Source organism: Nocardia cyriacigeorgica NBRC 100375 (assembly GCF_000308555.1).
Classification (GTDB): Bacteria; Actinomycetota; Actinomycetes; order Mycobacteriales; family Mycobacteriaceae; genus Nocardia; species Nocardia cyriacigeorgica.
This window is the reverse complement of record NZ_BAFY01000074.1, coordinates 1-57,410: the sequence shown is the minus strand read 5'-3', so window position 1 is coordinate 57,410 and position 57,410 is coordinate 1. Positions and strand designations below refer to the sequence as shown.

Sequence of the window (57,410 nt, the reverse complement as noted above, 5' to 3'; positions counted from 1 at the left end):
GATCATCGGTGTCATCGCGGTCGCGACCGCTCAGAGTGGAACCTCGCAGATCGACGGCCTGGGATTCACCAATGTCCGTGACTCGCAGGGCGTACCGTTGTCGAGCTACATCTTCGCCACCGATAAGGGCAGCTTCCTGAATCCGGGCAATACCGTGCTGTGGACGATACTCGGTCTGTTGTTCATCGGTTACATGTCCATCACCATCCTCGCCAGTTGGGTCGTCGGCTTCGCGCTGGATTTCCGCTGGCTGGATATGTTCGCGAACGCATTGCGCGGTGTTGCCGAGGCGCTGACCGGGCAGATCGCGATTCCCATAGTGCTGCTGACAGCGGCGACCATCGGCGCGTTCTTCGTCGCATGGTTCGTCGCTCGCGGCTACCACGCCAAGGCGACGGTGCAGGTCGTGACGATGGTGACGGTAGCCATCCTCGGCCCGATCGCCCTCGCTGATCCGTTAGGCGAGGTGCTGTCCTCCGACGGGCTCCTCGCACAGGGGCGCGATCTCGGGATCTCCGTGGCGGCAGGCTTGAACGGGAACGCAAGCCCCAATCCGCGCACCCTGGTGCCGACCATGCAGGAAGACCTGGCCGACAACTTCGCTCGTAAACCTCTGCAGGTCTGGAACTTCGGTCACGTCGTCGACGAGCGGCCGGGCTGCCGAGCGGCGTGGACGTCCGGCGTGCTGGCGGGCAGCGACGGCGACGTCAAACGGGCCATCGAGGATTGCGGTGACAGCGCAGCGCACCACCGGGCCAACAATCCGACTATGGGACAGGTAGGCACAGGATTGATCCTGCTCGTCTGCGCCACCCTGTTGCTGATGTTCGCCGTCTACCTCGGCGTACGCATCATGAAGGCCGCGCTGGACTGTATCTACCACGGCTTCCTGTCGATATTCGGTTTCGCGGCCGGCGGATTCGTCTACGGGCCGACCCAGACCTTCCTCGTGCGCAATATCGTCGACAGCTTCGTAGCAGCGGTGCGGATGGTCGTGTTCACGGTGTTCCTCGGCGTCTACATGTTGTTCATGGGCAATCTTTTCGACCAGGCGCGCGGACAGGTGTTCGCGGTGCTCGTCATCGCCGGGGTCGTCGAAGTCGTGGCAATATCTCAACTGCGGAGTCTGAGCAAGGGCCTGGACCGTGGTAACGACTGGATCGCCAACCGTTTCGCGCTCGCCATCCAAGGCGGGCAGTCATCGGGTGGCGGGGGCGGTGGTGGTACCGCGCTCGGTATGGGCGTCGCGAGCGCGGTGCGCGGCGGCGGGGGGTCCGGGTTCGGTGCGGTGGCCGGCCTGGCAGCGCTGAACACGATCAACTCCTCCCCCGTAACCGCGTGGCTCGCGATGCGCACCGCCAGCCCGCTCAATCCGCTGGCACGAGGCAAGAAGCGCTCGGAGTTGGCGAACATCGCGACAGCCCAGCATCGTATGGACACGCATCAGTGGAACGCCTACAACCGAGCGAACTGGCTCGACAAGGCGCTGATTCGCGCGGGCGGAGTCGGCGGTGACAATCTGGGTGTCGGCGGCATAGGCACAGAGCTCGGTGTTGCCGCCGCTATCGACGGCCTCGGCGACAGCAGGGTCCCCGATAGCTTCATGACCTCCACTCTGATCGCCGCGGGCGCCAGCCACCAGGCTGCCCAGCAGGGACTTCGTGCGCTCGCCGTACAGAAGGCAAGTACTTCGCACAACCCGTATGGTTTCGCACCGCTGCAGAAATCGATCGCGGCAGCACGCGCGGTGCAGAACCATCAGGACACCGCCAACCCCGAGGTCGTACGAGTGTTCGCGGCCCAGGCGGCCATTGCGGCCGACAACTTCGTCCGCCACACCAACGAACCGCCGCCGGGCGCTCGCATCGATCGCGCTTTCGTGCAACGGGTACGCGCGAACTGGGACGACGATGTGGCACTCAGTCGTGCAGTAACCCCGGCGGATTGGCGCAGTGTCAACCGCTTCACCCGCTGGCAGATCGGCCATGAGGTCGCGACCGAGCAGCGGGCTGCCGCATACGCCTACTACCGCAATCCGACCGATGCCAACCTCCACAACTTGGCGAGGTGGACCAACCGCGTGGCCAATCTGGATCACCTGCATCCGGACAGCGGCCCCGACCCATGGGATTCGTAGCACGCCGGCTTCAGCGGCTGCCCAGCACCCGCTTCACCCGCAATTCCTCGGTGGTGGGCACTTCCGAGCGCACAAGGCGCCCGGTGCTCGGATCCTCGGTCACCATGTAGGTATCCGAGATCGCGATCCCCATGCGGGTCGGCGCATTGCGCCGGTATTGCCAGAAGAGGAGATCACCGGGCGATATAGCACCCGGGTCGACGCGTTCGCCACAGACCCCCTGGTCTCGCATCGCCCTCGGCAGGACGACCGGGCCTGGATCCGCTGCCCGCGGTGGCGGCGGACATTCGGACTGCCGCGCCACCGGGGCCGGGGTCGCACTGCCGCATCGGCCGGTGGTCGCCGCCATCGAGGCGTGATAGAGCGCTGTGCGTGCCAGCTCTTCGATGGCCTGCGCCCCACCCTGGCGCTCGCCTGAACCGGTACCGCTACCCGCCGAGCCTCCCACCCCGGCGAGGGCAAGCTGCGCCGCGCATCGGGCAGCGGTCCCGGTGTTGGTCTCGCGCAGCGGCGCACCCTGCAGTGGCGCCGATTTCATTGCGGTCAGACATTCGCCCAGCCACTCGGATTCCGGCGTCTGCCCGGGAGAAAGCGTCAACTGCGCATACGGATTCGTTGTCGGCAATGGCGAGGTCGATACGGCGTCTTCCGGTGCGGTAGCCGGTGTCGGAGTGGTGGGGGTCGCCGTCACGGACGGATCGGGGCCGATCGCACTCTCACACTGATAGTGGTAATCGGCTGACATCGAGCCGAGGATTCCGGTCACCGACATCAGTCCGATGATGCACGGGCTGAAGATCACCAGAACAATCGACCCCGCGATGAGGATCGCCTTCTTCACCGAAGCGCCGCCTTTCGGTCATACGACGCCGGCGTCCATCGGGGGCATCGCTGTTCGGCCAACAATCGGTCTGCCAGGGGCAAACCCGCTTACGCAAGCACTTCCCGATCCCGTCCGGGCGCCCGGCCGGCCGTGGTCGTCGGCGTACTGGTGATGGCTGCCGCCCGATCCGGCCGCGCCGGGCCGAGCACCTTCCCGCGCCCGATCCGGTTCAACGCGTCCCGCATGAACATCTCACCGCGCCGCTCCTCGGGCACCTGACGCCCCGTGCCGACCGGCGGGGAGGTGTCTTCGCGCAGGATCTGCAACAGGAACGGCGCCTCTTCGAGGTCGACGCCCAGCCATTCCAGGCTGTTGCGGGCCAGGACCTCATCGCGCTGGCGGAAGACGAATCGGTTGGGGATCAGATTGTGCGCCGCGCCCTGGAAGTCGGTCTTCGGGTCGTGCGAGGCCAAACCGATGGCGGCCAGGTGTTTACGGCCGTCGCGGCTGAAGTCCGAGGTCACCGCGGCACCGACCTGGGTCTGAGTGAAGTGGTGGGCCTCGTCGCCGACCAGCAGACCAAATCGCCCGTTATCAGTGAGAAACGCCTCGCGCGCGGTGACGCCGACCAATTCGTACAGCGCGGTACCGAGGCGTTTGGTCAGTGGCAGCCGGTTGTACAGATGCGGTGTGGTGAGTTCTTCGGCGGTCGGCAGGGCCAGCTTGTGGCTGCGGATTACGGTCGCCGCGGCGCTGAGCTGCAAGGGCCGCAGATTCGGATCGAACAGCACGGGCACCCGGTCGACGATGGTACCGAGTCGGGCGGCCAGATCGGCGTATTCGGGTCCGGCCTCCGGATCATCGGCGAGCTGACGCACTACGCGGAACAGGTCGAGGAGGCTTCGGATGCTGTACCGCTCGATACCTTTCGGCGCCAGCAGGTTACTGATCGCGGCGCCACTACCCGAGGTGGGCGACAGATCCAGCAGCGGCAGAATGGAATCCAATGCCCGCTCACCCGCCACTTTTGGGTCGAACAGGCGCAGCGGATCCAGTGAAACCGTCGGCGACGCCAGGTCGATGACCACGGCGTTATCGATCGAGGCGGCAAAATGCTCCCATTCGCCCACCTGACTTCGGTCGATGGCGAGGAACTGACCGCCCATATCGTGCACCAGCACCGCCATCAACTTCAGGAAGTACGACTTACCCGAGCCGAGTTCGCCCGTCACCGCGAACGAGGCGGACAGGTCGTGCAGCGCTGCTTCCATGATGCCGAAGTGAATCGGCTCGAAATGGCCGGACAGCAGGTTGATTCCGATGACAGGGCCGCTGTCGTCGCCGATCTGGCTGGTGGTGAACGGGACGAAACCCGCCCACATATCGGAGGGCACGATATGCGCGAAGTCGTCGAAGGCACGCCGTGGCGGGCTACCGGGGACCAGCATCGACCACAGGTCCACCTGCGCACCGACCGGCGCCGTCATCTCGACCTGGAACCGCTTGTATCGCCGTTTGAGGGTGTTGACCGCGTCCAGGGTGGCGTCACGACTCGGGCCGCCGATTGCGACGACCGTGGTGAACGAGACCTCGGATTCACCGCCGTTGACCTCGAAATGCTGGTTGTATTCGCCCAGCATCTGCGCCTTCGACATCAAGGTGTTCTGGGCGAAGGAGACCTCTTGATCGCGCTGGTCCATCTGTTCGCCGAGGCGGCGCAGGGCCTGCTCGTTGTTCTTCAGAACAACTTCGGCGGGCTTGGTGGAGATCCGCATCCCCCAGTCGACGGTGACGTCACCGAGCCCATCGAGCACATTGAGGAATTCGCTGCCACCCGGAAACGCCATGCCCCCGTACGGAAACGACCGCGGCGTCAGCATCGACTGGTACGAGGGGCGGTAACCGTAATCGGGTTGCACCACCTTGATGACGGGCACGAACGAGGGCCGCAGGCGGCGATTGCTGTCCCCCCGCGCGCCTTCGTCCAGCGCGGCGGACCGGAAGACCGCCGCGGTCACGTCGTCGAGTGCGCCTGCTCGGGTGGGCGCCACCGGATCGGCGACACCGCCGCGCGCGAGATAGTGATCCCACAGCCATTGGAATAGCGCCGCAGGCACCGGTACCGGGTCGAAATCCCCACCGATGCGCGACAAGATCGCGTTGGCTTCGTCGTCGTAGGCGTCCAGATCTTCGCGAGAAATGGCGGTGGCGTCGATCGTCGTCGTGCTGCCGCGCCACATCCGGCTCAACGCCGACAGGCCCGCATTCCCGGCGCCGACGGGGATGGAGAGCAGGTAGATCCTGGTCTGCGGACCGATCGCCCGGACCCGCTCATAGGAAGCCACCACTTCGGCGGCGTAGTCCTCGCAATCGTCGAGGTCGATGCCCTCGACCATCTTGCCGAGCACGTCGAGGGTGTTGAGCTGGGCTTGAATGCCGAGCAGCAGCGAGCCGTTGGGCAGATTGTTGATCAGTGAGTGATGGGCAAGCTTCACATCGAATTTATCGCCGGCCTTGCGTAATCCGTAGCCGAGCGGATTGATGAAGTACGTCGCGGTGACCAGCCCGGAATGAGTGAACTGCAGGTGACCGCGGATGGCGGCGGTGGGCTGTAGATCGCGATTGAACCCCATCAGCGCGCCCCCTCGATCGCCATTCGGTCACCGAGCGCGTTCGCTTGCACCGCCGCGCGCGAGCGATCACCGGCACTGCGGTCCAGCCCGAACAGCCCAGCTGCCGGTGGACTGTCCCGCTTGCGATCGGTGGACCGGTTCGCGCCATCCGGCAGGATCACGACCACGCTCTCCTCGATGAACATCGTCTGCCGCGCCGAATCGACCGTGATCGGCATACCCGAGGCAGACACCGGCTGCCGCACGAATATCAGCCTGGCCATCCAGAACACCCGTGACCACATCCGGACGCCGGTGTAAGGAATAAGGCCGAGGGCGAATCCGACCGCGATGGTGAACACCACGCCGATGATGAAGGTCACCGCAGGATTCACCGGAAATGTCATGGCGCAGACTGCTGACAGCAGCAGCGAGATCGCGACGCCGGCCACCTGCGGCAGGGTGTACGGCCCGAACGGCAACTTCTGTCCGTTCTGGGCCTTACCGATCATGGTCGGCACACGCTTGATAGGTGTGAAGACCTTGATCACCTGGGTCATCGGTAGCCCCCGACAGGGTGATCGGGCACGATGACGTTGGCGTCGCTGCGGGCATAGTTGACGATGGTCGGCAACATCCAGAACAGCACCGCCGCAAGCACCGCCGAACCGGCGACACCGAGAATTTTTCCTGGTGAGAGCTTCGACTTTGCCGCCTCGGAGATCAGTACACCCATGCTGATGATCGTGATCAAGATCAATCCGGCCCAGCGGACGAAGATCAGCACACCGTACAAGATGTTGCTCAGATTGCTCATGGTGCTGCCTCTCCTGGAATCAGTTCTGCCGTGCTGGTGGGATCTGCACCGAGGTCGACGGCGCCGGTGTCGTGGTCTGCGATGCCGCGCTCCTGGTGTCCTGATAGGCCACCACCGCGAGCGGGCTCGTCAGGGCGGGCAGCGGATCCATCGACTGCACCTGCCATTGCCCGGTGGTGTTCACCATCGTCAGCGGGTAGGCGAGCGTGGCCGAGGCGCCGGTTGCGCTCTTCGGGTTTACCGTCGCCAGCACCCTTGCGGTCGTTCCACCGGTCCCGCAGCCGGCATCGTCGGCGGTGACCGCGGCGGTCTCGAGCGTAGTGAACGGTGCGGGGGCGAGGGCCGCGATCGCGGACTCGGGCGTTGTGTAGCGGCCGACGTCACCGGAGCCGGTGAGGAAGGCGGCGAGGAAACCGGAAGCCACTTGTGTCAACGGCGTATCTTCGCCGCAGGGCGCGGAATACACGGTCGCAAGTTCGGCGCCTCGGCCCGGCGGTTGCACCACCGACGGCAGCGACAAAGCCCGCAGCCGTCCCTCGGCCACCGACACCGCCACACGCAGGAACTGCCGGTCACCGGTAGCGCCCCTGCCGATGCGCACCGAGACCGTCACCGACCAGACTTCGATGCCGCCGACCGAGATATCCCGTGACACATAAACCACGGCCGGATCCGACACCTGTTGAGCCGTTGTCGGCAGCGTGATCTGCTGGCCTGAACCGCCGACGAACTCGGCGACCTTATCCTGCTGTCCGGCAACCGAAGTCAGATACACCATGACGAACTGCTCGGCGAAAGAGCCGGCGAGCTGGGCGTGGCCGACGACGGCCGTGGTATTCGCGTCGGACGGGGCGGGCGGATCCTTTTCGAAGACACTGAGTATCGCGTGCCCCCCGCCCATGACGGCAAGCACGGCGAGAACCACGGCGACGATATTGTCGCGACGGCGGCGTGCTGCCATCCGGCGAAGCAAAGCCTCGCCAGAATCAACCCGCCCTCCGGCCACAGTCCTCACTCGCGAAATAATAGAGATCGCGGGCGTTGTCGATGCCACATCACTTCCCAATTCTGGGAGGTCGCTCAGTACACCGGACTACGTTTCATCCGCGCCGCCATCCAATGCCGCAGCTGCTCGTCGTATCCGATCGGACCGCTCGGCCCGTCGGGCTCCAGCACTTGGCGTCCGGGTTCGAGCATCGGCACATCATCGGCGACCCGGACCAACTGCGCGATCACCAGCTGGCGATTCGAATACCCCGGATACGGATACAACAGCAGCGAGGTCGGAGTGTAGCCACCGCCGTAGTTGAGCGCCCGCACGGTGACGCCGGCCGTATCACCGGAACCGATGCGCCCACGCAGGTCCGCCAAGCGGGATCGATCGTCCGGATGGAAGACATCTACGGGCCGGAATAGATAATCCCACCGGATCCACGGTGCCGGATCGGTCAGCCAATGCGAAATGCTGGTGTGCTCGAGCTGAACCACAGCGAGATGATTTCCCGCACGCCGATGCGCCTCCCGCAGCCCGACTTGCTCGAGCGTCGGCCATTCCGGCGGCGGACCGCTTGCCGTGACGTCCTCGATCAGCCACCACGCACCGCGCACCCTACTGTCGTCGCGCGCCCGGATGGTGATGCGCCAGCGCCCCGGTTGCCCGGAACCGCGCAGCACCGAGACATCGACCTGGAGTTTGTCTCCGGCCTCAGGGCTGTAGAGCAGATCGAGCACCTCGGCATGCCTGTCGAAGGCCGAAATGCGGTGGAAGAACTCGGCGATCGACAACCGAGGAACGTATTCCTCCGGTGCGACGCCGGACAGTCCGGTGACCCCACTCGGCTGCTGGATCGTCTGACTGTCCAGGTCCCAGATCGCGCCGACGGCGGGGCGCAGTTCCGGGACCGGCGCAGACTCCGGGCCGGCCCACAGTCGCACCGCGTGCACGTCACCCTCCGGCCCGAAGACCGGCCGGATCAGCAGCCGATGCGGTCCCGACGACGTCGGCACCATCGAATCGACTTCCTCGCCTCCGTCGACGGCCAGCCGAATCGCATCGATCAGCGCTCGCGAGGACAAGCCGTCGTAGAGCGCCGGCACTTTCGCGAGTTGCCGCTGCATAACGCGCCGCCAGTCGGCGAAATCTCGCGGCGCATCCCCGACCGAGGCTACCGAAATCGCTTCCGGCGCCAACGTTTCTATCGTCACCCAGGGGATCACTGCGCCACTTCTCTCATCGCACGTGCCTGCTCAGTGTTCATCGGGACGGTGTCCTGATGAGACAACTAGTAACACGTCCAATGTACCGTTGTCCAGCGGGCCATTCAATAGCGAAAGCCGACCGATGGCGCTCAATCAGTGTGCAGCAAAATCGGTGCCGTGTATTGGCGAATGCTCGATTCCGTGCGCCGGGCGTTCATCGGACGGCCACTCCACGCTCATCCAACGCATGTAGGACAGCGATGATTCCGCCGCTCGGTGACGGGCCGATGGGCCGAGTCCTCGCAGCTCGAGCCGCCGCGGACGCAGCCAGGCGCGCTCGATCAGTCGCCCGAGGAGACCGCGGACAGCGCGAGCACGCCCGCGCCGGCGATGACACCGACCGCGCCCAGTTCGGATGGAATCGCCCGCAGGCTCGACAGCGAGGTGAGCCTGGCGTGCGTCGCGATCGCCTCACCCAGCGGCTTCCACAGCACAGGGCCCGCCTCGGCGACGGTCCCGCCGATAACGACGAGGTCGATATCGAGCAGCGCGGCCACCGAGGAAATGGCCCGGCCGAGCGCCGTTCCCGCACGCGAGATCGCTGCTACGGCAACATCTTCGCCGTTGCCGGCCGCCTCGACGAGCGCCTCGAGCGATGCGCCCGACCATCCTCGATCCGCGGCCCAGCGCAGCAAGGATCGACCGCCCGCCACCGCCGCCAGACAACCGCGGCCGCCGCATTCACACGGGTCGTCGAAGCCGGGCACCAGGACGTGACCGATATGTCCGGCGTTGCCCGTGCGGCCGACGACAACGAAGCCACCGACCATCACACCACCGCTGACCTGATCGGACACCCGCATGGATAGGGCATCCATCACTTCGGCGGTTGCTCCGAACTGCTGCTCAGCCAACGCAAGACACACGCCGTCGAGCGCCAGCTGGACATCGGCCTGTGGAAACAACTTCTGCACGGCCTCGACGATGCCGAAGCCCATCCGCCATTCGGCGACATGAGCAGGGGCGACGACGCCTGCCGACATGTCGATCGGCCCGATCGAGGCGATGCCGACACCCGTGACTTCGCCACCCTCGGCGGCGTCGAGCAAAATCTCTGCACACCTGTCCCAGGCCGCACGGTCGGGCACCGGCACGGTGCGGATCTCATCGGCGCCGACGCCATCGGCCACCTGTACTGCGGCGAAGCGATCCGCGCCGATCTCCAATGCCAGAATTGTCACGAGTTGCCCACCATCAGAACGAGTTTGCTCGGAAGTCGGTTTGCCGTAACCGTCACCGTCCGTCGGTGCCGGTCGAGGTCAACGGGCGGCCGAGCACGATCCGCCTACGCGGCGCCGTGACCACCGATTCGGTGCCTAGTGGCCGGGCGCCGGTGCGAATGATACGCATCGGACGCTTGTGGTCGAGCGGCACCGCCCGGTGCCGGTCCAGATTCTCGACGACGTTACCCGAGTTGTCGTAGGCGACCCCGGCCCAGATCATCGCGCGCGGACCGTCGCCTCGAGCAATGAGAGTCTGCGCCAATTGGCGACACTGGAGGAATAGCGGACACCTGGAACAGGTCTCGACAGCCGCATGCCAGGCCGCAGGCGTCCCCGTGTCCAGGTCCCAGTTGTCGGGAAGGTCCGCGCAGGGCGGGCGTTGCGCAGCCTTGGTCGGCAGCGTCGAAACCTTGTTGCTCGCAGTTGGTTTCACAGCCTGCGGGAAAATCTGCACAATGCTCATGGCCGTCTCCGGGGAAGCCGCGGGCACGCGCGAACAGCAGCGTGTCCTGTGGTCGGGCGGTCGTCAGGGCTGCTCAACAGTCCCCGGAAGGCAGCTCGAAAGCTGTGTAAGAACGGTAACCGACGGTTCGGATGTGAGCAAGCACTCATACCGCCAAATAACGGCACATCGAAATCTGGGGCCCGCTGGCTTCGAACCGCTATTTAACGGTTCGTTTAGCTACGTACCATGTTTCTCCGGGCTTGAGTGTGGTTTCCTAGTAGGCATGGCAGCAGAGGCGGAGTACACGATCGACGAACTGGCGCGGGTAGCCGATACCACCGTGCGCAGCGTGCGCGTGTACCACGAACGGGGGCTCTTGCCGTCACCCGATGTTCGGGGACGGATCGGCTACTACGGGTCCGACCACTTGAACCGGCTGCAAACGATCAGCCGCCTACTCGGGCGCGGCATGAAGCTCAATGGCATCCGCGAACTGCTCGATGCCTGGGATCGCGGCGACGGCCTCGCCGACGTGCTTGGGGTCGCCGATCAGCCGGCCGCCGAGCCGTCGACCGGCTCCCGGCCGGCGGATGAGCCGAAGGAACGCGAGGCGCAACCGGAGCTACCGGATTACGTGAAGCAGGCCCTGGCCGCCAGCGACGATCCCCTCGACGCCTACCGGGTGACAAACCCGCGCTGCTGCGACCTGGCGACCCGGCTCAGCGATGCCGGGCTCGAGGTGGACGCGACCTTCCAGTTCGTCGAGCGGCTTCGGGCCGATTGCGACCGGATCGCCGACCGCTACGCCTCCGAGGTCTTCTACCTGCTGGCGGGCCAGAGCTACGAACAGTCGGCCCGCACGCCCAAGGACCGGACCAAGCTCGAAACCGACCTCGCGATCGCCCGCCTGATCGCCACCCGAGCCGCCTCGGAGTTGATCGATCAGGCCTTCGCCCGGCATGCGGAACTGCCCGCGCCGATGGCCACCGACGGCGTCTGATCTCGACCGCAGAAAGCCCCTGGCCAACTGGTCAGGGGCTTATTCCGATGGTCGGGGTGACAGGATTTGAACCTGCGACCCTCCGCTCCCAAAGCGGATGCGCTACCAAGCTGCGCTACACCCCGAGGCCTCGCCAGGGGCGAGCATATTGCGTATGAGCGGGTGACGGGAATCGAACCCGCACCATCAGCTTGGAAGGCTGAGGTTCTACCATTGAACTACACCCGCAGGCATACGACATCGATGGGATCGCCACGATGTCGTGTGCATGAGCGACTGTACCGAACTCGCCTCCGGTAACGCCAATCAGCCCCCTGCCCCGGCACACGGGCGGCCCCGCGACGGTCTCCCGGCGATTTTCGAGCTAACCGGAATTGGTGTGTAACACTCTCGGCCGCACAGCGATCACATACCCGATCGCCCGTGGCTGCGCACCGAGAACTCGTTGCAGAACGCCGTTTTTCGAGGCCGATCGGCTTGCTAGGATCCTTTTTGCCGGACGGGGGTATCTGGAAAGGGGGCGGTGAGCGTGCACCCGACGAGGTGGACCATCCGCGTAGCAGTGAGAACGACCGGTGTGACGCCGGTGTCGGGCTCGGATCGGGGAGCCCGCGCGGAGTCGTCACCTGTGTCCGGTGAGCGCCATGCCGGCTGAGGACCGACCGCCGGTCGCCGCGACCGCACGGGCATGGGCGCGCACGGTATGCGCCGAGCCCGGGGTCGAGGCGGCCCCACAACAGCTGGAACCTGTTCTGATCGAGATTATCGAGCGCCTGCTCGAACTGGCCGGATCCGAACCGTTTCCGGTGCTCGAAGCCAGAATGCTCGGCGCCCGGCTGGCCGAGGCGCCGCTGGAACGAATTCGCATGCTGGCCCAGGCGACTCGCACGCTGCTCGGGTTCCGCGCGGGCCCACCCGGATCGCTGACGGCGACCAGGTGGCCGTTCGTGGCCAGCCAGGCCATCGACAGCTACGCCCAGGCCCTGCAGGAACGTGCCCTGGCCCAGCAGGAACAGCACATCTCGGCAGCGGTCTCGGTGCGGGTGCAGGAAATCGCCGCCCTGCAGCACCGGCTGCGCCACGAGGCCACCCACGATGCGCTGACCGACCTCGCCAATCGCACGCTGCTGCAAGATCGGGTGCGTTTGATGGCCGCGGACCCGACGCGCGGAATCGGGCTGCTGCTGATCGATCTGGACCGCTTCAAGCAGATCAACGACGGCTACGGGCATGCCGTGGGTGACGAGGTGCTGGTGGACCTGGCCAACCGGCTGCGCGAGGTATGCCCGCCCGACACCGTCATCTGCCGCTACGGCGGTGACGAATTCGTGCTGGCCACCAATCCGCCGCGCAACAACCTGGGCGATCTCGCCCATCGCATCGTGGCCGCGCTGCGTGATCCGGTGTGGTCGTCGGCGGGTCCGGTGCCGGTGTCGGCGAGCGTCGGCACCGCGTACTCACCGCCGGGCAGCCCGTGCGATTTCACCGATCTGCTGCGCCGGGCGGACCGGGCGATGTACTCGGCCAAGACCGCGGGCGGGCGCCGATTCGCGCTCGCCGATGCCGACGAGGCGGAGATGGGGGCGGCGGTTGCCGGTTGAAAGGCCGACACGACACCCGCGAATCATCCGACACGCGGAGCGAATCCGCTGAGCCATCCGCGGACAGGCGACTAGGCCGAGCGCCGCTCAACTCGGCTGACATATCGGGCACCAGAAGAGGTTTCGCCCCTCCAGCACCGAATGAGCTACCGGTGTACCGCAGATCCGGCAGGGTGCGCCCGCCCGGCGATAGACGTACGTGCGTGGACGGTCCGGCGCGTAGGACGGTTCGCCGTGATCGTGTTCCGGCCGCACCACATGCATCTTGCCGCGGCGCACCCCCACCCGCATCAGCTGCACCAGATCCGCCCACAGCGCGTCCCATTCGTCGCGGGAGAGCGCGGTGCCCGGCCGCTGCGGCGCGATGCCGTGCCGGTAAAGCACCTCGGCGCGGTAGACGTTGCCGACGCCCGCGATGACCTGCTGATCCATCAGCAGTGAGCCGATCATCCTGCGGGAACGCTGAATCCGCCGCCAGGCCCGCTCCGGATCGGCGCCCCGGCGCAGCGGATCGGGGCCGAGCCGGTCGACGAGGGCGCCGGCCTCGGGGGCGGTCAGCACCTCGCAGGCGGTCGGCCCACGCAGGTCGGTCCCGAAATCGGTGCCGGCCAGCCGCATCCGGACCTGCCCGACCGGCTCCCCCATCGGCATCGCCGATTCGGTGAAGCTGCCGTACAAACCGAGATGCACGTGCACGACCAGCCCGGATTCGTAGTGGTGCAGCAGGTGTTTACCCCAGGCCTCGGACCGGACCAGCACCTGCCGGTCCACCCGCGCGGCACCGTCGGCGAACTTGCCCTGCGGGCTCGACACCCGCACCACACCGCCTGCCAGCCGCTGCTGATGCAGCTTCGCCAGGCGGTGCAGCGTATGACCCTCCGGCACTGTCGAATACGGCCGGTCTACTGGCCGGGCAGCGCGGGCGCGACGCCGGTCTTCTCGTACTCGGCGAGGATGTCGATGCGGCGCTGGTGGCGCGCCTCCTCCGACCACGGGGTGCTGATGAACGCGTCGACGATGGCCAATGCTTCCTCGGTGGAGTGCATCCGGCCGCCGATGCCGATGAGCTGGGCGTTGTTGTGCTCGCGGGCCAGCATGGCGGTCTCGACGCTCCAGGCCAGCGCGCAACGCGCGCCGGGCACCTTGTTGGCGGCGATCTGCTCGCCGTTGCCGCTGCCGCCGAAGACCAGGCCGAGGCTGCCCGGATCGGCGACGGTGCGCCGCGCGGCCTCGATGCAGAAGGCGGGGTAGTCGTCGAGCGCGTCGTATTCGAGGGCGCCGCAGTCGACGACCTCGTGGCCTGCCTGCTCGAGATGGGCCTTGACGTGATTCTTCAGTTCGAAACCGGCATGGTCGGCACCAAGGTATACGCGCATGGGGGAATCCTATCCGCGCTGTAATGCGGCTCCGTCGAGGGTGCGGGCAGGGGTTGGGTCCGCCCACCGGGCGGTTCGGCGACGTCGCGCACTGGCGCGCTGTGGCGGTGGCCACACCCTGCTCGGGCGGCGCCTGCGACCCGACTCGACCGGCCCGATCTGAATAGAGTGGGCGTCCATGCAACCGATCGATCCTCAGCGTCCGCAGGCCGATCAGTCCGGGGGGCAGCCAGAGTGGTTGCGCAAGAACGCGCCGCAGGGTTCCTCGTCCGGGTCCGAATCGAGCGACGTTCCGCAGCCACCACAGACCGCCCCGCCGACGGCCTATCCGTCGGCGCCGTACCCCGGTATGCCCGGCTACCCCACCGCCGGCTACCCCGCCTACGGGTCCGCGCCGGTGCCACCTGCCGTGCCGCCGAGCAGGCAGCCGCGAGGGCTGTCGCCGTTCGGCATGCCCGCCCGGCATCTGTGGGAGATCCCGCTGCTCATCGTGGTGGTGGCGCTGACGGCGCTGGCGTATCTGTTCGCGGCGTTGCTGCTGGTGTTCGGCAATGTGAACGAATACATCCTGGCGCTGGTGTTCGCGCCGATCCTGATCTGGTTCGGCCGTGGCGTGAACTACGCGACCCAGCGGGTCAACGGGGTGAAGATGTCGCCGACCCAATTCCCGGAGGGCTACCGGATGGTGCAGGAGGCGGCGGCGCGGTTCGGCATGGCGAAGGCTCCGGATGCCTATGTGGTGCTCGGCAACGGCCAGATCAACGCCTTCGCCTCCGGTCACGGGTTCCGCCGGTTCGTGGTGGTCTACAGCGATCTGTTCGAAATCGGCGGCGCCGCTCGTGAACCGGACGCGCTGGCGTTCATCATCGGCCACGAGGTCGGGCATATCGCGGCCGGGCACACCTCATATTGGCGTCAGCTCGGCATGTTCCTGGTGCCGTTCCTGCCGATCATCGGCAGCTCGCTGATCCGCTCGCAGGAGTACACCGCCGACAACCACGGCTTCTGCAACCGGCACGAGGGCGCCCGCGCGGCCATGGGCACCCTCGCCGCGGGTAAGTACATGAACACCATGGTCGGCTTCGACGAGATGGCCGACCGCGCCGCGCAGGAGAAGGGCTTCTTCGTCTGGATCGTCAACGCCCTGTCCACCCACCCGGTACTGACCTGGCGGATGTGGGCGCTGCGCGATCGCAGCAGGCACGGCCGCCTCTTCTGGCGCCCGAGTCCGCCCCCACAACTCCCGCCCGGTCAGCATCCGTACGGCCCCTACGGCGAGGTCCCGAGCCTGCCGCCGAAGCCGGTCGCCTGATCAGTCGAATGCCGGCTCTTCGGTGCGGGTGCGCTTGAGCTCGAAGAAGTGCGGGTACGACGCCAGGGCGACGACGCCGTCCCAGACCTTGCCCGCGTCCTCGCCGCGCGGGATGCGGGAGAGCACGGGCCCGAAGAACGCCACGCCGTTGACGTGAATGGTGGGAGTGCCGACGTCCTTGCCGACCTTGTCCATACCGGCGTGATGGCTTTCCCGCAGCTCGGCGTCGTAGTCGGTGCTGTGCGCCGCCTCGGCCAGCTCGGCGGGCAGACCGGTTTCGGCGAGGGCGTCGGCGATGACGGCCGCCAACGTCTCCGCGGTGGTGGCGCGCTCGTATTCGGCCCTGCGGTCGTGGATCCGGGAGCCCATCGCGGTATAGAGCGGGGCGAGCACCTTGTCGCCGTGCTCACGCGCCGCCGCGATGGCCACCCGCACCGGCCCCCAGCCGCTTGCCATCAGCTCCTGGTACTGCGGCGGCAGGTCACGGCCTTCGTTCAGCACGGCCAGGCTCATGACGTGGAAGCGCGCCTCGATATCGCGCACCTTCTCCACCTCGAGAATCCACCGCGAGGTGATCCAGCACCACGGGCACAGCGGATCAAACCAGAAGTCGGCGACATCTTTGCCCTTGGCGTCTCCGGCGGTGTTGCTCACGTCGATTCCTCTCGATCGCAGACTGGTACGGCGGCGGAGCCGCTCTGGTACCGACAACCATCGGTCGCGCCGATTCGTTCCCGCATTCGGCGTTTCGGTGTGCCGCACGCACCTAAGCTGAGATCAGAGGAGCTCGATTCGCCTGGCGTTGAGGAGTCCGCATATGACCTCTGGGCAGCATTTCGTCGTCGTCGGTGGTGGTCTCGGCGGCGCCAAAGTCGCACAAGCCCTGCGCGACAACGACTTCGACGGAACCATCACCCTGCTGACCGACGAGGAGCAGCTGCCCTACGAGCGGCCGCCGCTGTCGAAGGAGTATCTGGCAGGCAAGAAGGTCTTCAACGATTTCACCGTCGAAGACAGGCCCTGGTATCGCGACCATCATGTGGATCTGCGGCTCGGCACCGCCGTCACCGCGATCGACCGGGGCGCCAAGACGGTCTCGCTGCCGGACGGTTCCACCCTGCCCTACGACAAACTGGCCCTTGCCACCGGCGCCACCCCACGCCGCCTGCCCATTCCCGGCGCGGACGCCCGAAAGGTCTACACCCTGCGCACCGTCGACGATTCGAACACGCTGATCGAGGTGCTGCGCGACGCCGGCCGCCTGGCCATCATCGGCGCGGGCTGGATCGGGCTCGAGGTGGCGGCCGCCGCGCGGGTGGCCGAGGTCGAGGTGACGATCATCGAGGCCGCCGAGGCGCCCCTGCTCAACGCGCTGGGAGCGGAGATGGGTGCGGTGTTCGCCGATCTGCACCGGGCGCACGGCGTGGACCTGCGGTTGGGTGCGCAGGTGGCCGAGATCGTCACCCGTGACGCGACGGCCACCGGGGTGCGGCTCGGCGACGGCACCGTCATCGAGGCGGACGCGGTCCTGATCGCCGTGGGCGCCAGGCCGAACATCGAACTCGCCGCCGAGGCGGGCCTCGCCGTCGACGCCGGTGTGCTGGTGGACGCGCACCTGGCCACCAGCGACCCCGATATCGTCGCGGTCGGCGATATCGCCGAGCAGGATCATCCGCTGCTCGGGCGCCGGATCCGGGTGGAGCACTGGGCCAATGCGCTGAACCAGCCCGCGGTCGCGGCGGCGACCATGCTCGGCAAGGACGCGGTCTACGACCGGCTGCCGTACTTCTTCACCGATCAATACGACCTCGGCATGGAGTACACCGGCTATACGGCACCGGGCGAATACGAGCGGGTGGTGGTGCGCGGGGACCTGGCTGCCCGGGAATTCGTCGCGTTCTGGCTCGATGGCGGCAACCGCGTGCTCGCAGGCATGAACGTCAACGTCTGGGATGTCACCGACCGCGTCAAGCAGCTGATCCTCGGCGGTGAGGCCGTGGATCCCGACCGGTTGGCCGACACCTCGATCCCGTTCTGACAACCGAGATGACCCACCGCGAAAACTTGCGCGTAGAACTGTGTCGAATCCGCCGGCCGGGCTCCGACCTGTTCACGAGAGCGTCGCCGGACGCACCGAGAATGAGGAGCCCGAAATGAAGTACATGCTGGTCAAGACCTACGGCCGCACCGCGAACTGCGATATCCCGATCAACGAGTGGGCGCCGGAGGACATCGCGGCGCACATCGATTTTCAGCGCAAACTCGGCGAGAAGCTCGCCGCGGCGGGCGAGCTGGTGGACGCCAAGGGCCTGGCCGGCCCCGAGGAAGCGCGGATCGTCAGCTACGACGGCCGCACCGCGCCGGTGGTCACCGACGGCCCGTTCCCGGAGACCAAGGAGTTCCTGGCCGGGTACTGGATCGTCGACGTCGACAGCGAGGAACGTGCGCTCGAGATCGCCGCTGAGGCGTCGGCCGCGCCCGGGCCCGGTGGTGTCCCCATCGGTGAGTACATCGAGGTGCGTGCGGTGATGAGCGCACCTGCCGCCGAACGGTGATCGCTGCCGACCGCGCGACCGAGGACCTGCTGCGTGAGCTGGCGCCGCAGGTCCTCGCGACGCTGGTGCGCCGTTTCGGCGATTTCCCCACCGCCGAGGACGCCCTGCAGGAGGCGCTGCTGGCCGCCGCCACGCAGTGGCCGGTCGAGGGCAGGCCGGACAATCCGCGTGGCTGGCTGATCCAGGTGGCGCAGCGGCGCATGGCCGACGCCGTGCGCGCCGAGGTCGCCCGGCGCAACCGGGAGACCGTGGTCGCCCTGCGCGAGCCCGAACCCGCCGAGTCCGTCTCCGCCCAGGACGACTCGCTGATGTTGCTGTTCCTGTGCTGCCATCCGGCGCTGCCACCCGCGAGCGCGATCGCACTGACCTTGCGAGCCGGGCGGGCTCACCACCGCCGAAATCGCGCGGGCTTTCCTGCTGCCGGAGGCGACGATGGCACAGCGGATCACCCGCGCCAAGAAGCGGCTGGCCGCCCTGGACCGCCCGTTCGCCCCGCCCGCCGACGACGAATGGCGCGCACGCCTCGACGCTGTGCTGCATGTGCTGTACCTGATCTTCACCGAGGGGCACACCGCCATGACCGGTGATCGGCTGCGGCGCGCGGACCTGTCCGCCGAGGCGATCCGGCTGACCCGCGCGGTGTACCGGATCCTGCCCGACGATCCCGAGGTCGGCGGGCTGCTCGCGCTCATGCTGCTGACCGACGCCCGCCGCGACGCCAGGACGGGCCCGCACGGCGAGCTGATTCCGCTACCCGAACAAGATCGCGGCCGCTGGGATCGCACGGCGATCGCCGAAGGGATCCGGCTCGCGACGGCCACGTTGGACCACGGCCTGATCGGCCCGTACCAGATCCAGGCGGCGATCGCGGTGCTGCACGCGCAGGCCGCCTCGACGGAAGAGACCGAGTGGGAGCGGGTGCTGGCGCTGTATCGGCTGCTCGAGCGCATCGCTCCGAACCCGATGGTGACGTTGAACCGCGCGGTCGCCACCGCGATGGTGGACGGCCCGGCCGCGGGTCTCGCGCTCACCGACACCGTCGCCGACGCGCTCGCCGACAGCCATCGGCTCGCGGCTGTGCGCGGCCACCTCTACGAGATGGCGGGTGATCACCGGGCTGCCGTCACCTGCTACACGGCCGCCGCGCAGCGCACGACGAATACCGCAGAACGCGACTATCTGATGCTTCGTGCCGCGCACCTGCGCTCTCGCATGGCGCAGGAAGCCGGTGCTACCCACGTCGCACCCGAGGCCGGCTCGCAGTGACCTCTTTCAGCCGGCTGATCCCGTCCAGGTCGTGCCGGTGATGAGCTCGTAGGCCTCCATGTACTTCTTGCGGGTCGCCTCGACGATGTCGGCGGGGATCTCCGGGCCCGGCGGTTCCTTGTCCCAGCCGGTGGAGGTGGACCAGTCGCGGACGAACTGCTTGTCGAAGGAGCGCTGCGGGCGGCCGGGCTCCCATTCGTCGGCGGGCCAGAAGCGCGAGGAGTCGGAGGTGAGGACCTCGTCGCCGAGGGTGAGAGTGTCACCGTCCCAGCCGAACTCGAGCTTGGTGTCGGCCACGATCACGCCGCGTTCGGCGGCGTGCGCGGCTCCGCGCGAGTAGATGCCGAGGGTCAGCTCGCGCAGCTGTTCGGCGACCTCGCGGCCTTCCTGGTCGACCACATCGGCGAACGAGATCGCCATGTCGTGGCCCTCGGCAGCCTTGGTGGACGGAGTGAAGATCGGCTCGGGCAGCCGGTCGCCGTCCCGCAGCCCGGGCGGCAGGGCGATCCCGGACACGGTTCCGCTCTGCTGATACTCCTTCAGCCCGGACCCGGTGAGGTAGCCGCGGGCGATGCATTCAACCTGGATCATCCGCAGCGGCTTCACCCGGATCGCACGCGCGCCGAACTCGGCGGGCACGTCGGTGGTCGAGAGCACATGGTTGGGCACATCGGCGAAGAACTCGAACCACCAGTTCGACAGCTGGGTCAGCAGCGCACCCTTGTCCGGGATCGGCGTCGGAAGCACCACGTCGTAGACCGACACCCGGTCGGAGGCGACGAGCAGCAGGGTGTCGCCGTCCTCGTACAGGTCGCGCACCTTCCCGGCGTGCACATGCTTCACGACGTCGCTCCGATCGTGGTCGATGGTTGTCGATGCGGAATTACTCCCGCGCGGGCAACCTTACCGACGTGGCATTGTGGGGAACGCCGTGCCCGTATCTGTTCTTCGACCATGAAGGAGTCCGATGTCCGCACCGAACCTCACCCGCGAACAGGCGATCGAGCGCGCCGCGACCGTCTCGGTCGAGAACTACCGCATCGAACTCGATCTGACCGACGGGTCGGGCAACCCGGGCGAGCAGACGTTCTTCTCCCGCAGCACGGTCGCCTTCACCGCGACGCCGGGAGCGTCCACCTTCATCGATATCGTGGCGCGCGGTGTCCGCTCGGCGGTCCTGAACGGCACGCCGATCGACGTCTCCGACTACGACGAGTCCACCGGCATCACCCTGACCGACCTCGCCGCCACCAACGAGCTCGTGGTCGAGGCCGATTGCGAGTACTCGCACACCGGCGAGGGCCTGCACCGGTTCGTCGACCCGGCCGATGACGCGGTGTATCTCTACTCCCAGTTCGAGACCGCCGACGCCAAGCGCATGTTCGCCTGCTTCGACCAGCCCGACCTCAAGGCGACGTTCACCCTCAGCGTGACCGCGCCCGCCGGCTGGAAGGTCATCTCCAACTGCGAGCCGGTCGACACCATCGCCGCCGACCCGGCCCACCACCTGTTCCGCACCACTCCGAAGATGAGCACCTACCTGGTCGCGCTCATCGCCGGCCCGTACGCGCAGTGGACCGATGTCTACACCGACGAGCACGGCAGCATCCCGCTGGGCATCTTCTGCCGCGCCTCGCTGGCCGAGCACATGGACGCCGACCGGCTGTTCACCGAGACCAAGCAGGGTTTCGGCTTCTACCACCGCAACTTCGGCGTGCCCTACGCCTTCGGCAAGTACGACCAGCTGTTCGTGCCGGAGTTCAACGCGGGCGCGATGGAGAACGCGGGCGCGGTGACGTTCCTGGAGGATTACGTCTTCCGGTCCAAGGTCACCCGCGCCTCCTATGAGCGTCGCGCCGAGACCGTGCTGCACGAGATGGCGCATATGTGGTTCGGCGATCTGGTCACCATGAAGTGGTGGGACGATCTGTGGCTCAACGAATCGTTCGCCACCTTCGCCTCGGTGCTGTGCCAGGCCGAGGCCACCGAATACACCAGTGCCTGGACCACGTTCGCGAATGTGGAGAAGTCCTGGGCCTACCGTCAGGACCAGCTGCCCTCCACCCATCCCATCGCCGCCGACATCCCGGATCTGGCCGCGGTGGAAGTCAACTTCGACGGCATCACCTACGCCAAGGGCGCGAGCGTGCTCAAGCAGCTGGTGGCCTACGTCGGCCTGGAGCCGTTCCTGGCCGGTCTGCGTGACTACTTCGCCGAGCACGCCTACGGCAATGCCACCTTCGACGATCTGCTCGCGGCGCTGGAGAAGTCCTCGGGCCGCGATCTGTCGACCTGGGGCGCGCAGTGGCTCAAGACCACCGGTCTGAACATTCTGCGGCCCGACTTCGAGGTCGACGCGGACGGAAAGTTCAGCTCCTTCACCGTGATTCAGGAAGGAGCGGCACCCGGCGCCGGTGAACAGCGCGTGCACCGGCTCGCGGTCGGTGTGTACGACGACGATGCCGACGGCAAACTGGTCCGCACCCATCGCGTCGAACTGGATCTCGACGCCACCGAACGCACCGACGTCGCGGAGCTGGTCGGTGTGCCGCGCGGCAAGTTCGTGCTGGTCAACGATGACGACCTCACCTACTGCTCGATCCGACTCGACTCCGATTCGCTCGACGTGCTGATCAACCGCATCGCCGATATCGCCGAACCGCTGCCGCGCACGCTGGCCTGGTCGGCGGCGTGGGAGATGACCCGGCAGGCCGAACTGCGGGCCCGCGATTTCGTGGCGCTGGTGCAGCGCGGAGTGGGCGCGGAATCGGAGATCGGCGTGGTGCAGCGGCTGCTCATGCAGGCCAACACCACCCTCAGCAGCTACGCCGACCCCACCTGGGCCGCGGAGACCGGCTGGCCCGGGTTCGCCAATCGGCTGCTGGAGCTGGCCCGCGAGGCCGAACCGGGCTCGGATCATCAGCTGGCCTTCGTCAACGCGCTGACCGGAGCGAAGCTCTCGCCGTGGCACACCGAGGTACTGCGCGAGCTGCTCGACGCCGACCCTGCCACGGTGGGACTGGCCGGCCTGGTCGTGGACACCGATCTGCGCTGGCGCATCGTGACGGCGCTGGCGGCCGCCGGTGAGATCGACGCCGACGGTGTGGACACTCCGACCATCGATGCCGAGCTGGCCAACGACCAGACCGCGGCGGGTAAGCGCCAGGCAGCGGCGGCCGCGACCGCCCGGCCCATCGCCGAGGTCAAGGAGCAGGCGTGGTCCACCGTGATGGGCGACGATTCGGTGCCGAACATCACCGCGCGCTCGATCGTCAACGGGTTCGCACCCGCTGGGCAGGGTGAGCTGCTGACGTCGTTCGTCGAGCGGTACTTCGCCGAGATCCCCGATGTGTGGGAACGCCGGTCCAGCGAAGTGGCACAGACCGTCGTCATCGGGCTCTACCCGTCCTGGGAGATCAGCGAGGCCGCCGTGGCCAGCGCCGACAAGTTCCTCTCCGCGGACCATCCGCCCGCACTGGCGCGGCTCGTGAACGAAGGCAAGGCGGGCATCGAACGCTCGCTGCGCGCCCGCGCCTTCGACGCCCAGTAGGTAGCCGACCCGGGCGCTGTGCCCGCACCGGAACAGGCTCGGATCCCTTGGATCCGGGCCTGTTTCGCGTCCACCTGCACTCGCTGCTCTGAGCAGATCTGCTCAGGGCAGCGTGGCGAGATTTTTCGCCTCGGCGGCGGGCACGGTGGAGCCATGGCACACGATGAGAAGGCTCCGCTGTTCAGCTGGCGGGCTCGTGAACAACTTTTCGGCAGGCGCATCCTCGTGCTCGACGGTGGCCTCGACGACGACAACGGCACCCTGCTGATGACGCAGATGCTCACCCTCGCGGCCGAGGATCCCGACGCCGGGATCTCGCTGTGGATCCACTCCCCCGGCGGCTCGGTGCCCGCGATGCTCGCCATCCGCGACGTCATGCGGCTGGTGCCCTGCGAGATCTCCACCCTCGCCCTCGGGCTGGCGTGCAGCGCCGGGCAGTTCCTGCTCTCGGCCGGCGATCGGGGACGGCGGTTCGCGCTCCCGCACGCCCGCATCCTGATGCATCAGGGTTCGGCGGGGATCGGCGGCAGCGCCGTGGAGGTCGAGGTGCAGGCCGACGATCTGCGCCACACCGTGGAGACCGTGCTCGGGCTCATCGCCGCCGACACCGGCCAGCCCTATGAGCGGATCTACGAGGACTCACTGCACGACCGCTGGTTCACCGCCGCACAGGCCAAGGAATACGGGTTCATCGACCACATCGTCGACTCGTTCGGCCAGGTGGTTCCGCAGCGCCAGAAGATCGGAATCTCATGACCTCCTACACCATTCCCAATGTGATCGCCCGGCAGCCGGCTGGCGAGCGGATCATGGACGTCTACTCGCATCTGCTGGCCGAACGCATCGTCTATCTCGGCACCCCGATCGATTCGGGGGTGGCCAACGCGCTCATCGCCCAGCTGCTGCACCTCGAGTCGGAGAACCCGGAACAGGAGATCAATCTCTACATCAACTGCGAGGGCGGCGAGCTACCCGCGATGCTCGCGGTCTACGACACCATGCGGTTCATCAAGGCCCCGGTCGCGACCACGTGCGTCGGCCAGGCCATCGCGGTCGGGGCGGTGCTGCTGGCGGCCGGCGAGGCCGGCAGGCGGTCGATGCTGCCGCACGCACGAGTGGTGCTGCATCAACCGGCCGCACGCGGTCAGGGCGCCATCCCCGATCTGATCCTGCAAGCCGACGAGCTGGTTCGGATGCGCGCGGAGATCGAATCCATCCTGTCCGACCACACCGGCCGACCGGCCGAGACGCTACGCCGCGACACCGACCGCGACCGGGTGTTCACGGCCGCGGCAGCCGTGGACTACGGACTGGTGGACCAGGTGCTGCACGCCCGGTGAGCGGGTAGGCAGGCGCGAAGCGCGCCGACCGGGGGCGCGCTCGACCGGCAGCGGACACCTGGTGCCGAGTAGGCGCGAACGACCCGCAGCGCGAGTCGGCCTGCGGCCGGACGTGGTCCAGGTGCGGGCGAGCCCGCGGGCTCAGGCAGCGAGCAGCACGATCCCGCCCGTCGTGGTGGCACCGGTGCTCGGGGCGGCGGGTTCGTTGCCGACCCGGCGGTAGCCCGATCCCCCGACCGGGCGCAGTGCCCGGCGGCGACCCAGCGTCTCCGCGACCTCGCCGGCCAGTTCGGCCAAGGAGGTGCCGAGCGCGCCGGCCAGGGCGGCGATCATCTCGCTGGAGGGTTCCTTGCGGCCGCGCTCTATTTCGGACAGGTACTGCGGCGAGACTCCTGCCCGCCCCGCGGTCTCGGCGAGGGTCTCCTGCTGTTGCTGCCGCAGCGCGCGTAGCCGGGTGCCGAGTACCTCGCGCCACAGCGGTTCGGCGTCCGGGCGCGGTTCTGCGGATCGGTCCTCGCGTCCACCGGGAATCGAGTGCAGCCTCGGATGCTCGCTCATAGCCGGAGCGTACCGCCGGCCGGGAGCTCGGTCGCCGAATTACGCTCTCGGCGGACAACTCCGGCGAAACCACCGCACCCCCGCCGCAGCCGGGCGCCGCGTCGAATGCGGCGCCGGGCTACGGCGGGGGTGCGTGGACGTGTCGCCTCAGCGGCCGATGGCGGCGGCCATCACCCGCACGGCCGAGACCAGGCCGTCGATGAGCTGGCCCTGACGCATCGAGCTCAAAGCGGCGGTGACGCCGAGCTGGCAGACGCGGTCGTTGGCGCGGTCGGCGACGTCCTTGCCCGAACGCACCTCGACGGCGCGGTCGTTGGGCGAGACGGCGATGAGCACCGACCGGTTCGCCTCCGGGGTCACCGGGAAGATCGCGTCGGCACCGGCGGTCGGGTCGGCGCCGAGATCACCGATGAAGACGTTGAACCGCACCTTGGTGGCGCGGGTCGCCTCGGTGAGCACGTTGTCCATGAGCAGGCGCTCTTCATTGTCGAAGGGCGCTTCCTTGAAGACGTCGCCCGCCTCGTGCACGCCGGACACCCGGCCGCTGCTCATCAGGGCGTATCCGTGCGGTAGTTCGGATTCGACCACCGCGGGCCACTTAGAACCTGCCACTTGCCCTGCCTCCGATCAGCTCCGCGTCCGCGGTTTCGATAGCCGCATGGTGTCCATGCGAATCAGCAATGTGGTGCCCGTACACGGTCACCTCGTCGGTCGCACTCCACAGCACCGGCTCGGAGGTCCACTTCTTGCTCAGGTCGTAGTGGACCGGCTTCTCGCCGGGCAGCGGCTTACCGAGAAACGACAATCCGGCGATCACGCCGTAGATCACCAGCGGGATGCCGACGAAGATCAGCACTGTCTCGAGAATGCTCACAGCTCAAAGGTAGACGATGCTCTGTAGTAGTTCATCGATCGGTAAGCCTTTTGCGCCTCGACCAGGTGTTTCGGCGAGCGTCGCCGAAAGTCGCGCCGATCGTCGCCGTCGTCCGTCCGGCCTGTCACTGGCTGCTCTGAGCTGCACTGTTGTCCAGTGCTGCACTGCTGTCCGGTGGGCGAGGCTCAGACCAGCCAGGCGGCGGAGTCCGGGGGCAGCAACCCATCGACCAGGGGCGCACTGAGCAGAATCGCCTCGCCCTCGGGTAGCTCGATCGCCGCGGCCGAACTGTTGAGCACGCACACGAGGCCGCCGGGACGGCGGAACATCAGCACGCCGGGTGCGGCGGGCAGCCACTCCAGCCCGGCGCCGTCGAACTCCGGGCGCTTGTGCCGCAGCTCGATGGCGTCGTGGTACAGCTCGAGGGTCGACCCGCTGCGATCGAGCTGGGCGGCCACTGTCAGCTCGGCCCATTCGGCCGGAATCGGCAGCCACGACCGCGCCGCCCTGGTGAACCCGAAGGGCGGGGCGGACCCTTCCCAGGGAATCGGCACCCGGCACCCGTCGCGACCGCGCTCGGCGTGCCCCGTGCGTTCCCAGACCGGGTCCTGCAACACCTCGTCGGGCAGATCGTCGACATTGGGCAGGCCCAGTTCGGCGCCGTTGTAGATGAACACCGCGCCGGGCAGGGCGAGTTCGAGCAGGATCATCGCCCTGGCCCGCGCGAGGCCGCGCTCGCCGCCACCGTAGCGGGTGACCTCGCGCTCGATATCGTGGTTGGACAGCGTCCAGGTGGGCGTCGCCCCGACCGGGGCCACCGCGAGCACGGAGTTCTCCACGGCGTGGCGGATCGCCTCGGCGTCGAACGGGGTCTCGGCCAGCCGGAAGTTGAAGGCCAGGTGCAGTTCGTCGGGGCGGACGTATTCGCCGAAGCGCACGTTGTCGTCGACCCAGACCTCGCCGATGGACACCGCGTGCGGGTAGTCGTCGAGCACGCGGCGGATGCGGCGGTGGATGTCGTGCACACCCGGGTTGTTGAAGCGCGGATCGGAGTCGTCGTGGATCAGCATCCGGGTGTCGACGCGCTCCATATCCGGCAGGCCCTCCGGTTTGGCCATGCCGTGCGCGACGTCGATGCGGAAACCGTCCACCCCACGGTCGAGCCAGAACCGCAGGGTGTGCTCGAAATCGGCGATGACCTCGGGGTTGTCCCAGTTCAGGTCGGGTTGCTCGGCGGCGAACAGGTGCAGATACCACTGGCCGGGGCTGCCGTCGGCCTCCACGACTCGGGTCCAGGCCGGGCCGCCGAAGATGCTCGGCCAGTTGTTCGGCGGCAGCTCACCGCCGGGTCCGCGACCGTCGCGGAAGATGTAGCGGGCGCGTTCCGGGCTGCCGGGAGCGGCAGCGAGGGCCGCGCGGAACCAGGGATGGGCGTCGCTGGTGTGGTTGGGCACCAGGTCCATCGTGATCTTGATATCGCGGGCGTGCGCGGCTGCGATGAGGGCGTCGAAGGCCGCCATACCACCGAAGAGCGGGTCGATATCGCGCGGATCGGCGACGTCGTAGCCGCCGTCGGCCATCGGCGACCGCATCACCGGGCAGATCCACAGCGCGTCCACCCCGAGGCGCTCCAGATAGTCCAGCCGGGCCCGCACACCACCGAGATCACCGACACCGTCACCATCGGAGTCGGCGAACGAACGCGGATAGACCTGGTAGAAGACCGCGGTCTCCCACCACGGATCCGACGCAGTGCTCATCTCCACCCCCGCCGTGCTCACCAGGCCGCGTTCATCAGCGAGTTCGCGGCCATCTCCAGGTAGTCCAGCAATGCCTTGCGGTGTTCGTCGTCGAGCACCTCCGGCTCGATCTCGGCCACCCCGATCCGCATACAGCGCAACCAGGCGTCGCGCTCCACGGGCCCGATCTTGAAGGGCATATGCCGCATCCGCAGCCGCGGATGCCCACGCTCGTCGCTGTAGGTGCGCGGCCCGCCCCAGTACTGCTCCAGAAACATCCGCAACCGCCGCTCGGCAGGGCCGAGGTCCTCCTCGGGGTACAGCGGGCGCAGCACCTCGTCGGCGGCCACCTCGCGGTAGAACGCGGCCACGATCCGGCGGAAGGTCTCCTCCCCGCCGACCGCCTCATAGAACGACGTCGCTGTGTGCTCGCCCGAAGTCATAGACCCTCTCGATTCGCTGGATGCGCCGCGCTCCATTGTGCCCGCGCACCGGCCTGCTCGCGCACATCGCGGCCCGATGGCTCTTCAGCCACAGTTAACCCGACATTGTGTTAAATCACCGTGCACCGGCCCGCATTCCGTGGTCAACTTGGTGGCAGTCTCCGGCGAGATACCACATGATCTTGGAACGCAGAAATTGGGGTCGACATGAAGCAGCGACACGCCCGATCACAGGAGGCGAGGGCGCACCGACAACTCCAGCCCGCCGACGTCCACAACCGTGGGTCGGGGGCTACTCCGCTGCACTTGTTGTCCGATCATCATTCCGGGGCGCACCGCGATAATCATCGCGTCGACACCGCGCCGACCCCACTGCCCACGCCCACCAACAACTGGCTCAAACGCCGCGTCCTACTCCTCAATGCCACCTACGAGCCGCTGACCGCGCTGTCCGCGCGTCGCGCCGTGGTGCTGCTCATCTGCGACAAGGCCGACACCGTCCACCACGACCCCGAGGGCCCGATCGTGCATTCGGCCGGATCCTCGCTCACGATTCCGTCGGTGATCCGCCTGCGCACCTACGTCCGCGTTCCCTACCGTGCCCGCGTACCGATGACCCGCGCCGCCCTCATGCAGCGCGATCGCTACCGCTGCGGTTATTGCGGCGGCAAAGCCGAGACCATCGACCACGTGGTCCCCCGTAGCCGCGGCGGCGAGCACAGCTGGGAGAACTGCGTGGCCAGCTGCGCACCGTGCAATCACCGCAAGGCCGACAAACTGCTCAGTGAGCTGGGCTGGACGCTGCGCGCGCCCCTCGTCTCGCCGAAGGGCCCGCATTGGCGGTTGCTGTCGACCGTCACCGAGTTGGATCCGGTGTGGTTGCAATACCTGGGCGAGGGGGCGGCGTAGCGGCCGGCGATCTCGGCGGTCAGTGATATTCGACGACCAGCGTCGCCCAGGTGCCGGGCTCGAGCGCCTCGAACAGATGCGCCACATCACCCGGATAACTGATGTAGTCGCCGGGCTCGAGTTCCTCGGGCGAATCCGCCGGCCCGACGCGGGCACGCCCGGCACAGAGCAGGATGTGCTCCACCGATTCACGCACGTGAGGTTCCGAGCGACGCGGCTCGCCGGGTTCGGCGGTGATCCGGTACAGGTCGCTACGGGCGCCGGCCGGCCCGGCCGAGAGCAGCGTGGCCCGATACTCCGATTCTGCTGCGGCGACCACCGGCCCCTGGCCCGCCCGGATCACCCGCACGCTCGGTCGGGGCGGGTCGAGCAGCCGCGAAAACGGCATATCGAGCGCGACGCACAACGCCCACAGTGTTTCCAGACTGGGATTCCCGGTTCCCGACTCCAGTTGTGACAGCGTCGATTTCGCGATGCCCGCCCGGTTGGCGACCTCGGTGAGCGACAACCCCGTACGCGTGCGCTCCCTGCGTAGCGACGCCGCGATCACCGCCTTCGGTGCCACTGCCGGATCTTCTGCGGCCATCGAGCACTCCCTTGTTGTTGCTTTCCCCGGACTCGCCTCGCGGCAGGAGCCGTGCTGCGGTCCAGTGGACCCAAGTGTCACACGGTGCTCGCACACCGCGGTCATCGTCGGTCGATGCACGCACGTGTGCGCCGAATGCCACGAGCAGTGCCCGGATTATCGCGTTGACGGATCCTCTCCGCGCGTTCAATATAAACGACATGCGTTCGTTATGGCGAACACTGGATCGGGACACCCGAACCAGTGTCGCGGCGACCTCTGCGGCCGCCGCCATGATCGGCATTTCTTACGGCGCGGCCGTGGTGGGAGCCGGATTCCCGATGTGGATGCCGGTGGTTCTGGCGTCGACCGTGCTGGCAGGGGGTTCGGAATTCCTGTTCTTCGGGATACTCACCGCGGGTGCCGGACCCCTCGCCGCGGCGTCGGCCGGTCTGCTCGTCAACGCCAGGCACCTGCCGTACGGCTTGTCGATGCCCGACGTGTTCGGCTCCGGCGTCCGGCGACTGCTCGGCGTGCACCTGATGGTCGACGAGAGCGTCGCGTTCGCGCTGGCTCCCGGCGACCTCGAACGACGGCGCTCCGCCTACTGGCTGTGCGGCCTCGGCATCGCGCTGTGCTGGCCGCTCGGCGCGCTCGCCGGGGCCGTCATCGGCAGCGTCGTGCCCGACACCGCGGCGTTCGGCCTGGACGCGGTCTTTCCCGCGGTCCTGCTCGCCCTGATCCTGCCCGCCCTGCGCGATCGGGCCACCCTGCGGGCGGCGAGCGTGGGCGCCGGAATAGCCGTTCTCACAACCCCGTTCGTCCCGGCCGGCCTGCCGGTCCTGCTCGCACTGGCCGGGCTGATCTTCGCGCTGGGAGCGTTGTGATGAGTTCGCCGCTGCTGGTTCCGGCCATGCTCACCATGGCCATCGGCACCTACCTGCTCCGCTGGGCAGGGCCGGCGCTGCGCACCCGGGTCCGGTTCCCCCCGCGGGCGGCCCGGCTGCTCGAGATCGGTGCCGTGATCTTGCTGGCGGCGCTGGTGGCGACCACCGCGCTGCCGTTCGGCGACGAATTCGGGTGGGCTCTGCCCGTCGGCGTCCTGGTCGGCGGAGTGCTGGCGTGGCGACGGTGCCCGCTGCTGGTGGTCATCGTCGCGGCGGCGGCCACCACGGCGCTGTTGCGCGCGGTCGGCGTCGCCTGAGCCCACACACCTGCCCGGTCAGTGCCTGCCCAGCAGCGACGACGGAGGCGCCGCGGGGCGTCGAGCGCACGCGGCCCGGGCCCGGCCCACGCCGCCGGGCGAAGGCTCTGCGCGACGCACCGCGCAACGACCGGACAGTGGCCCTGGCGCGGATCAACGCGGCGTGAGTGGGAGACCACCACCGAGACGGCGGGCGACCGAACCGTAACGGGCGTCCAGGCGCAGCCACGTATTGCTCGAGCGCACCCGCACGATCTCGGCAGGCGGGATCCGTCGCGAATCGGCGCGATCACCCGAGTGCGGGATGAAGTCCATGGCGGTGAGGGCGAAGACGACGCGCATCGGCACCTGCACCTGCACCGCACCACCGGTCACGGTCAGCACCGTCTGGTCCAGCAGAGCGGCGGGCGGGCCGTGCCCGGAGCCGTGCTCCTTGGCGAGGTCGGCACCCTGCTCGGCGAGTTCGACGAGGGTTCGGGCCGGCACATCGTCGATGTGGGCGAAGCCGCTGTCCGGTGGCAGGGCGCCACGCCACGCCGAATCCATCGAGTAGCCGAGGTCGATCGGGCTGCCGGAGGACAGCCCGGCCAGCACCACATCGGCGCCGACGGTGACATCGTCGACGCCAAGTTCGGCGACCACGGTCCGCACCGCGAGCGCCTCGAAGCCCGTCGCCACCCACGCCGACACCCACCGCTCCCCCCGGCGCCGCAGCCGCACGACCACGGCCGGATCCAGCCGGAGGGCGCGGCCGAGGAAGGTTGCGAGATTCTCCCGTTCGGCCGGATCGGCGACGTACAAGACTCGTTGTTCGGACATCACAGACCGACGATCACCGCGCGCCGGTCACTCACTCATCCATTCCGCGAGGTAGTCGCGCTCATCAGGGGTCAGCCTGCGCAACCGCTGAGTATCCATGTCGAAGGCGGCGAGCTGGGTGGATGCGACCACCGCCGGCGGCGAGTCGGGGGCGGCGCCGGCGGCGCGCACCTCGTAGGCCACGGTGAAGTCGACCGCGCGCAGCTGCTCGATCCACATGGCGATGTCGAGCGGGGTGTCCTCGTGCCGCAGCTGCCCGCGGTAGCGGACATGCAGGTCGGCCAGGACACACCCCTGGCGCAGGGCGGCGGTGGGGCGATCGTCTTCGAACAGCCACGGGATCCGCGCCTCCTCCAGCAGCGTCACCATCCGGGCGTGGTTGACGTGTTGGAACGCGTCCATATCCGACCATCGGATGTCGACCTTGGCATGGAAGCGCTTGGGCAGGACAAGCGTGCCCTGCGCCTTCGGATTGCCGTTCAGCGATCCGACACTCGTCACCGTGATACCTCCGACTGGGTGCCCGCCCCACTCACCATGCTGCGCACCTGCCGCGCGGCGACCGACAGCGTGGCCAGGTCGTGGGTGCCGGACTCGAACAACTCCGACAGCGCGGACCGGGCACGCCCGAGCCGAGACTGGTTCTTCGACTCCCAGTATGCAATCTTTTCGTCCGCGGTCTCTTCCGGGTCGCCGCCGGAGAGCACATCGAGGGTGAGCGAGCGCAGCGAGCTGTACATGTCGTCACGCAGCGCGAGCCGGGCCAGCGCATGCCAGCGATCGCCGCGTTCCAGGTGGCTGACGGCCTCGAGCAGCCAATCGATCTTCAGGTGCTCGTTGAGCGCGTAATACAGCGCACCCACCTCGTCGCCGGTGCGATCGGTGATATCGGCGATATCGATCACATCGAGCAGCGGGAACAGATTCAGCAGCCCGTAGACCTCGGTCGCGAGGTCGGTGGGCGCCCCACGGGCGATCAGTTCCGCGCTCTGATCGGTCAGCGACGTCACGTGGTGGCCGCGCAGCCAGCCGTGCACCTTGGGGGCGAGTTCGCGAACGCCTCGGCTGTAGCGGTTGACCTCGGCGCCGACCGCGATGGGCTGCGGACGGTTGGTGAGCAGCCAGCGCGAGGCCCGGTCCAGGGTGCGTTTGGTTTCCAGCTCGAGTTCGTCGCGGATCGCGACAGAGGTGTCGGCGGTGCGGATCCTGGCCCAGATGTCATGCAGTCCGAAGATCTCGGTGACGGCCGTGAACGCGCGTACCGAATCGCTCGCGGAGGCGCCGACCTCTTCGTTGAGCCGATGGGCGTAGGTGATTCCGCCGCAGTCGACGACCTCGTTGACGATCATGGTGGTGAGGATTTCCCGCCGCAGCCGATGCTTCTTGATCGCGGCGCCGAAGCGTCCCCGCAGCGGCGTCGGGAAATATTCGGGCAGCCGGGTGGCGAAATACGCCATGTCGGGCAGGTCCGAGTCGAGCAGATCCGCCTTGAGTGCGAGCTTCACGTGCGCCAGCAGGTTGGCCAGCTCCGGCGAGGTCAGGCCGGTGCCTTCCTCGTGCCTGCGCTTCATCTCCGGTTCCGACGGCAGGGCTTCGAGCTCACGGTCGAGCCCGCGGCGCTGCTCCAGATCGTCGATCACCCGGCGGTGCACATTCAGCATGCGCGGTGCGTCCGAGCGTGACAGGCCCATCAGGAAGTTCTGGGAGACGTTGTCACGCAACACCATCTGGGCGACCTCGTCGGTCATCGAGGCCAGCAGCGGGTTGCGCTCGGAGTGCGGCAGCAGCCCGGCGCTCACGACGCCGTCGAGCAGCACCTTGATATTGACCTCGTGGTCGGAGCAGTCCACACCCGCGGAGTTGTCGAGGGCGTCGGTGTTCATCTTTCCGCCGTTGCGGCAGAACTCGATCCGCCCGAGCGCGGTGGCGCCGAGATTGCCGCCCTCGCCGATGACGTTGACCCGCAACTGGTTTCCGTCGACGCGGACCGCGTCGTTGGACTTGTCTCCCACATCGGCGTTGGATTCGGTGCTCGCCTTGATATAGGTGCCGATCCCGCCGTTCCAGAGCAGCTGTACCGGCGCGAGCAGGATAGCGCGCACCAGTTCGGGCGGCGACAGCGCCGTCACCTCGTCGGCCAGGCCGAGCGCTTGCCGGGCTTGCGGGCTGATCGGCACCGACTTCACCGTGCGATCCCAGACCCCGCCGCCCTCGCTGATCAGCGTCTTGTCGTAATCGGCCCACGACGACCGCGGCAACTCGAACATCCGCCTACGCTCGGCAAACGAGGACGCAGCATCCGGATTCGGATCCAAGAAGATATGCCGGTGGTCGAACGCCGCCACCAACCGAATGTGCTCCGACAACAACATCCCGTTACCGAACACATCACCGGACATATCACCGATACCCACCACCGTGAAATCCTGGGTCTGGGTATCGATCCCCATCTCCTGGAAGTGGCGTTTGACGCTCTCCCAAGCCCCTTTGGCCGTGATGCCCATGGCCTTGTGGTCGTATCCCGCGGACCCGCCGGAGGCGAAGGCGTCACCCAGCCAGAAGCCGTACCTCTTGGCCACATCGTTGGCAACATCGGAGAACGTGGCCGTGCCCTTGTCGGCGGCGACGACAAGGTAGGTGTCGTCGCCGTCGCGGCGCACCACACGCGCGGGCGGCAGCACCGCACCGGTCGCGAGGTCGACATTGTCGGTCACGTCGAGCAGGCCGGATATGAACGTCCGGTAGCAGGCCACGCCCTCGGCCATCATGGCCTGGCGATCGGCACCCGCGTCACCCGTGGCAGCGGGCGGCTGCTTCACCACGAAACCACCCTTCGCACCGACAGGCACAATGACCGCGTTCTTCACCGCCTGCGCCTTCACCAGACCCAGAATCTCGGTCCGGAAATCCTCCAGCCGATCCGACCACCGCAAACCACCACGCGCCACCGCACCGAACCGCAGATGCACACCCTCCACCCGCGGCGAATACACGAAAATCTCGAATTGTGGCCGGGGCTTGGGCAATTCGGCGATCTCGCGCGGTTCTACCTTCATCGAGATATAGTCGCGGGCTCGGCCCTCGTCGTCGGTGACGTAGTAATTGGTGCGCAGTGTCGCCGAGATCAAGCCGAGGATGGCGCGCAGGATGCGGTCGGCATCCAGGCTCACCACCTGGTCGATCCGGGCGCGCACCTGCGTCTCCAGCTCCGCGGCCCGCTCGGTGGAGTGGGTATCGGGATCGAACTTCGCCGCGAACAGCTCGGTGAACAGCCGCGCCGCCTCCGGGTAGTTGAGCAGAACGCGGGCGATATTGGTCTGGCTGTAGGGGAAACCGGCCTGCTGCAGGTACCTGGCGTAGGTACGCAGAATCGACACCTCGCGCCACGGCATCCGGGCGCGCAGCACCAGCTCGTTCAACCCATCTGCTTCGGCACGGCCGTACCACACCGCGGCGAAGGCTTCCACGAAGCGCGCGCGCAAGCCGCCGGCCTCGGCGTCGACCGCGTCGGAACGTGCGGCCGATTCCAGCAGTTCGGCGTCGAGATCCGCATCGAGCGCGCTGCGCAGCAGCTCCGGCCGGGCCAGCAGGCCGAAGTCGTAGATCCAGCGTTCGCCGCCGGCCGCGCCGGTCGCCGTGTCGAGCTGGATCTGGTACGGGCGTTCGTCCACCACCTCCACACCGAGGCTTTGCAGAACGGGCAGCACCTGACTCAGCGAGACGCCGGTACCTCCGATGTACAGGCTGAATCGCCATGCGCCCGGCGCGGCATCGGGCTGGCGATACAGATGCTGGTCTATGTCACCTTCGGTGAGGTGCTCCAGGCGCGCGATGTCGGCCAGTGCTCGTGCGGGTTCGAAATCCTGCTTGTAGCCCTCAGGGAAGGCGTCGGCGTAGCGGTCGACCACGCTCGGGTCGAGCACGGTCGACGTGCTGACCGCATCGTCGAGGTGATCGTCCCAGGTGTGGCTGGCCGCATCGAGCAGCCGCTGAATCCGCAGCCTGTTCTCTTCGGAGGTATCCGCCGACTCGGGCAGCCGCCCCTGCGCGCCGGCCTCGGCCTCGGGCATACGAACGGTGAAATACACACTGGCGAGCTCACTTTCGCTCACCCGCGCCGAGTAGTCGATCGACACACCGCCCAATTCCCGGACCAGGATCTCCTGCATCTCCAGCCGCACCGCGGTGGTGTAGCGGTCGCGCGGCAGATACACCATGCACGCGACGAATCGGCCGAAGCCGTCGGCACGCATGAACAACCGCACCTGTCTGCGCAGCCTGACGTTCAATACCGCGGTCGCGGTGCGTCGCAGTGTCTCGGTATCGGAGGAGAACAGTTCCGTGCGCGGAAACGATTGGATGACCTCGAGCATCCCCTGCCCGGAGAACGAATCCAGATCGAAGCCGCTGTCCTCGATCGCCGACCGCACCCGCCGCGAGATCACCGGGATGTCGAGCACGTTCTCGTGCACGGCGGTCACCGTGAAGACGCCGATGAACAAATGCTGCCCGACCGCCTCGCCACCCGCGCCGAGATCGGCCACGCCGACGAAGTACGGATACACCGACCTGTGCACGGTGGCAGGCACGAGGCCCTGGGTGAGCATGAGCAGCGGCTGCTCCCCGGGGATGACCGGGACGTCGAAATCGGTGCCGACGCCCGGACGCAGCACGCCGAGGCACGAATCCGGCACGACCTCCGGGCGGGCGTCATCGGTGGCGACCTTGCGGTAGCGGGCGTAGCCGAGCACGGTGAAATGCCCACTGGCCAACCAGCGCAACAGGTTTGCGCAGTCGGTCAGGTCGATCGCCGGAAACGGCGCGTCCCCGGCGGCCGCTGCCCGATCGAGTTCATCGGCCAGCGTGCTCTGCGCCGCCCGGATCGCGGAGGTATCGCCGATCACCTGACGCACGTCGTCCACCACCGCAGGCATCGACGCCTCGACCCGGTCGAGGACGGCCCGGCTGGTGGACGGATGCAATTGCAGATGCATCCAGCTCTCCCGCAGACCAGGTTCGCCGTTGGCATCCACCTCATGCGGTTTGGCGTCGATCAGTCGGCCCTCGGCGTCGCGTTCGACCTCGAAGATCGGGTGGATCACCTCGCTGACGCTGACGCCCATGCGGCTCAGCGACGAGGTGATCGACTCCACCAGCAAGGGCATGTCATCGGTGACCACCTGAACCGCGGCACCGAGACCGGACCCGTCGTCGGGGTGATACACCCGGACCAGGGCCCGGCCCGGACTCCGCGTCATCGCCAGTTCCAGATGCCTTCGGAAGATCTGGGTGATCCCGGTGATCACACAGTCCACATCGCCCGCGTCGACGTGACGGAAGTATGCCTCTTCCAGGGCGGCGAGGTCGCCGCGCAATGGTTGCGGCAACCCCGCGACCCACGCCGCACCGGACAATTCCGACGAGACCGTCATTTTTTTTCGCCAACTCCCTCGGATTCGGTCCGCAACAAAGTGACGCCGGTCTCGACACTAGTCCCGCACCCGGGACCGGTGGGCACAAGCTTTGCGGTTACCCGCGAGTCAGCTTCCGGTGGGTGACGCGATGCGGCCGCGCGGCCTCCGGGCCGAGCCGCTCGATCTTGTTCGCCTCGTACGCTTCGAAGTTGCCCTCGAACCAGAACCACTTGGCGTCGTTGTCGGCGTCGCCCTCCCAGGCCAGGATGTGGGTGCAGGTGCGGTCGAGGAACCACCGGTCGTGGGAGATGACCACGGCGCAGCCGGGGAACTGCTCGAGCGCGTTCTCCAGCGAGCTCAGCGTCTCGACATCCAGGTCGTTGGTCGGCTCGTCGAGCAGGATCAGGTTGCCGCCCTGCTTGAGGGTCAGCGCCAGGTTCAGCCGGTTGCGCTCACCACCGGAGAGCACGCCCGCCGGCTTCTGCTGGTCCGGGCCCTTGAAGCCGAACGCGCTGACGTAGGCGCGCGAGGGCATCTCCTGGTTACCGACCTCGATGAAGTCGAGTCCGTCGGAGACGACCTGCCAGACGTTCTTCTTCGGATCGATACCCGCTCGGTTCTGGTCGACGTAGCTGAGCTTGACTGTCTCGCCGACCTTCACCTCGCCGCTGTCGGGCTGCTCGAGCCCGACGATCGTCTTGAACAGCGTGGTCTTACCGACACCGTTGGGGCCGATGACACCGACGATGCCGTTGCGCGGCAGGGTGAACGACAGATCCTTGATCAGCTGGCGATCGCCGAAGCCCTTGTCCAGGTGCTCCACCTCGACCACCACGTTGCCCAGACGCGGGCCTGCCGGAATCTGGATCTCCTCGAAGTCCAACTTCCGGTGCTTCTCGGCCTCGGCAGCCATTTCCTCGTACCGGCCCAGACGTGCCTTGTTCTTGGCCTGACGGGCCTTGGCACCGGAACGCACCCAGGCGAGTTCGTCCTTGAGGCGCTTCTGCAGCTTCTGATCCTTCTTGCCCTGCACCTCCAGACGCTGGGCCTTCTTCTCCAGGTAGGTGGAGTAGTTGCCCTCGTACGGGTAGGCGCGGCCACGGTCGAGCTCGAGGATCCACTGGGCGACGTTGTCGAGGAAGTACCGGTCGTGGGTGACGGCCAGCACGGCGCCCTGGTAGGAGGCCAGGTGCTGCTCGAGCCAGAGCACACTCTCGGCGTCGAGGTGGTTGGTGGGCTCGTCGAGCAGCAGCAGATCGGGCTTGCTCAGCAGCAGCTTGCACAGCGCCACACGCCGGCGCTCACCACCGGAGAGATTGGTGACCGGCTCGTCCGGCGGCGGGCAGCGCAGCGCGTCCATGGCCTGTTCCAGCTGGGAGTCGATGTCCCAGGCGTCGGCGTGATCGAGGTACTCCTGCAGCTTGCCCATCTCTTCCATGAGCTCGTCGGAGTAGTCGGTGGCCATGAGTTCGGCGATCTCGTTGAACCGGTCTAGCTTGACCTTGACCTCGCCGAGGCCCTCCTCGACGTTGCCGCGCACCGTCTTCTCCTCGTTCAGCGGCGGCTCCTGCTGCAGGATGCCGACCGTCGCGCCGGGGGCGAGGAACGCGTCGCCGTTGTTCGGCTGGTCCAGTCCGGCCATGATCTTCAGCACGCTGGATTTACCGGCGCCGTTGGGGCCGACGACACCGATCTTGGCGCCGGGAAGGAAGTTCAAGGTGACATCGTCGAGCACGACCTTGTCGCCGTGCGCCTTACGAACCTTCTTCATTTGGTAGATGAACTCAGCCATGAGCAAAGCCTATCGGTGCGAGGAATGATGGATCGAAGCAGAGCCAGCGCCCGTGCTCGGCGCGCGGGCGCGTCAGGCGTCGACGGGTTCGTGGTCGGGAGTCCGGGGCGGTGCCTGCGCGGAGCTCTCCGCGTCCACCCGCTGCCCGTCGCCCCCGTGCTCTCGACCATCAGCGCCTGAGTGTCCAGCAGTATTCCCCATACCGGCCTCCTCGGCATTCGCGGCCTGCCGCCAGCGGTGGACCACCGCTGTGCACCTGGACAGATCCGGGCCGATGGCGCTGGCCCGCATTTCCAGATCGCGCCGGTCGATGCCGTCTCGGGTGCGGTATTCATTGGTCCGCAGCTGGCCGTAGGCGATGATCGGATCGCCGCGGCCGATGGACGCGTCCACGCCCGCGACCAGCTTGCGCCAGCAGCTCACGGTCAGGAACAACGTCCCGTTGTCCACCCATTCGCCGGAGCCGCGGTCGAGCCTGCGTGAGGTGCTCGCCATCCGGAAGGTCAGCACCTGTTCCCCACCCGGCAGTTCCCTGGTGACCGGCTGTGTGACCACGGTCCCCACCACCGTCGATATCGCCTCGTACATTCGTCCACCCCTTCATCGACTCCCCGGACGGCCGACACTGTGCCGGTTGCTTGTTGCTCGCCCGACGGACCGGTGAGCGCTCGCCGCCGGCCCCCGATGGCGGATGACCACCGCGAGCAACATCTCCAGCATGCGCCCGAATCGGCTCCGGCGACAGACCGGAACCGGCACTTGTGGATAACCCTCAGTGCTGTGAGCAGCCGACGTTCCGCATCAGCGGACGCACGCCGGGCCGCGGGCCGAGGAAGCGATGAGCCGAGCGCTCTCGGGACCGGCCTAGAACGTGGTCAGATCGGTATTGGCCCCGCAGAGCACCACCACTGGGCGCTCCCCCGCCGCCGGCACGTACACCCCACTGCGGATCGCGGCCAGCGCGGTCGCGCCCGCGAGCTCGACCACCAGCCGGAATTCCCGCCACAGGTATTCCCGCGCGTCCGCGATGGCATCATCGGTGACCAGCACCGATCCCACGTCATAGCGGCGGGCGATATCGAAGGCGATATCGCCGATCCGCGAGGCGCCGAGCGCATCGGCCGCGATGCTGGAGACCTCGACCTCGACCGGGCGCCCCGCGGCCACGGCCGCATGCAGCGTCGGCACCCCTTCCGGCTCCACCCCGATCACTCGCTGCCTGCGTCCGAGCGCGGCGGCGATACCGGCGACCAGGCCACCCCCGCCGACCGCGACCAGCACCGGCGGACGGCCACGGACCTGCTCTTCGATTTCGAGCCCGACCACACCGGCGCCGGTCACGACGGCGGGCAGGTCGTAGGCGTGCAGTTGCAGGGCGCCGCGCTCGATCGCCAGCTCGCTCGCATAGCCATACGCCTCGGCATAAGTGGTGCCGTGCCACAGCACCTCGGCACCGTAGGACCACATGGCGGCGACCTTCGTATGCGGCGCCGACTCGGGAACCACGACCGTGCACGTCTTACCCAGCGCCGCCGCGGCGAGTGCTGCCGCGATTCCGGCATTACCGCCGGAGGCGATGACGACGTGGTCGGTGCCCTCGCCCGATTCCAACAGCGCGTTGAAACTGCCCCGCGCTTTGAAGGTGCCGCCGTGCTGCAGGTGCTCCAGTTTGAGGGTGACAGGCACCGGCCCGCCCGGGCCGGAGACGGTGGTGTGGAAGACCGGTGTGCGACGGATCCGCCCGGCCAGCCGCCTGCGCGCCGCACGCACGTCCGAGCGATACACCCGGGCAAACGGCCGTTGCCGCGGCGAGGAGGTCTTCTGATCGGTCATTTGCGCACCGCCCGGTCTCGTTGGGCGAGTTCGGCGAACATGGCGTTGTGCGCGGCGAGTTCCGCGTCGTGGTCGCGTTCGGCGGCGCGGTCGGTGCGCTGGGCCAGCCGCTGATCACTGCGCGACCACTGGATCAGCAGCGCCAGCATCACCACCACCAGCGGTACCTCGCCGCTGGCCCAGGCCAGGCTGCCACCGGTGCGCTGATCACCGAGCAGGTCGGTGTTCCAGTCCAGCCCGAGGCTGCGGTAGAACCAGCCGCCGAGGACGGTGGTCGTGCTCATCAGGGCGACGCCGAAGAAAGCATGGAACGGCAGCGAACCGAACACCATGCCCAGCTTGGTCAGCGGCTGCACCTGCCGGGGCTTGGGATCGATGCCGATCACGACCCAGTAGAAGAGGTAGCCGCTGAGCAGGAAGTGCAGGTTCATCAACAGGTGCGCGGCGTGCGAGTCGACGAAGTTGTCGAAGATGCCACCCAGATAGAGGGCGTAGAAGCCGCCGACGAAGATGACCGAGGCCACCACCGGCTGGGTCAGCGCCCGCGACACCGGGTTGTGCACCGCCGCCAAGATCCATTCGCGCGGGCCCGGGACACCGCCGCGCCCGGCCGGGGGCAGCGCGCGCAGTGCGAGGGTCACCGCGCCGCCGAGCGCCAGCAGGATCGGCACCAGCATCGACAGCGCCATATGCGCACCCATGTGCACGCTGAACATCGCGGGCATATACCGGCCGACGCCCGAGGAGGTCGTGAACAGCAGAATCACACAGCCCGACAGCCAGGCGACGGTGCGCCCGATCGGCCAGGCATCGCCGCGAGCGCGCAACCTGCGCACTCCGAGCAAATACAGCACCGCGAGCACGATCGCGGCGGTTCCGAAGATCAGATCGAAGCGCCAGTCGAACAGCAACCTCGTCACCGTCGGCGGTCCGGCAAGTTCGTAGCCGAGTTCCACCTCGACCGGGGTCGGCACGCTGCGCGGCGGCGGGGGCGGCGTGCGGCCGAGCCCGGCCGCCAGCCCGATCGTCGCGGCGAAGATCAGCACCTCGACCGCCGCGAAGCGGATGAGCGCGGAACGGTCTTTCGGGTCGGCGGCCAAGGCGGGTAGCGCCGCCCGGCGCTGGAAGTAGCCGAACACGCCGAGCACGACGAGCGCGGCGGCCTTGGCCAGCACCAGCCGGCCGTAGGTGCTGGTGAACACCTCGTCCAGCGGCACCCGCACCCAGGAATTGATCACGCCGCTGGCCGCGATGACGATGAACGCCACCGTCGCGACTCCGGAGAACCGGCGCGCCGCGATGTCGGTGTGGGTGCCATCACGCAGCGCGTGCGCGAGCACCGCGAAGAGCCCGCCCACCCAGATCGCCGCCGAGATCAAATGCAGGATCAGGCTGTTGGTGGCGACGTCGTGCGACCCACCGGAGGAGGAATGGCCGGTGAAGGCGAGCGGCATCATGGTGGCGATCGCGGCGCCGAACAGCACCGGCGTCCAGCCCCAGCGCAGCGCCAGACGGCAGCCCACCGCGACGATCAACGCGAAGATCACCGTCGTACGCCAGGCACCGGCCAGCGCGACCTGATCGATCGCGCCCCACAATTCCGTCGGCGCGAGGACCTCACCGACAGGCCTGCCGGTAGTGTCGGACACCGTCAGCGGCACCAATAGTGCGGCGCAACAGGCCCAGGCCAAGGCCATGTTCGAGGCCCTGCGCACCGCGCGATAGCCACCGACGTCGAGCAGGCCGCTCGCTTGCGGAGGGATGAGAAACGCGGCGAACAGCATCGAACCGACGGTCAGCGCCGCGAACAGATCCGACAACGCGCGCACCGCGGGCATGCCGTAGGTGGTCAGCGGCCCGGGATCGGGGATGCCGAGCAAGGTCAGCGCCTCGGCCGCCGAGAGCCCGACCACGAGCGCGGCGACCACCGCGGTGATCGCACCGGCCAGCACACCCAGCGCCGCGAAGGTCGTCCCCGAGCCCGGCCGAGAGACCTCGGCATCGGTTTCGGTGGACGGGCCTTGCGGTGACGACATAGGACTGAGGGTAGTCGGCAGCGCCGACCCGGCGTGCCCGGCCCGGCGCCTCACGCGCCTCCCGCGCCACGCCTCACCAGAGCTGGACGGTCGCTATACTTTTCCGCTGGACACCACGACCGAAGTCGGCCATGGTGGAACCCACTGCCTCCGTAGCTCAGTTGGATAGAGCAAGGGCCTTCTAATCCCTAGGTCGCAGGTTCGATTCCTGCCGGGGGCGCCAGTCCGCGGTGACCTGCGTGTTGCGCGGGTCACCGCGGTATTACCCAGACCGGATCCGGCGCAAACACCTAGGATCTTCAGGAAGCGTTCGGCGCTTGCCCCGGCCTCTCGGACAGGTGGTCTGGCGATGGACGGGGCGCGATCGAACTCCACGGCCGGCTCTGCCCGCCGGTGGGGTCCGGCAGCACGGCGGTGCCGGCGCGGCCGGCGACGGCTTCCACGCGAACATTGCCGAGACCTCCCCCGAGGGCGGCGATCTCCGCACCGGCGTACGTTATGCGCCACGTCACATCGCTTGGTGTCACGTTCGTCGGGCCTGCGGTGTCTTGGAGGCATGTCTGAACACAGCACACCGAACAAGGTTGTCGTCGTCGGCGGTGGCTATGCCGGAGCACTGGCGGCCAACCGGCTGCGGATGCGCGCCGACGTGGACATCACGCTGATCAACCCGCGTACGAGGTTCGTCGACCGCGTGCGGCTGCACCAGTTCGTGGCCGGCACCGGCGACACGGAGGTCGACTACGGCACACTGCTAGCGGAGGAGGTCCGGTTGGTCGTCGACAGCGCCACCCGCATAGATGCCGCTGCCCACACGGTCGAGTTGGCGTCCGGGAGCACGCTGGACTACGACTATCTCATCTACGCGGTCGGGAGCACCGGGGCGACGCCGCCGGTGCCCGGTGTGGCCGAATTCGCTTACTCCGTCGCCGAATTCGAGTTCGCCCGGCGGCTGCGCTCTCGGCTCGACGAGGTGCCGCCGGACGCTCCGATCACAGTCGTCGGCGGCGGGTTGACCGGCATCGAGACGGCTGCCGAGCTGGCCGAACGAGGCCGCACGGTCACGCTGATATGCGGTGGCGCTCTGGCGCCGACGTTCGGCGCGCCAGGGCGCCGGTCGATCGCCACCTGGCTGTCCCGGCACGGTGTGACCGTGCTCGAGCACGAGGAGGTGACCGAGGTCGGTCCGGACGCGGTCGTTCTCGGCGGCGGTGCCGTGCGGCCGAGCGCGCTCACCATCTGGGCAGCCGGTTTCGGTGTGCCCGAGCTGGCCCGGGCCAGCGGGTTGCGCACCGACTCGCTCGGGCGGCTGCTCACCGACGAGACGTTGACCAGTCTCGACGACGACCGCGTCATCGCGGCGGGCGATGCCGCGGCACCGTCGGGACTGCCGTTGCGGATGAGTTCCTACGCCGCCGGGCCCCTGGGCGCGCAGGCCGTCGACACCGTGCTGAGCCGACTCGCCGGAACCGAGCCGACAGTGCTCAGTGTGGCGTTTTCCGGGGCGTGCGTCAGTCTGGGGCGGCGCAGCGCCGTCCGGCAACTGGCCCGCAAGGATGACAGACCGGTGAAGGCCTATATCGGCGGACGGCCCGGCGCGGCGATCAAGGAACTCACCTGCAAGCTCGGGGTGGCGAAGATCCGGCGCGAGGCCCGCAAACCCGGTTCCCTGATCTGGCCGAAGGGCGGCACCCGGCCGGAGCAGCCGGCCGCAGCACAGAACGTCACGTCGCCGTGACCGCCGACGAACACGCCGAGCGGTTCACCCTGTTGCGGCCGCTGTTGTTCACGATCGCCTATGAGGTACTCGGCTCGGCGACCGAGGCCGACGATGTGTTGCAGGACAGCTACCTGCGGTGGGCGGAAGTCGACTTGACGACGGTGCGGGATACCAAGTCCTACCTGGCGCGGCTGGTGACCCGGCAATCGCTGAACACGTTGCGGGCCAGCGCGCGTCGACGGGAGGACTACGTCGGCCCCTGGCTGCCCGAGCCCGTGCTGCTCGACGAGAACGACGCGTCGGCCGACGTGGTGCTCGCCGAGTCGGTGTCCATGGCGATGCTCGTGGTGCTCGAGACACTCACCCCCGACGAACGCGTGGTGTTCGTGCTGCGTGAGGTGTTCGGCTTCTCGCACGACGACATCGCCTCCGCGGTAGGCAAATCCGTGGCGACGGTGCGGCAGGCCGCGCACCGGGCCCGCAAGCACGTGCAGGCCAGGCGCAGGCGGTTCGAACCCGCCGACACCGCGACAACGGCCCGGATCACCCAGCAGTTCATGGCGGCGACCACGACCGGCGATCTGCACGGGCTGCTCTCGCTACTGGCGAAGGACGCCACCCTCATCGCCGATGGTGGAGGCAAGGCCGCCGCGGCGCGCCATCCGGTCATCGGCGCGGAGACGGTGGCCGCGCGCCTGGTGAACCTTTTCCACAAGGGGCGGGCGCTGGCGGGCCTGCGGATCGAGACGATCCATTGCAACGGCGCACCCGCGCTGGTCGCCTACCGCGGCGACCGCCTCGAGGGGGTGTTCCTGATCGAGATCGCCGACGACGAGATCACCAATATCTATGCCATCCGCAATCCGGACAAGCTCCTCTCGGTGACGGTGCCACGCCGGCTGACTCGGCAGCGGGAAACCGGTCTGTGACAGCGGCCGGACAAACGATGACGCGGACACCACATGTGCCCGCTCCCCACCAAGAATCGATGTGACAGGTAATCCGAAATGCAGACTTCGACCGACACCCGAGAACACGCGACCGACGAGAAGCCGGTCACCGTCGCACCAACCGGCAGTAGCCGGGCCCGCCTCATCGCCTATTGGGCCACCACCTTCGTCATCCTCTCCGAATTGCTTGCCGGAGCGGCGTGGGACCTTTTCACGATCGACTGGATGGAAGACCAGCTGAACCATCTCGGATACCCGGACTACTTCGCCTACATCCTCGGCGTGTGCCACGTCGCTGCCGCCATCACGATCGCGGTCCCCGGCTTCGGGCTGGTCAAGGAATGGGCGTACGCGGGCGTCTGTTTCATGTGGGCGGGCGCCGCGGTGTCGTATCTGGCACTCGGCGAGGCGCCGGTGTCCTGGGCGCCGCCGCTGATGTTCCTGGCGTTCGCCGTCGCGTCGTGGGCGCTGCGGCCGGCCGACCGGCGAATCGGCGGCCGGGCCACCGCGGATCGGCCGCGAGGCGATTCGCGCCAATGGGCTGCCTCGATCGGGCTACTCGTCGTCCTGTCGGCCATCTCGCTGCTCACGCTGCCCGTCACGGCCGACATAACGAGCGATTGGGCGGTCGAGCGTGGCTGGATCGACGAGCAACGGCCGTAAGGAGTACTCGCGTGCGCGACATCGCGGTCATCGGTTTGGGAGCCATGGGACGACCCATCGCACGCAACCTTGTGCAAGCAGGCCACGACGTCACGGTGTGGAACCGATCCGACGGGCCGGCGGGCGAACTGGTCGCAGCGGGTGCCCGTCGTGCCGCCTCGGTGGCCGAGGCGATGCGCGCGCCGGTGGTCTTCTCGGTCCTGTCCGACGACCGGGCCGTCATCGAGACGTTCATCGACTCCGGTGTCCTCGCTCAGACCCCAGACGGGACGGTTCACGTCAACCTCGCCACAGTGAGCGCCGACCTGGCTCGCCGCCTGAACGCAGCGCACGCCGAGCATGGTGTCGGATACGTCGCGGCACCGGTCTTCGGCCGTGTTCCGGTGGCCGAAGCCGGAGCGCTCAACGTCCTTGCGGCCGGGGAGCCTATGTTGCTCGACCGCGTGCAGCCGTTCTTCGACGTGATCGGCTCGCGGACCTGGCGGCTCGGCGACCGCCCGGAACAGGCCAACATCGTGAAGATCCTCGGGAACTACCTGATCGCCTGTGCGATCCAGTCTCTCGGCGAGGCCGTAAGCCTCGCCGAAGGCGCCGGTGTCGACTCCGGGCAGTTGGTCGAGTTGCTGACGTCGACACTCTTCCCCGGGCCCGTCTACACCGGCTACGGATCGATGATCGCCGAACGGCGCTACCAGCCTGCCGGATTCACCACCGTGTTGGGCCGCAAGGACCTCGGCCTCGCGCTCGATGCGGCGAGCGACCACGGGATTCCGCTCCCGATCGGTGGACTGTTGCGTGCCGTCTTCGATGAGGCCATCGCCGGCGGTCGCGGCGCGGATGACTGGGCGGTCATCGCGGAACAACAGCCGCGCTGATCGACCGTCGAGCGGCGCGAGAACTCGGGCGCACGAGGCGATTATCTCTACCATCGCTGTGCCGCGAGCTCACCAGCACATCGCGGTTGTCGATCGCTTAGCCCTGCTTACCGCGAGGTGAGGGGTTCGTCGTTGTTCCTTTCCACGCACTGCCCGATGCTTGTTCGAGTACCTGACAGTGAGGATGGATGATGTTGATGCGGGGCCTGCGCCTGACGACGATGGCAGACCGGCACCCAGTGGCTGCCGATATCAGAGATTTCCTCAATGACATAGGCGGCAAATGGCCGGTCCTGGTGATCGCCGAGCTCACCGGCGATGCCCAGCGCTTCCAGTACCTGTATCGGAGCGTGCCGGGGATCTCTCAGCGCATGCTCGCGGTGACGTTGCGACGGCTCGAACGTGATGGCCTGATCGCCCGGACCGTCTACCCGACGGTCCCGGTCCAGGTCGAATACGCGTTGACGCCGCTCGGCCGCAGCCTGCTGCCCGTGCTCGAAGTAGTTGCGGATTGGTCCGCGCGGCACCGGTCCGCGGTGATGGCTTCGCGCGAACGCTGGGATGCCACCCACGCCGAGTCTGTGGCCTGAACTGCGAGAACCGTCTACCACGGGAGGTGCGCACCAGGCCCGGCGCGATTCGTTCGTTAAGCACGACTTATCGATGGTTGAGAACTTCGTCGTTGTTCGCGGCTGTCCGGTGCGTAGACACTGATCCCGACACATGAGAACGATCGGAGCAGCGGCAGAGTGACCAGGAAACGCATCGATTTGGCAACTGCGTCACCCCAGGCGGTCCGCCTGATTCGCGAGTTGGAGAACGCCCTGAGACGCGAGGGGCTCACCGACGATCGGCTGCGCGAATTGGCTCGAATCCGGGTGGCGCAGCTCAACGGCTGCGCGTTCTTCCTGGCCCAGCGTTCCAGAGAAGCCCTGCGCCTGGGTGAAAACCAAGAACGCCTCAATGAATTGGCGGGCTGGCGCGATTCGCTGCGCTTCAGCGAGTCGGAGCGGGCGGCTCTCGCACTCACCGAGAGTATGACCGAGCTCGCCGCCGACGGCGTGCCCGACGAGGTGTACGGCCGGGCCGAACTGCTGCTCGGGCCCTACAACCTCGCGAATCTGATCATGGCGGTCGCCGTCGCGAACGCCCTGGACCGGATGTGCCTCACCGCGAGAATTCCTCCGTCGGAATAGATTTCACCGTCGGGCGGCATCGGCGCCGCGGATGGATTCTCCCCACGCGACCTCGCGGATGGCAGCTCCGAGGACGCAGATCGGGCCGTAGCGTTCTTCGCGCACCATCCGAGCGACCGCCGCGGTTTTGTCCTCACCTGCTGTTCGAGCGGGGTGCCGACGATGGCGCGACGCCCGCGAAAACGGTGGCGACAACCGTGCGAATGTGTTCGCGCCCCGGCGGGTTCTGCCGGATGAGCCAGCGGTAATAGATTGGCCCGTACAGCATTTCGATGACCAGATCCGGATCCAGGTCTGCCCGTACCTGCCCCTGCCGCTGTGCCTGCCGGACACGGTCGGCGGCGGCAGCAACCAAATGACTGAGCAGCCGCTCCCACATGGCGCCGGCCAGCTGCGGGTCCTGCTGGGCCGCGCCGATCAGTGCGGCGTAATGGGGCCCCGTGTCGGGGTGAGTGAGCGTTTCGCACGCCGCGATGATCTGGGTGGTGAAATCGGCCTCCGCGTCTCCGGTATCCGGAAAGACGCTCTGCACCGATGTCATGGCCGACAACAGGCCGTCGAGCAGAATCGCGGCTTTGGAGGGCCACCAGCGGTAGATGGTGTTCTTGCCGACCCCTGCGCGCGCCGCGATGCCCTCGATGCTGAGTTTGTCGTAGCCGACCTCCCGGCACAGATCCAAGGAGGCTTGAACGATGGCCTTGGCAGATTCCTCGTTGCGGCGCTCCGGACGACGAGATGACATGCCCTCAGCATAGCCTCCAGGCGGCACGAACCGTTCCGCCTGGACGGGGAGGCGCTGCTAGCGCACACTCAGTGGCGACACGGAACGCTCCGTGTCGCCTAGTTGCCACGACGGACTCCGGAATCGGCTCGGAGTGGAAGCGTCCGGCGCCGCCAGAAAGGTTGGAACGCGATGCCATATGTCTCCGGCCCGCACCGGGGCCCGGACTCGGCACGCACGGGGAGGCTCCGGTGAATTGGCAGGAGCTGGAAACGTTCTTGACGCTGGCCGAGGAGTTGCACTTCGGTCGCACCGCCGAGCGGCTTCATATCTCGAGCCCACGGGTCAGTCAGATGATCAAGGCGCTGGAACGCCGCATCGGCGCCCCGCTGTTCGAGCGCACCAGTCGCCAGGTCGTCCTGACCTCCTTCGGGCGGCAGCTTCGCGAGGAGCTCGATCCGCATCACCGGGGCGTGCTCGCGGCGCTGGCCAGGGTGACCGACTCCGCCCGCGGCCTCGGCGGTGTGCTGCGCCTGGGCTTCTCCAGCCCACTGGCCAGCGAACTGCTGATGACAATCGTCGAATCGTTCCGTGCCGCCTACCCGAACTGCGACATCCAGATTCGCGAGGTTCATCTGTCGAACCGTGTCACTCCCCTCCGGAACGGCGACATAGATATCCAGTTCATCGAACTGCCCGTCGACGATCCCGAAATAGCCTGCGGGCCGGTGCTGCTGCGCGACCCGTGCGTCCTCGCGGTGTCGAGCGACCACCGCCTTGCCCGTCGCGAGACGGTGTCACTGGAAGACCTTGCCGACGAGCAGTTGCTGATGATCGAGGGGATGCCCGGCTATTTCGTCGACCGGCACTTCCCGGTCAGCACCCCCAGCGGCAGGCCTATCCGCCACGTTCCCATCACCATCTACTGGCAGGAACTTCTCACGCTGGTCGCCGCGGGCAGGGGCGTGACCATTGCCGCCGCACAGGGAACTCGCTACTACCCGCGCCCCAACCTGGTCTACATCCCGTTCGACGACGTTGCGCCCTTCGAGTACGGATTGTTCTGGCGCACGGACACGGCGTCCGCCAAAGTGCTGGCCTTCGCCCGGATAGCGCAGCAGGTTTCTTCCAGCCTCGCCGGATCCGGGAAGAGCTGAGACGAGTGTCCGGAACGCGGCGGCTCGAGTGCGGATTCGCGACCGCCCTGTGCGGAGTACGTGGCGCGGAATCGGACCGATAGCCGGCCGAGAAGTCAGCACGCGACGGCAAGCTCGGTGATATGCGCCTCACATCACATCAGGTTCTGTCACATTCAGCCTGCCTGCGGTGTCTTGGTGGTATGTCAGAACACAGCACATCGAACAAGGTCGTGTCGTGACCGGCGGCCGAGCCACAGGGTTCACCGCCGTGTCCGCGTTGCCGCGCCTCGTCGCCGTCGCCCTCATCGCCGCCGCTGTCGGCGGCTGTAGCACCAGCGACGACGACACCGAGACACCGGCGACCGAACAGGTCGAAGTCATCGAACTGAAGGTGCAGAACACCCAGTACGAGGCGCTCGATCTCGGCCCGGCGGGGCCGAGCCTCGGCGATATGGACGTCTACTCCGGCAACGCGATACAAGACGGGCGCAGAGTCGGACAGGGCGGCGGCTCCTGCCAAACCCTGCATATCGATGGTGATCGAGTCCTGATGCAGTGCGTGATCACCATGGAACTCGAGCGCGGATCGGTGACCATGCAGTCCACCTGGACCAGAGGCGCGAGCCCGCTCGACATGGCCATCACCGGCGGCACCGGCGAGTACCGGAATGCGCGGGGCACCGTGCGCTTCTGGGACATCGCCACCCCGAACGAGCGAGTCCGCGCCGAGGTCATCCGGTGACCGCGAACTCCGAAAGCCGGATTACCGACCGCTTGGACGTCATCGACACCTGTACGCGCATGGCCTGGCATGCCGACCACCGTGAATGGGACGAGCTCGCAACCGTTTTCGCAGATACAGTCAGGCTGGACTACACGAGCCTCAACGGCGGCGAACCCGTGACGGTCACCCCCGCGCAAATCGTGGCCGCCTGGCGCGAAACCCTCGGCGGTTTCGACGCCACTCAGCACCTGCTCGGCAATCACCTGGTGACCGTTGACGGTGACCGGGCGGTGTGCACCGCGTCCTTCCAGGCCACCCACCGCAAGTCCGATGCGGTGGGTGCTTGCCTGTGGACCCTCGGCGGCACCTACCGCTTCGATCTGGTGCGCGCCGGCGGCTTCTGGCAGATCAGCGACGTGGTGATGACCGCGACCTGGGGCGACGGTAACCGCGGCCTACTGCCATGAAATCCGCACCGATCTGTCATTTCTGAGAAGGAGCTACGTTGATCAAGGTCGAATTCGACAGCGACGGTGTGGAACTCGTCGGCAATCTGTTCTTGCCCGCCGACGGCGGCACCGCGCCGGGGGTGGTGGTGGCCGGCACGTGGACCAGCGTCAAAGAGTTGATGGCCGACCGCTACGCCCAGCGCCTGGCCGAGCGCGGGTTCGCGGCGTTGTCGTTCGACTTCGCCGGCTTCGGTGAGTCGGCGGGCGAACCACGCGATGTGGAGAATCCGGCGCGGAAGGTCCGCGACATCCGCAACGCGGTCGGCTTCCTGGCCGGTCATCCGGCAGTAGACGGGAACCGGCTCGGTGCGCTCGGCATCTGCGCGGCCGCGATGTACATGTCCGACAACGCCGCCGACGACCCCACCGTGAAATCTCTGGCACTGGTAGCGCCGTGGCTGCACGACGCGACGATCTGCGAGCAGGTCTACGGCGGCAGCGAGGCGGTGGCCGCCAAGCTCGCACTGGCCCGCGAAGCCCGCTCGCGCTATGACGAGACCGGTGAGATCGACTACGTGCCCGTGGTCAGCGCCACCGATGATCGTGCCGCCATGCCCTATGAGATCGACTTCTACCTCAACCCCGCGCGCGGAGGAATTCCGGCGTGGCCCAACCGATTCGCGGTGATGTCCTGGGCGGACTGGCTCACCTATGACTCCATCGCGCTGGCCCCGCGCATCAACCAGCCCACTATCCTCGTGCACAGCGAGGACGCCGCGATCCCCGACGGCGCGCGGCGCTTCCACTCCGGCCTGGCCGGACCCAAGGATATCGTCTGGACCGAGGGCACCCAGTTCGACTTCTACGACCAGGAACCGCAGGTCACCATCGCCCTCGATGCTGTCGCCGCGCACTTCCAGCGCACTCTGTGACCCACCGACAAGAAAAGATAGGAACCGATCCGATGATTCTGGTGACCGGAGCGACCGGCAATGTCGGCGCGGAAGTCGTGCGAGCACTGGCCGCAGCCGGGGAACCCGTGCGAGCGTTGGTGCGCGATCCCTCGGGAACCGACGCGCCCCACGGAGTACAGGTCGTGGCCGGGGATCTCACCGCGCCCGAGACGCTGAGCTTCGATGGCGTGCGCGCGATGTTCCTGCTGCCCGGCTACCCGGGTGTGGCAAAGGCGGCCGCGCAGGCAGGCGTCGAACACATCGTGCAGCTCTCCGGTGTTTCCGCGGCCACCGGCGACACCTCCAACGCGATCACCCGGTACATGATGGCCGCCGAGCAGGAAACCACCGAGAGCGGGGTGGCATGGACCATCCTGCGGCCCTGCGCATTCGCATCGAACGCGCTGCGCTGGCTGCCGCAGCTGCGCGACGGGGATGTGATCCGGGTGTCGTTCCCGCTGGTGCGCACGGCTGCTCTGGATCCTCAGGATCTCGGCACGGTGGCCGCCACCGTCTTGCGAGCCGATTCCCATCACGGCGAGATCCTCTGGCCCACCGGTCCGGAACCGCTCACCCCGGCCGAGCAGGTGGCGATCTTGGCCGAGGCCACCGGCCGCGATCTCAGCTGCGTCGAACTCACCGACGATGAGGCACGCGCCGAGATGCTGGAGACCACCCCCGTCGAATACGTGGACGCCTTCTTCGACTTCTACGCCGACGGGGCCATCGACGAATCCATCGTCCGCCCGACGGTGCAACACCTGCTCGGACGCCCGCCGCGCACGTTCCGGCAATGGGCCGAAGGCCACGCCGACGCCTTTCGTTGACGCAGGTCAGCCCATATTCTTCCCAGCGATTGCGAGGGCGCGGATCGGTCATTAGGTTCCACTCATGAGTTCCGCTTTTCCGCGCCTGCTGTCACCGATCCGCTTGGGGCATGTGACACTGCGCAACCGTGTGGTGATGGGTTCGATGCACACCGGCCTGGAGGACCGGGACTGGCACATAGACCGGCTGGCGGCCTTCTTCGCGGAGCGGGCCCGTGGCGGCGTAGGCCTGATCGTCACCGGCGGATACTCGCCGAGTCGCCAGGGCTGGCTGTGGCCGTTCTCCGGCGCGATGATCACCGAAGCCGACGCCGAGCGGCATCGGGTCATCACCGAGGCGGTACACGCGGCGGGCGGCAAGATCGCGTTGCAGGTGATCCACGGCGGCCGGGATTCGAACATTCCCATCAATATCGCGCCGTCGGCGGTCGCCTCACCGCTGACGGCGTTCGAACCCCGCGCCTTCACCGAGGCCGAGATCGAAGAGACGATCGCCGATCACGTGCGCTGCGCGCAGCTGGCCGAACTCGCCGGCTATGACGGCATCGAAGTGATGGGCGGCGAGGGGTTCCTGATCAACCAGTTCCTGGCACCTCGGACCAATACCAGGACAGACCGGTGGGGCGCCACGGCGGCGGACCGGCGCCGGTTTCCCCTCGAGATCGTCCGGCGGACCAGGGCCGCCCTCGGTCCGGAGTTCCTGATGATGTTTCGCATGTCACTGGCCGAGTTCGTCGAGGACGGGCAGAGCTTCGCCGAGATCATCGAACTCGCCGAGGAGCTCGAAGCGGCGGGCATCGACGCCATCAACACCGATATCGGGTGGCATGAATCCCGGGTGCCGACGATCGTCACCTCGGTGCCGCGGGCGGCCTTCGTCGGCTACACCGCCAAGATCAAGGCGCGGGTGTCGATCCCGGTCTGTGCGTCGAACCGGATCAATATGCCCGAGGTGGCCGAGGAGATTCTCGAACGCGGCGACGCCGATCTCATCTCGCTGGCCCGTCCGCTGTTGGCCGACCCGGACTGGGTGAACAAGGCCGCCGAATCGCGGGTGGACGAGATCAACACCTGCATCGCCTGTAACCAGGCCTGCCTCGACCACACCTTTGCCCGCCAGACGGTGTCATGTCTGGTGAATCCGCGCGCCTGCCACGAAACTCTGCTCGAATTGCTTCCTACCAGACGCGCCAAGCACATCGCGGTGATCGGGGCCGGGCCGGCCGGGCTCGCCGCCGCCATCGGCATGGCCGAACGCGGGCACCGGGTGGAGCTGTTCGAGGCCGAGGACCGGATCGGCGGCCAGTTCGATCTGGCCCGGCGCATCCCCGGCAAAGAGGAGTTCGCCGAGTCGATCCGGTATTTCCGGCGCAAGCTCGAACTCGAGTCCGTCACGGTGCACTTGAATACCCGCGTCACCGCCGACCTGCTCGCGGGCGGCGATTGGGACGAGATCGTGCTGGCCACCGGCGTGCGCCCACGGGTGCCCGATATCGCGGGAATCGACCATCCGATGGTGTTGTCCTACCCCGAGTTGCTCCGCGGCGATCGGGTTGCCGGAGACCGGGTGGCGGTCATCGGCGCCGGCGGAATCGGCTTCGATGTCAGCGAGTTCCTCACCGTCGCCGGAGCATCCGATCTCGCCGAATGGCAAGCGGAGTGGGGCGTGACCGAGGATCTGCATGCCCGTGGCCAATTGACCACACCGCGGCCGTCACCGGCGATCCGGAAGGTGACGCTGCTGCAACGGAAATCGGGCCCGTTCGGGCTGTCGCTCGGCAAGACCACCGGCTGGATTCATCGTGCCGCGCTGGAAGCAAAGGGCGTCGAGCAGTTGGGCGGGGTCAATTACGAGCGCATCGACGACCGCGGACTGCACATCAGCTTCGGCCCCCAACACTCCGACCCGCGGCTGCTCCAGGTCGACAACGTGATCGTCTGCGCCGGACAGGAATCGGTGCGCGAGCTCGAGGACGAACTCGGCACGCTCGGCGTGCGCATCCATGTCATCGGCGGCGCCGAGGAGGCCAAGGAGTTGGATGCCAAGCGCGCTATCGCACACGGCACGTACCTGGCGGCCGAGATCTGATCGACCGGTATCGGGCGGCCCGGGCAGGTCCCGGGCCGCCCGATGCTCAGCTCGCGCCCATCCGCACGAAGTTCGCCGAGGCCGTGGCGTAGATCTTGTCGTTGGCATCCAGCAGCCGGGCTTCGGCGACGGCCGTGGTCCGGCCGACATGCACCGCCTCGGCGACCGCGCGCAAGGGCCCCTGGTTGTGCGAAACACCGCGCAGCAGGCTGGTGTTCATGTTCACCGTGGTGATCATGGACTTGTCGTCCACCGACAGTTGAACCGCACCCCACATGGCCACGTCCAGCACGGTGCCGACGACACCGCCGCCGACGACGCCCAGGAAATTCACATGCCGCTCGTCCGGCTCGATGGTCAGCACCATCCGTCCGGGCGCGGCGTCCTCGACACCGATATTGAGCAGTTTCGCCAGCGGGGGCAGCGGTAGTTCGCCGTCACGCAGGCGTTGCACCAGCTCGTCCCGCGACAGCTGAATCAAGCTCATCACGGCGACAGCGGGATCTTCCCATTCCACATGCAGAGATCGGGTGCCGTCGGAGATCTCGATCGCGGCAAGGTCGTTCATGGTCATTGCGGTCCTCACTATCCGGTTATCTGTTGGTCGATCAGGGCGAAGAGTTCATCGGCGCTGACGGCTGTCTCGACCGCGGCCCGGTCGCTGTGCGCCTGCTGTGCCGGCTCGGCTTCCGGTTCCGGTTGGCCGAGGCTCTCGGACAACAGCTGCCGGATCTGTTCGGCCAGTCGTGCCTTGTCGTCGGCGGAAGCGAGATCGGCAAGCACCGTTCTCAGACTGTCGACCTGGGCGTCGATCACCGAGGACGCCGAGGTGCTTTCGCAGCGCGAGAGCACCAGTTTCGCCACCGCGGCCGCGGTCGGATAGTTGAACACCAGCGTCGACGGCAGCCGCATGCCCGCCGATTCGGCCAGCCGGTTCCGCAATTCCACCCCGCCGAGTGAATCGAAACCCAGTTCGCTGAACGGCGTATCGGGGTCGACGGCCGCGGCCGACGTGTGGCCGAGCACGGCCGCGGCCTGTTCCCGCACGACACCGAGCACCACGGCCTCGCGCTGGCCGGCGGGCACCGCGGCCAGCCGATCGGCCAGTGACCCGGTGGCACCGTTGTTCGCACGGCGCGCCCGGGCCGGGGCCAGCCCGGTGAGCACCTCCGCCAGCATGCCCGCACGCGCCTGAGCCGCCAACGCGGTCGTATCGAGCCGGGCGCAGGTGGTCACGGCCTCGCCGGTGGCCAGCGCGGCGTCGAACAGCGCTGTTCCGTCGACGTCGGCCAGTGCCGTGATACCCATGCGAGCCAACCGGTCCAGTGCGGCGCGGTCCATGTCCGCGGCCATGCCGGTGTCCTGATTCCACAGGCCCCACGCGACCGACAGGGCAGGCAGTCCGGCGGCGCGCCTGGCGCGAGCGAGACCGTCCAGGAATGCGTTCGCCGCCGCGTAGTTCGCCTGGCCGGGTGAGCCGAGAACAGCGGCCGCGGAGGAGAACACGATGAACGCCGTCAGGTCCCGGGTGCGGGTGAGTTCGTCCAGGTGCAATGCGCCGTCGACCTTCGGCGTGAGTACGCGGTCGATTTGGTCGGCGGTCAGCGTTCCGATGAGTGCGTCGTCGACCAGCCCGGCCGAGTGGACGACCGCGGTGAGCGGATGCCGCGGGTCGATGGAATCGAGCAGGGCGGCCACCGCGGCCCGGTCGGCGATGTCACAGGCGGCCACCCGGACCTCGGCGCCGAGGTCGCCGAGCTCGGCGACCAGCTCGTCCACGCCGGCCGCCGCCGAGCCACGGCGCGAGACCAGCAGCAGCTGCCGGACGTTGTGCGTGGCGGCCAGATGCCTGGCCATCACCGCGCCCAGACCGCTGGTACCCCCGGTGATCAGGACCGTCCCGGTGCCGAAAGTTGGCACCGGTGTGGTCGTGGGCGCGGTCACGTGGGCAAGGCGCGGGACGAGGACCCGTCCGCCGCGCACGGCGGCCTGCCCCACACCCGCGGCGATCACGTCGCGCACCACATCGGCGCTCAGCTCGCCCAGGGAGTCGAGCAGCACGATCCGGCCTGGTTGCTCGGAGCGGGCGCTGCGCACGAAACCCGCCACCGCTGCCGCCGCGAGGTCGACTTCTTCCCCTCCGATGCCCTCCGCCCGGTGCGTGGCGACGACGAGCTGGGACTCCGCGAGTCGTTGCGACGCCAGCCACGACCGCACCAGGCGGTCGGTGGCATGGACCGCGGCACGAACCGCGGCGGCACGCTCGTCGCTGCCTCCGGCGACGGTGGCCGGAGTTTCCGCAGGCGACCAGACGACCACATCCGGGACGACCTCGGCCGCGACCAGTTCGGCGGTATCGCCGAAATGCAGGCCGATACCGGGGACGCGGACGGAGCCGAGGGTCGCCAGCAGCGGGGTCTGGGCGGAGTCGGCGGCGAACGGTTCGGGTTCGATCCACCGCAGGACCATCGGGCCGGGCCGAGCGGTAGTCGCTGTGGCCAGGGATTCGGCGTCGATGGGACGGGCGAGGACGGCATCGATACGGACGGCGGGGCGCCGGTCGCGTCGACGGCGTCGATCTCGACCTGTCCGTCGGCCCCGG

Annotated in this window: 52 protein-coding genes, 3 tRNA genes and 1 pseudogene; 26 read left to right on the top strand and 30 right to left on the bottom strand. The window is 67.7% G+C overall.

All coding sequences use genetic code 11. The features are described from left to right. Nucleotides 1-178: 178 nt before the first annotated feature. Complete coding sequence (locus RJ05_RS06840; RefSeq protein ID WP_138445733.1) at nucleotides 179-2,137, top strand: hypothetical protein; 1,959 nt, start codon at nucleotides 179-181, stop codon at nucleotides 2,135-2,137. Nucleotides 2,138-2,147: 10 nt separating this feature from the next. Here RJ05_RS06840 and RJ05_RS06835 read toward each other — a convergent pair whose 3' ends face one another. The 8 genes from RJ05_RS06835 to RJ05_RS30715 form a co-directional block, all read right to left on the bottom strand. Further along, nucleotides 2,148-2,978 (bottom strand): NlpC/P60 family protein, encoded by an 831-nt coding sequence (locus RJ05_RS06835; RefSeq protein WP_036534397.1) that lies wholly within the window; start codon nucleotides 2,976-2,978, stop codon nucleotides 2,148-2,150. 89 nt (nucleotides 2,979-3,067) lie between these two features. Beyond that, complete coding sequence (locus RJ05_RS06830) at nucleotides 3,068-5,593, bottom strand: ATP-binding protein (protein WP_051016305.1); 2,526 nt, start codon at nucleotides 5,591-5,593, stop codon at nucleotides 3,068-3,070. Further along, nucleotides 5,593-6,132 (bottom strand): hypothetical protein, encoded by a 540-nt coding sequence (locus tag RJ05_RS06825; protein ID WP_174343906.1) that lies wholly within the window; start codon nucleotides 6,130-6,132, stop codon nucleotides 5,593-5,595. Before RJ05_RS06825 ends, RJ05_RS06830 begins: the two co-directional genes overlap by 1 nt. Next, on the bottom strand, nucleotides 6,129-6,389 hold the full coding sequence (locus RJ05_RS06820) for a hypothetical protein (RefSeq protein WP_036534395.1): 261 nt from the start codon (nucleotides 6,387-6,389) through the stop codon (nucleotides 6,129-6,131). Before RJ05_RS06820 ends, RJ05_RS06825 begins: the two co-directional genes overlap by 4 nt. 19 nt (nucleotides 6,390-6,408) lie before the next feature. Continuing rightward, a complete protein-coding gene (locus RJ05_RS06815) occupies nucleotides 6,409-7,443 on the bottom strand; it encodes a conjugal transfer protein (protein ID WP_249040567.1) in 1,035 nt (344 codons plus the stop codon). Nucleotides 7,444-7,469: 26 nt separating this feature from the next. After that, nucleotides 7,470-8,594 carry a GAF domain-containing protein gene (locus tag RJ05_RS06810; protein WP_036534476.1) on the bottom strand — a complete coding sequence of 375 codons (1,125 nt, stop codon included), beginning with the start codon at nucleotides 8,592-8,594 and terminating at the stop codon, nucleotides 7,470-7,472. A gap of 335 nt (nucleotides 8,595-8,929) precedes the next feature. Then, nucleotides 8,930-9,829, bottom strand: coding sequence for an ROK family protein (locus RJ05_RS06805; RefSeq protein WP_036534388.1), 900 nt, complete (start codon nucleotides 9,827-9,829; stop codon nucleotides 8,930-8,932). Nucleotides 9,830-9,881: 52 nt separating this feature from the next. After that, nucleotides 9,882-10,334 carry a hypothetical protein gene (locus RJ05_RS30715; protein WP_138445732.1) on the bottom strand — a complete coding sequence of 151 codons (453 nt, stop codon included), beginning with the start codon at nucleotides 10,332-10,334 and terminating at the stop codon, nucleotides 9,882-9,884. On the opposite strand from RJ05_RS30715, the gene RJ05_RS06795 reads away from it, so the two are divergent. After that, on the top strand, nucleotides 10,327-11,316 hold the full coding sequence (locus tag RJ05_RS06795; RefSeq protein ID WP_249040566.1) for a MerR family transcriptional regulator: 990 nt from the start codon (nucleotides 10,327-10,329) through the stop codon (nucleotides 11,314-11,316). The genes RJ05_RS30715 and RJ05_RS06795 overlap by 8 nt on opposite strands. A 48-nt stretch (nucleotides 11,317-11,364) precedes the next feature. On the opposite strand, the gene RJ05_RS06790 is transcribed toward RJ05_RS06795, so the two are convergent. Further along, nucleotides 11,365-11,441: transfer RNA gene (locus RJ05_RS06790), tRNA-Pro, on the bottom strand. 32 nt (nucleotides 11,442-11,473) lie between these two features. Continuing rightward, nucleotides 11,474-11,544, bottom strand: a tRNA-Gly gene (locus tag RJ05_RS06785). 416 nt (nucleotides 11,545-11,960) lie between these two features. Here RJ05_RS06785 and RJ05_RS06780 point away from each other — a divergent pair. Then, nucleotides 11,961-12,917 (top strand): GGDEF domain-containing protein, encoded by a 957-nt coding sequence (locus RJ05_RS06780; protein WP_036534474.1) that lies wholly within the window; start codon nucleotides 11,961-11,963, stop codon nucleotides 12,915-12,917. Nucleotides 12,918-13,004: 87 nt separating this feature from the next. Here the strand turns inward: RJ05_RS06780 and RJ05_RS06775 are convergent, their stop codons facing one another. Continuing rightward, complete coding sequence (locus tag RJ05_RS06775) at nucleotides 13,005-13,802, bottom strand: Fpg/Nei family DNA glycosylase (RefSeq protein ID WP_036534381.1); 798 nt, start codon at nucleotides 13,800-13,802, stop codon at nucleotides 13,005-13,007. A gap of 17 nt (nucleotides 13,803-13,819) precedes the next feature. Further along, entirely contained in the window at nucleotides 13,820-14,293 is a 474-nt protein-coding gene (locus tag RJ05_RS06770; RefSeq protein ID WP_036534379.1) for a ribose-5-phosphate isomerase, read from the bottom strand. A 349-nt stretch (nucleotides 14,294-14,642) separates the two neighbouring features. Here RJ05_RS06770 and RJ05_RS06765 point away from each other — a divergent pair, with 349 nt between their 5' ends. Beyond that, a complete protein-coding gene (locus RJ05_RS06765) occupies nucleotides 14,643-15,605 on the top strand; it encodes a M48 family metallopeptidase (RefSeq protein ID WP_169332947.1) in 963 nt (320 codons plus the stop codon). On the opposite strand, the gene RJ05_RS06760 is transcribed toward RJ05_RS06765, so the two are convergent. Further along, the gene (locus tag RJ05_RS06760; protein WP_036534376.1) at nucleotides 15,606-16,259 is read right to left on the bottom strand and encodes a mycothiol-dependent nitroreductase Rv2466c family protein; all 654 of its coding nucleotides are present in this window, start codon (nucleotides 16,257-16,259) and stop codon (nucleotides 15,606-15,608) included. It lies immediately after the preceding gene. 163 nt (nucleotides 16,260-16,422) lie between these two features. Between RJ05_RS06760 and RJ05_RS06755 the strand changes: the two genes are divergently transcribed. From RJ05_RS06755 to RJ05_RS06745, 3 genes and pseudogenes are all read left to right on the top strand, one after another. After that, on the top strand, nucleotides 16,423-17,643 hold the full coding sequence (locus RJ05_RS06755) for an NAD(P)/FAD-dependent oxidoreductase (protein WP_036534375.1): 1,221 nt from the start codon (nucleotides 16,423-16,425) through the stop codon (nucleotides 17,641-17,643). Nucleotides 17,644-17,758: 115 nt separating this feature from the next. Further along, on the top strand, nucleotides 17,759-18,160 hold the full coding sequence (locus RJ05_RS06750; protein ID WP_036534472.1) for a YciI family protein: 402 nt from the start codon (nucleotides 17,759-17,761) through the stop codon (nucleotides 18,158-18,160). Then, a pseudogene (locus RJ05_RS06745) lies at nucleotides 18,157-19,426 on the top strand (RNA polymerase sigma factor). The gene RJ05_RS06750 and the pseudogene RJ05_RS06745 overlap by 4 nt, the downstream one beginning before the upstream one ends. A 6-nt stretch (nucleotides 19,427-19,432) precedes the next feature. On the opposite strand, the gene RJ05_RS06740 reads toward RJ05_RS06745, so the two are convergent. Continuing rightward, nucleotides 19,433-20,269, bottom strand: a complete 837-nt coding sequence (locus RJ05_RS06740; RefSeq protein WP_036534373.1) for a phosphoribosylaminoimidazolesuccinocarboxamide synthase — start codon at nucleotides 20,267-20,269, stop codon at nucleotides 19,433-19,435. 124 nt (nucleotides 20,270-20,393) lie between these two features. Between RJ05_RS06740 and pepN the strand changes: the two genes are divergently transcribed. The 3 genes from pepN (at nucleotide 20,394) to RJ05_RS06725 (ending at nucleotide 24,316) form a co-directional block, all read left to right on the top strand. Further along, complete coding sequence (pepN, locus tag RJ05_RS06735; protein WP_036534371.1) at nucleotides 20,394-22,976, top strand: aminopeptidase N; 2,583 nt, start codon at nucleotides 20,394-20,396, stop codon at nucleotides 22,974-22,976. A gap of 153 nt (nucleotides 22,977-23,129) precedes the next feature. Next, a complete protein-coding gene (locus RJ05_RS06730) occupies nucleotides 23,130-23,732 on the top strand; it encodes a ClpP family protease (RefSeq protein WP_036534369.1) in 603 nt (200 codons plus the stop codon). Further along, on the top strand, nucleotides 23,729-24,316 hold the full coding sequence (locus RJ05_RS06725) for a ClpP family protease (RefSeq protein ID WP_036534367.1): 588 nt from the start codon (nucleotides 23,729-23,731) through the stop codon (nucleotides 24,314-24,316). Before RJ05_RS06730 ends, RJ05_RS06725 begins: the two co-directional genes overlap by 4 nt. A gap of 141 nt (nucleotides 24,317-24,457) precedes the next feature. Here the strand turns inward: RJ05_RS06725 and RJ05_RS06720 are convergent, their stop codons facing one another. The 5 genes from RJ05_RS06720 to RJ05_RS06700 form a co-directional block, all read right to left on the bottom strand. Next, nucleotides 24,458-24,874 carry a helix-turn-helix domain-containing protein gene (locus RJ05_RS06720; RefSeq protein ID WP_051016303.1) on the bottom strand — a complete coding sequence of 139 codons (417 nt, stop codon included), beginning with the start codon at nucleotides 24,872-24,874 and terminating at the stop codon, nucleotides 24,458-24,460. A gap of 147 nt (nucleotides 24,875-25,021) precedes the next feature. Continuing rightward, entirely contained in the window at nucleotides 25,022-25,486 is a 465-nt protein-coding gene (locus RJ05_RS06715; RefSeq protein WP_051016302.1) for a DUF5130 domain-containing protein, read from the bottom strand. Continuing rightward, entirely contained in the window at nucleotides 25,473-25,748 is a 276-nt protein-coding gene (gene ctaJ, locus RJ05_RS06710) for an aa3-type cytochrome oxidase subunit CtaJ (protein ID WP_036534362.1), read from the bottom strand. Before ctaJ ends, RJ05_RS06715 begins: the two co-directional genes overlap by 14 nt. 185 nt (nucleotides 25,749-25,933) lie before the next feature. Continuing rightward, nucleotides 25,934-27,508 carry a glycoside hydrolase family 13 protein gene (locus RJ05_RS06705; protein WP_036534466.1) on the bottom strand — a complete coding sequence of 525 codons (1,575 nt, stop codon included), beginning with the start codon at nucleotides 27,506-27,508 and terminating at the stop codon, nucleotides 25,934-25,936. A 17-nt stretch (nucleotides 27,509-27,525) separates the two neighbouring features. Then, nucleotides 27,526-27,930: a globin gene (locus RJ05_RS06700; protein WP_014349587.1), complete on the bottom strand. Its 405-nt coding sequence runs from the start codon at nucleotides 27,928-27,930 to the stop codon at nucleotides 27,526-27,528. Nucleotides 27,931-28,137: 207 nt separating this feature from the next. Between RJ05_RS06700 and RJ05_RS06695 the strand changes: the two genes are divergently transcribed. After that, nucleotides 28,138-28,839 (top strand): HNH endonuclease, encoded by a 702-nt coding sequence (locus tag RJ05_RS06695; RefSeq protein WP_174343905.1) that lies wholly within the window; start codon nucleotides 28,138-28,140, stop codon nucleotides 28,837-28,839. Between the two features lie 19 nt (nucleotides 28,840-28,858). On the opposite strand, the gene RJ05_RS06690 is transcribed toward RJ05_RS06695, so the two are convergent. After that, nucleotides 28,859-29,425 carry a helix-turn-helix domain-containing protein gene (locus RJ05_RS06690; protein WP_036534359.1) on the bottom strand — a complete coding sequence of 189 codons (567 nt, stop codon included), beginning with the start codon at nucleotides 29,423-29,425 and terminating at the stop codon, nucleotides 28,859-28,861. 200 nt (nucleotides 29,426-29,625) lie between these two features. Here RJ05_RS06690 and RJ05_RS06685 point away from each other — a divergent pair, with 200 nt between their 5' ends. After that, complete coding sequence (locus RJ05_RS06685) at nucleotides 29,626-30,291, top strand: AzlC family ABC transporter permease (protein WP_036534357.1); 666 nt, start codon at nucleotides 29,626-29,628, stop codon at nucleotides 30,289-30,291. Beyond that, on the top strand, nucleotides 30,291-30,608 hold the full coding sequence (locus tag RJ05_RS06680) for an AzlD domain-containing protein (RefSeq protein WP_036534355.1): 318 nt from the start codon (nucleotides 30,291-30,293) through the stop codon (nucleotides 30,606-30,608). The genes RJ05_RS06685 and RJ05_RS06680 overlap by 1 nt, the downstream gene beginning before the upstream one ends. Before the next feature lie 153 nt (nucleotides 30,609-30,761). On the opposite strand, the gene RJ05_RS06675 is transcribed toward RJ05_RS06680, so the two are convergent. The 7 genes from RJ05_RS06675 to RJ05_RS06645 all read right to left on the bottom strand — a co-directional run bounded on the left by RJ05_RS06675 (nucleotide 30,762) and on the right by RJ05_RS06645 (nucleotide 42,502). After that, on the bottom strand, nucleotides 30,762-31,427 hold the full coding sequence (locus RJ05_RS06675) for a DUF8185 domain-containing protein (protein ID WP_036534352.1): 666 nt from the start codon (nucleotides 31,425-31,427) through the stop codon (nucleotides 30,762-30,764). Between the two features lie 27 nt (nucleotides 31,428-31,454). Then, entirely contained in the window at nucleotides 31,455-31,874 is a 420-nt protein-coding gene (locus RJ05_RS06670) for an acyl-CoA thioesterase (protein ID WP_036534462.1), read from the bottom strand. 50 nt (nucleotides 31,875-31,924) lie between these two features. Further along, nucleotides 31,925-36,859, bottom strand: coding sequence for an NAD-glutamate dehydrogenase (locus RJ05_RS06665; protein WP_036534349.1), 4,935 nt, complete (start codon nucleotides 36,857-36,859; stop codon nucleotides 31,925-31,927). A gap of 97 nt (nucleotides 36,860-36,956) precedes the next feature. Beyond that, the gene (gene ettA / locus RJ05_RS06660; protein WP_036534346.1) at nucleotides 36,957-38,633 is read right to left on the bottom strand and encodes an energy-dependent translational throttle protein EttA; all 1,677 of its coding nucleotides are present in this window, start codon (nucleotides 38,631-38,633) and stop codon (nucleotides 36,957-36,959) included. A gap of 72 nt (nucleotides 38,634-38,705) precedes the next feature. Continuing rightward, entirely contained in the window at nucleotides 38,706-39,221 is a 516-nt protein-coding gene (locus RJ05_RS06655; RefSeq protein WP_051016301.1) for a single-stranded DNA-binding protein, read from the bottom strand. A 276-nt stretch (nucleotides 39,222-39,497) separates the two neighbouring features. Continuing rightward, nucleotides 39,498-40,466 (bottom strand): threonine/serine dehydratase, encoded by a 969-nt coding sequence (locus RJ05_RS06650; protein ID WP_036534344.1) that lies wholly within the window; start codon nucleotides 40,464-40,466, stop codon nucleotides 39,498-39,500. Beyond that, nucleotides 40,463-42,502 (bottom strand): bifunctional copper resistance protein CopD/cytochrome c oxidase assembly protein, encoded by a 2,040-nt coding sequence (locus RJ05_RS06645; RefSeq protein WP_036534342.1) that lies wholly within the window; start codon nucleotides 42,500-42,502, stop codon nucleotides 40,463-40,465. Before RJ05_RS06645 ends, RJ05_RS06650 begins: the two co-directional genes overlap by 4 nt. Nucleotides 42,503-42,648: 146 nt before the next feature. Between RJ05_RS06645 and RJ05_RS06640 the strand changes: the two genes are divergently transcribed. From RJ05_RS06640 to RJ05_RS06610, 7 genes are all read left to right on the top strand, one after another. Further along, nucleotides 42,649-42,725: transfer RNA gene (locus tag RJ05_RS06640), tRNA-Arg, on the top strand. 333 nt (nucleotides 42,726-43,058) lie between these two features. Beyond that, nucleotides 43,059-44,240, top strand: coding sequence for an NAD(P)/FAD-dependent oxidoreductase (locus RJ05_RS06635; RefSeq protein ID WP_036534339.1), 1,182 nt, complete (start codon nucleotides 43,059-43,061; stop codon nucleotides 44,238-44,240). Then, a complete protein-coding gene (locus RJ05_RS06630; RefSeq protein WP_036534336.1) occupies nucleotides 44,237-45,151 on the top strand; it encodes an RNA polymerase sigma-70 factor in 915 nt (304 codons plus the stop codon). The genes RJ05_RS06635 and RJ05_RS06630 overlap by 4 nt, the downstream gene beginning before the upstream one ends. A 78-nt stretch (nucleotides 45,152-45,229) precedes the next feature. Then, nucleotides 45,230-45,835: a DoxX family protein gene (locus RJ05_RS32135; protein ID WP_036534334.1), complete on the top strand. Its 606-nt coding sequence runs from the start codon at nucleotides 45,230-45,232 to the stop codon at nucleotides 45,833-45,835. After that, entirely contained in the window at nucleotides 45,793-46,710 is a 918-nt protein-coding gene (locus RJ05_RS06620; protein WP_228796976.1) for an NAD(P)-dependent oxidoreductase, read from the top strand. The genes RJ05_RS32135 and RJ05_RS06620 overlap by 43 nt, the downstream gene beginning before the upstream one ends. 191 nt (nucleotides 46,711-46,901) lie before the next feature. Beyond that, the gene (locus RJ05_RS06615) at nucleotides 46,902-47,300 is read left to right on the top strand and encodes a winged helix-turn-helix transcriptional regulator (RefSeq protein WP_081597203.1); all 399 of its coding nucleotides are present in this window, start codon (nucleotides 46,902-46,904) and stop codon (nucleotides 47,298-47,300) included. A 180-nt stretch (nucleotides 47,301-47,480) separates the two neighbouring features. After that, nucleotides 47,481-47,906, top strand: coding sequence for a carboxymuconolactone decarboxylase family protein (locus tag RJ05_RS06610; RefSeq protein WP_211357649.1), 426 nt, complete (start codon nucleotides 47,481-47,483; stop codon nucleotides 47,904-47,906). 133 nt (nucleotides 47,907-48,039) lie between these two features. On the opposite strand, the gene RJ05_RS06605 is transcribed toward RJ05_RS06610, so the two are convergent. Beyond that, a complete protein-coding gene (locus RJ05_RS06605; RefSeq protein ID WP_036534330.1) occupies nucleotides 48,040-48,648 on the bottom strand; it encodes a TetR/AcrR family transcriptional regulator in 609 nt (202 codons plus the stop codon). A gap of 230 nt (nucleotides 48,649-48,878) precedes the next feature. On the opposite strand from RJ05_RS06605, the gene RJ05_RS06600 reads away from it, so the two are divergent. The 6 genes from RJ05_RS06600 (at nucleotide 48,879) to RJ05_RS06575 (ending at nucleotide 54,808) form a co-directional block, all read left to right on the top strand. Continuing rightward, on the top strand, nucleotides 48,879-49,784 hold the full coding sequence (locus RJ05_RS06600) for a LysR family transcriptional regulator (RefSeq protein ID WP_051016300.1): 906 nt from the start codon (nucleotides 48,879-48,881) through the stop codon (nucleotides 49,782-49,784). A gap of 217 nt (nucleotides 49,785-50,001) precedes the next feature. After that, nucleotides 50,002-50,508 (top strand): allene oxide cyclase barrel-like domain-containing protein, encoded by a 507-nt coding sequence (locus RJ05_RS06595; protein WP_085996171.1) that lies wholly within the window; start codon nucleotides 50,002-50,004, stop codon nucleotides 50,506-50,508. Continuing rightward, complete coding sequence (locus tag RJ05_RS06590; protein ID WP_197731606.1) at nucleotides 50,505-50,957, top strand: nuclear transport factor 2 family protein; 453 nt, start codon at nucleotides 50,505-50,507, stop codon at nucleotides 50,955-50,957. Before RJ05_RS06595 ends, RJ05_RS06590 begins: the two co-directional genes overlap by 4 nt. Before the next feature lie 38 nt (nucleotides 50,958-50,995). After that, nucleotides 50,996-51,871, top strand: coding sequence for an alpha/beta hydrolase (locus tag RJ05_RS06585; RefSeq protein ID WP_051016299.1), 876 nt, complete (start codon nucleotides 50,996-50,998; stop codon nucleotides 51,869-51,871). Between the two features lie 32 nt (nucleotides 51,872-51,903). Continuing rightward, complete coding sequence (locus tag RJ05_RS06580; protein WP_036534328.1) at nucleotides 51,904-52,719, top strand: NAD(P)H-binding protein; 816 nt, start codon at nucleotides 51,904-51,906, stop codon at nucleotides 52,717-52,719. 64 nt (nucleotides 52,720-52,783) lie between these two features. Beyond that, complete coding sequence (locus RJ05_RS06575) at nucleotides 52,784-54,808, top strand: NADPH-dependent 2,4-dienoyl-CoA reductase (protein ID WP_036534325.1); 2,025 nt, start codon at nucleotides 52,784-52,786, stop codon at nucleotides 54,806-54,808. Between the two features lie 46 nt (nucleotides 54,809-54,854). On the opposite strand, the gene RJ05_RS06570 is transcribed toward RJ05_RS06575, so the two are convergent. After that, nucleotides 54,855-55,382 (bottom strand): PaaI family thioesterase, encoded by a 528-nt coding sequence (locus RJ05_RS06570; protein ID WP_036534323.1) that lies wholly within the window; start codon nucleotides 55,380-55,382, stop codon nucleotides 54,855-54,857. Between the two features lie 11 nt (nucleotides 55,383-55,393). Continuing rightward, nucleotides 55,394-57,410 (bottom strand): type I polyketide synthase (locus tag RJ05_RS06565; protein WP_217998996.1); only part of this gene is annotated, 2,017 nt, incomplete at its 5' end.

Bases quoted from the DNA above. Each gene is read 5' to 3' on its own strand.
- RJ05_RS06830 (WP_051016305.1), bottom strand. From the start codon at position 5,593: ATGGGGTTCAATCGCGATCTACAGCCCACCGCCGCCATCCGCGGTCAC.
- RJ05_RS06825 (WP_174343906.1), bottom strand. From the start codon at position 6,132: ATGACCCAGGTGATCAAGGTCTTCACACCTATCAAGCGTGTGCCGACC.
- RJ05_RS06820 (WP_036534395.1), bottom strand. From the start codon at position 6,389: ATGAGCAATCTGAGCAACATCTTGTACGGTGTGCTGATCTTCGTCCGC.
- RJ05_RS06795 (WP_249040566.1), top strand. From the start codon at position 10,327: ATGCTCATGGCCGTCTCCGGGGAAGCCGCGGGCACGCGCGAACAGCAG.
- RJ05_RS30715 (WP_138445732.1), bottom strand. From the start codon at position 10,334: ATGAGCATTGTGCAGATTTTCCCGCAGGCTGTGAAACCAACTGCGAGC.
- RJ05_RS06780 (WP_036534474.1), top strand. From the start codon at position 11,961: ATGCCGGCTGAGGACCGACCGCCGGTCGCCGCGACCGCACGGGCATGG.
- RJ05_RS06770 (WP_036534379.1), bottom strand. From the start codon at position 14,293: ATGCGCGTATACCTTGGTGCCGACCATGCCGGTTTCGAACTGAAGAAT.
- RJ05_RS06765 (WP_169332947.1), top strand. From the start codon at position 14,643: ATGCCCGGCTACCCCACCGCCGGCTACCCCGCCTACGGGTCCGCGCCG.
- RJ05_RS06755 (WP_036534375.1), top strand. From the start codon at position 16,423: ATGACCTCTGGGCAGCATTTCGTCGTCGTCGGTGGTGGTCTCGGCGGC.
- RJ05_RS06750 (WP_036534472.1), top strand. From the start codon at position 17,759: ATGAAGTACATGCTGGTCAAGACCTACGGCCGCACCGCGAACTGCGAT.
- pepN (WP_036534371.1), top strand. From the start codon at position 20,394: ATGTCCGCACCGAACCTCACCCGCGAACAGGCGATCGAGCGCGCCGCG.
- RJ05_RS06730 (WP_036534369.1), top strand. From the start codon at position 23,130: ATGGCACACGATGAGAAGGCTCCGCTGTTCAGCTGGCGGGCTCGTGAA.
- RJ05_RS06725 (WP_036534367.1), top strand. From the start codon at position 23,729: ATGACCTCCTACACCATTCCCAATGTGATCGCCCGGCAGCCGGCTGGC.
- RJ05_RS06720 (WP_051016303.1), bottom strand. From the start codon at position 24,874: ATGAGCGAGCATCCGAGGCTGCACTCGATTCCCGGTGGACGCGAGGAC.
- RJ05_RS06705 (WP_036534466.1), bottom strand. From the start codon at position 27,508: ATGAGCACTGCGTCGGATCCGTGGTGGGAGACCGCGGTCTTCTACCAG.
- RJ05_RS06700 (WP_014349587.1), bottom strand. From the start codon at position 27,930: ATGACTTCGGGCGAGCACACAGCGACGTCGTTCTATGAGGCGGTCGGC.
- RJ05_RS06695 (WP_174343905.1), top strand. From the start codon at position 28,138: ATGAAGCAGCGACACGCCCGATCACAGGAGGCGAGGGCGCACCGACAA.
- RJ05_RS06690 (WP_036534359.1), bottom strand. From the start codon at position 29,425: ATGGCCGCAGAAGATCCGGCAGTGGCACCGAAGGCGGTGATCGCGGCG.
- RJ05_RS06685 (WP_036534357.1), top strand. From the start codon at position 29,626: ATGCGTTCGTTATGGCGAACACTGGATCGGGACACCCGAACCAGTGTC.
- RJ05_RS06680 (WP_036534355.1), top strand. From the start codon at position 30,291: ATGAGTTCGCCGCTGCTGGTTCCGGCCATGCTCACCATGGCCATCGGC.
- RJ05_RS06675 (WP_036534352.1), bottom strand. From the start codon at position 31,427: ATGTCCGAACAACGAGTCTTGTACGTCGCCGATCCGGCCGAACGGGAG.
- RJ05_RS06665 (WP_036534349.1), bottom strand. From the start codon at position 36,859: ATGACGGTCTCGTCGGAATTGTCCGGTGCGGCGTGGGTCGCGGGGTTG.
- ettA (WP_036534346.1), bottom strand. From the start codon at position 38,633: ATGGCTGAGTTCATCTACCAAATGAAGAAGGTTCGTAAGGCGCACGGC.
- RJ05_RS06655 (WP_051016301.1), bottom strand. From the start codon at position 39,221: ATGTACGAGGCGATATCGACGGTGGTGGGGACCGTGGTCACACAGCCG.
- RJ05_RS06650 (WP_036534344.1), bottom strand. From the start codon at position 40,466: ATGACCGATCAGAAGACCTCCTCGCCGCGGCAACGGCCGTTTGCCCGG.
- RJ05_RS06645 (WP_036534342.1), bottom strand. From the start codon at position 42,502: ATGTCGTCACCGCAAGGCCCGTCCACCGAAACCGATGCCGAGGTCTCT.
- RJ05_RS06635 (WP_036534339.1), top strand. From the start codon at position 43,059: ATGTCTGAACACAGCACACCGAACAAGGTTGTCGTCGTCGGCGGTGGC.
- RJ05_RS32135 (WP_036534334.1), top strand. From the start codon at position 45,230: ATGCAGACTTCGACCGACACCCGAGAACACGCGACCGACGAGAAGCCG.
- RJ05_RS06615 (WP_081597203.1), top strand. From the start codon at position 46,902: ATGTTGATGCGGGGCCTGCGCCTGACGACGATGGCAGACCGGCACCCA.
- RJ05_RS06605 (WP_036534330.1), bottom strand. From the start codon at position 48,648: ATGTCATCTCGTCGTCCGGAGCGCCGCAACGAGGAATCTGCCAAGGCC.
- RJ05_RS06580 (WP_036534328.1), top strand. From the start codon at position 51,904: ATGATTCTGGTGACCGGAGCGACCGGCAATGTCGGCGCGGAAGTCGTG.
- RJ05_RS06575 (WP_036534325.1), top strand. From the start codon at position 52,784: ATGAGTTCCGCTTTTCCGCGCCTGCTGTCACCGATCCGCTTGGGGCAT.
- RJ05_RS06570 (WP_036534323.1), bottom strand. From the start codon at position 55,382: ATGACCATGAACGACCTTGCCGCGATCGAGATCTCCGACGGCACCCGA.